Source organism: Nocardiopsis sp. NPDC050513 (assembly GCF_044457925.1).
Taxonomy (GTDB): Bacteria; Actinomycetota; Actinomycetes; order Streptosporangiales; family Streptosporangiaceae; genus Nocardiopsis.
Genome location: NZ_JBITHK010000011.1, coordinates 115,344 through 173,014 on the forward strand (window position 1 = coordinate 115,344; position 57,671 = coordinate 173,014).

Genomic DNA, 57,671 nt, shown 5'->3' on the forward strand with positions numbered 1-57,671 from the left:
GAATGGGGCTGGCATCGGACAGTATCGTGGATGCAATCATCGACGGTGAGTTCGAGGTGTCGCCGCGCGACACGACCTACAGCAGCCCGGAGAACATCGAACGCAACTTCAGCCTGGAGGCGCTCGACTACCTAGCTCGGAACAACCCTGATGAGCTCAACAACGTTGTCCGACCCGACGAGTTCCAGACTTTGGTTGAAGGTGGAGGTATCGTTATCGAACGCAACGGAGAGATTCTCGGCGCAGACGATATCAATGAAGACTTCGTCATCGATTCCTCCGTCACGATCACGGTGGAGAAAAACCCTGGGGCGTGGGAATCATCGGCACAGAGAGATGGAGGCTTGGATGATATGGACGCGGCCCTCGGCAGAACCATGGACGACGTCGAAATCACGACCAGTGACGGCCGATCGAAGCCTGGCAACGATCGGGTGCAGGATTTCGTCCGCTCGTACAATGACTTGTACGGCGAAACAAACGACTTCTTCAACTTGCAGGGAGAGGAAGAAGGGGAAGAGGAATGACAGACAGCACGAACACTCCTGTTCCCGGCGTTCACCGCAGAGACCCTGCAAATCCGTTCATCCGTTGCAACCGCACCTTCATCGCCGCCGTACCTGTCTTGCTCTCCAGCCTGCTGTTGGCCTCGTGCTCAGTTGATGGCCCAGAAGGCGTTCCGTCTTCAGATCCCGACAGTGGGGAGAGCGCGGAGTACGTCAGTATCTCCTGGGTCAAACGCGAGGTGAGAGTGCAGACACTGAGTCGCATGATCACCGAGAACGATCCCGACGAGGTTGTGTCCAACATCGACGACGAGTCCAGGGAGAGCTTGTCACAGGTCAGGATCATCCGCCAGGACAGTGAGGGATACTACGTCGAACTGGACGAGGAGGAGTGGCGGACTGATGCTGTGCCCAACCTCTCCTTCCTGGACCAGGCGCTCGCCAACGCCATCTATCCCAACGAAGTCACCTGGTGTGAAGAGGCAGTAAACGGTGAAGAGTTCGTCGACACCTACACCGATGAGTTCCGAGACTCCTTCGACACCCATGACGAGTACGAGGAGAGCATCGCCGACTACGTCGACTGCGGCACCGGCGAGCTCAATTAACCCGGACCGCCGGTACTTGTGCCCTACTCCCGGAGCACTGCGCCCATGGCCGTCCATCGAGCCTCCGCCGCGCGCTCGCTCGGCTCGCTGGGGGCACCGCAGCCCGGGTTCCGCACAGGGCCGGTTCATTCTCCGAAGACTCCGTCACACCTGAAGTGGGAAACCGCCGTAGTTGACATTTCGCGCAAACGAGACCGCTGCGGCCCGCGGTGCGATGTGACGGCTCCGGTCCGCGACCAGAAGAACGAGATGGAGGTAAGGGATCGCCAGGATGGGCGCTTCTAATCCGATGGCCGCAGGTTCGAATCCTGCCGGGTGCGCCACAAAACCCCAGGTCAGACGGGGTGCGCCGCTTCATCTCAGGCGAGAATTCGTGCTGATGGGTCCAGGGTGGGTCCAAGCTGGGTCCAGGCCCCGGCGCCCACGCCGCGCCTGCGCACACCGACGGACCCTCCCGGAATCGCGCAGCACCAGCCACGCGGTCCGCTCCGCCGCTTCCCTGGCTACCTCCGGCAGCACACTGGCGTAGGTGTCCGCGGTCAGCACGATGCTCGCGTGCCCCAGCATCGCCTGCACGACCTTCAACTCCACTCCGGCCGCCAACGCCAGCGTCGCCGCCCCGTGGCGCAGGTCGTGCAACCGCACCGGCGGTAGCCCGCTCTCGTCGTTCAGCTTCCGGAACAGGCGCGAGAGGCGCTCCGGAGCCAACAGGCCTCCACGCGCCCCGGTGAACACGAACCCGCGCGGATCCCACTCCTGCCCGCGCGCCTGTGCCTCCTGCTGTTGCCGCCACTGGTGGCGGCGCAACACCCCGGTCGTGGTGTGGTCCAGGGCCACCATGCGGCGGCTCGCCGCGCTCTTGGGCGCCAACTCCACCAACCCACCCCGGTTGGACTGAAGCTGGCGGACCACACGCACCGTCCCCTTGACCAGATCAACGTCCTCCCACCGCAGACCCACCACCTCACCGCGACGCAGACCCGTCAACGCCACCACGTGGAACAACGCGTACAACCGATGGTCGGAGACGAAGCCCAGGAACTGGCGGGTCTGCTCCACCGTCCACACCGCCACCGCCGGACGCACTCCGCTATGGCGCCACGCGGCCACGGCCTGGTCGGTCCACACCACCGGTCGTGCTCCCGTCCCGGGCTCCAACCGCAACCCCTGGGCGGGGTTCGAAGGGAGCAGGCGTTCGCGTACCGCGGTGTTCAACGCCGCCCTCAGTGTGGCCCGCACCCGCTGCACCGTCGCCGGGGAGAGCCGATCCCCGGCCGCTGTGGTGTGGTGGGAGATCGCGTCGAAGGCCTGCCGTACCAGCTTCGGGGTCAGCTCGTCCAACAACACCCCGCCCAGATACGGGGTCAGGTAGCGGTCGATGTGCTCGGCGTACCCGTTCCGGGTGCGAGGTCTCAACCGGGTCCGGGTGTCCAGCCAGTACCGGAGCCACTCGGCCACCGTCCACGCCGCCGGATCCCTCTCGGCTGTTTCGATGCCCTGGGCTCTGCGCAACGCCGCGCGGGCGGCCTCCCGGGAGGCGAACCCGCCACGGCGCACCCGACACCGCTCTCCCTGGAGATGTTCCTGCTCGACCGTGAAGTACCAACTCCCGTGGCCCCTCCGCCTCAGCCGCGGACACGTCCTCTCACCCACACCAGGAGCGCGACACCCACACCGCTTGTACACCGAACCAGACCCGAACATGACCACCACCTCCGAGCCCAGTCTCATCCCCAGCAACGGTGCTCAGAGAAGGCGGACGGGAGGCGATCCCGGCGTACATCACAGGCTTCACCACACTCAGCGCGAAACACCCCTCGTTGTCGTATCTGAATGAGACCATGGCCCGATGGAAGCGCATAAGAACCCCGACTGCCTTCGGTCACTCACCCGTGCATTGGAGGACTTTCGGGACGCTCTCGTTGAGTTTCTCGAACTGCACATGACTCATGACGGTCCAGGCGCTGTCGGGCGTGGGCTGGCACCAGCAGTCTTCGCTCTAGATGACGCCGATCCGGAAGAGATCGAACGCCGGTCAGCCAAGGTGTCCAGGGCAGCAGGACGTGCGGCTGCCGTGACACCACTGGCCGGAATCTCAGTGAACGTGCAGGGCGTGGGCGTCATCGACCCAATCGTGAACTGGCAGTCGATGACTAGGCCCAAGCCTCTGGTGGAGCCCAAAGAGCTCTTGCACACGTGCGACTACGCGCTGGGGCGCTTGGAAGGGCTAATACTCCAAGCCGAGGCGGAAATGCCCTCCACTGTGGGAGCGGAGGCAATGCATCCTACGGTGTGGGGTGTATCCAAGCGTCTGTGGCGCGACAGGCACTATCGGCAGGCAGTGACCGCAGCTGCTGAAGCAGTCGTGCAGATGGTCAAGAACCGAACCGGACGCAACGACGTGGCCGATACGTCTCTGTGGCAAGAGACTTTCGCGGACAGGACCCCGCAGCCAGGCAAGCCTCGCTTGCGCTGGCCGGGAGATCCAACCGATAACCACGTGAAGAACATGAATGCGGGCCTACGGAACTTCGCCCCGGGCGTGCAGATGACGATCCGCAACTCCTCCACTCATCAACTTCAAGAACTAGATGAGCAAGCCGCCCTAGAGCGACTTTCCACTCTCAGTCTTTTGGCTCGCTGGGTGGACGAATGCGATTTGCTGGAGACCTCAGTTCAATCCACGAATTGAAAGCGATGGCTGCCTGATTCAGGGAGGCAATCCCGGCACACACCAGAGTCTCCATCACACCCGGCGCGAAACAACCTGCGCCGCTGGCTGCGTCGGCGGGGGATCGTCCACCGCTTGGCCCGCAAGGCTGTGGAGTCCTCCCAGCAGCTTGGCAGACACCGGTGGCAGGTCGAACGCACATGGCCTGGCTGGCCGGATGCCGCTGCCTGCACCGCCGCTTCGAGCGCAAGACCGATCCCTTCCTCGCCTTTGCTGGGATCGCCTGCACGCTGATTTGATTCCGCAGACTCACCAAATGAGATGAGCTTTGAGTATGCGATCACATCGTGAAGCCGAACCGTCAGGAAGTCACCAGAAAGAAGGATGCAATCAGGGCACATGAAGCCAAATAAAGAACAAGATAGGAGACAGGACCAAGCATCTTAAAACCAGCATCCACGCTCGCAAATCTTTCAAAAGCGAGCGACCTCAGGTGCTCAAAAGCCTCCACAACAGCAGTCGCAAGAAAAGGAAGCAGGGCGAGAAAGATCACCCATCGAAGAAAGAAATCCCCGCCCGGCAACCCTACGACGTCAAACGCAATATAATGAACCCCCAAGAGGAGAATCCCAAGAATCGTAGCGTAGATGCTTGAGAAAATTCCGTCATGGACGTATACAGTCCGAATATCAGCAGCTTCGAGTTCTCCCGTGCGCCCCATGATTCGAAGCCTCTCTACACCCCTGAAATGATCCTTCAACCTAGGGTGCAGGCGGGATATGACCGCTGGCACGACCCTCTTCACCCCGACCCACTGAAACGAGGAGCCTAACAGACCTCCGCCCTCTTTACTCCGCGTCAAACCTAGCTCCCCCCAAAACGATAGGCTCCGGCCTCATTGTACGCGACGCCACCGATAGCAATGTGCATTCCCGCATGCCCCAAGCCAGAGTCGGCGACGCTAGAGAAAGTAGCAATACCGCCCTCAGCCCTTGCCAATCTACTTTCCTCCAAACGGTGGACGCGCGGCCTAGCACGAATGACTCCATTGTTAGTGGTGATACCAGACCACCATGCATTACGAGCACTCGCCATGCGCGCAGCCGATGCCGCACGAACCCCGATCGTACCCAGCACAGGAATCCCTCCAGCGAACGCCCACAGAGCTGCCCCAGTGTTCCCTTCGCGCGCGTTCCAGATTCCACTTCCCACAGATAGACCTGCACCAATCACCCCCAATGCACCACACACAGGGCACGCAAGAATTCCAGCAATTCCCAGAACGAGTCCAGCGTCACCAAGAATGTTCCCCCAATTGGCACGACCATCATCAGTGGTGTACCTGTCTGAAAACCAACCGCCGACCGCGCTCCCGGCCTGGCTCAACCAACTGGCTTCGTTGTTGGCCTGGGTTTTCGGGTCGACTGTCTCACTGACAGGAGCTCTTGTCGGGGCCACCGGCCTGGGCGAGGGAACGTAGGTACGCGGCCCAGAACTGTAACTCCTGTACCTACCACCCGTGAATCGATGGAAGTTGTTGGTGGCCTTCCGCAACGCCGCCGGATTGTTCCGGTGCCTGTTCTGCGCACGCCACAACCACATGTCATCACGCAATTGAGCAGCGGGAGAAACAGAACTCGAAGAACTCCCGTGCCCACCCGTCAGCAACAGCCCACTGGCGTCACTGAAGCTCACCGGGTTGTTGTTGGAGTAGTACTCCAGTTGTAGATCCGGTTTGTCATGATTCTCGGGCTGCCTGTCTGCGGTAGTGGCAGGCCCTGGCCCGTGCCTGGTGGGAGCGTCTGAACACCGACCACGCCAGCGTGTGCTCCACATCCGGCAGGGAAGCGAACAGGGCGTGCAGCAGACGGGCGATCTCGTTGCAGGTCAACGCCACCAACCACTCCGGGACCGGATGCCGGCGAAGCTCGGCGAGGCGGCAGACGGCCACGAACGCGTAGGCGACCATCGCCAGCAGGCTCCACCGCTGCCAGGAGGTCCACGTCCTGACCTGGTGCTCGTCCAGCCCAGACAGACCTTTGCCCTGTTGGAAGGACTCCTCCACCCGCCAGCGGCGTCCGGCCACCGCCACCAGACGGGCCAGCGGCACCGGTTGGCAGGCATAGCACCGGTAGAACGCCAGCTCGCCGGTGGTGCGGTTGCGGCGCATCAGCACCCACCGCACCCCGACCTCGTCGGCGTGGTCGTCGATGAGCGCCCAGTCGTAGAACCGATCGCCTTTGGCCCCCGCCCCGGCCGACAGCTTCTGCCAGGCCGTGTCGGGGAGGAGTACGGCCAGCTCCTTCAGCGCCACCGGGCCGCGCGGGGTGGTGAGGCGATCGGTCGCGGCGACGGCCATCACATACCCGACGCGACGCTCCTGGAGGAAGGTGCGCAGGTCGGGGTTGCGGCCGTAGACCTCGTCGCCGGCCACCCATGCGGTGGGGGTGTGGTCCAGGGCAGCGGCGATCATCTCCTTCGCCAGTTCGGGTTTGGTGGCGAAGGAGATCTCGTCGGGCACCCCGACCGCGGCGAGCCGGGCGGCATCGTCGGTCCAGGTCCGGGGCAGGTAGAGGCGGTGGTCGATCAGGGCGTGCCCAGCGGAGGTGGTGTAGGCGAGGTAGACCGCTACCTGGCAGTTCTCGATCCTTCCGGCGGTGCCCGAGTACTGGCGGGCCACCCCGACAGTGTGGGTGCCCTTCTTCACATCGCCGGTCTCGTCCACGACCAGGACCACGTCATCGCGCCCCAGGCGGGTGGTGACGTAGCCGCGCAGAGCGGCAGCCAGCGCCTGCTCGTCCAGGCGGGCGCGGTTGAGCAGGTGCTGCATCCGGTAGGGGGCGCGGTGTCCGGCGTGCTCGGCCAGGCTCCAGCAGTTCTTGCGGGTGAGCGGTGCGAGCAGGGCGCTGACCAGGTCGTGGGCAGTGGTGCGGGTCTCGGGGCGGGCCAGGTACGGATCGACGACGGTGTGGACGAGTTCGTTCAGCAGGTGCGGCCAGCGTCGGGCCGCTACGCTGGTGGCTGCGGCCACCGCCTGCGTCTTCTTTGTCTTCACAACCATCGATGATCGGGCGGTGGCCGTTCGCGTGTCCGGGAAACGGCCAGGTCAGCTCGGTGAGACCTCCCCGATCCCGACTTATGGCCACCGGCCAGGACAAACCGGATCTACAACTGGAGTAGTAGGCGTACCCGTGCATCTGCTGGCCGTCCGTCAGATCCATCACCGGGTCCACCGAGATGAACCGGCCGAGTGCAGAGTCGTAGGCGCGCGCTCCCAGCTGGGTCAGGCCCGTCGAGGCATCAAAGGTGCCGTCCACGAATCCACGCTCACCCGGCCAGGAGCCTTCAGCCCCTCGGTCCTGGCCGAAGGCGGTCATCCGCCGCTGGGCCACCTCGCCCCACACCGCGTCGACCGTGATCTCACCGGTGCCGTGGTGATCGGACAGCACCCAGTGCAGGCTCCCGTCGTCCTGGCGCACCGCGACGGTCTCGCCGCCGTGCTCGTAGTAGCGCGTGGCCTCCTCGGTCCCCGCAGCCGGATCCCAGGTCACCTCCATCCCTGGAAGGTACAGGGTGGTGGCACCGTTCGCCCGCCGGAGCAGCCGCTCACCGTCGGCGTCGTAGACGTACTCGGTCGAGTTCAGCCCATCGGTGACCGTGGCGAGTTCGCCTTCGGCGTCCCACTCCAGGGTCTGATCGCGCTCTCCGGTAACTCGGCTGATCATGTTGCCGGCCGCGTCGTAATCATAGGTGTGGGTCGAAGGATTGCCAGCGCTGTCCTGGTCGACCCGGGCCACGGCGTGCGCCGGACCCTGCTCGGGAGTCGAGTACGAGCGTGTGGTGTTCCCTGCTCTGCTGTACTGGGTCTCCTCGGTTCGGTTGCCGACCTCGTCGTAGGTGTAGGAGTGCCAGTACGGCGAGGCCCCGCCCAGGTTCTGCACGTCCGGGGCTGCGGCGCAGGCCTGGTCACCGGTGGCGTCGGGAGTCCACACCTGGCTCAGACGGCGCAGGTGGTCGTAGTCGAAGCACTGGACGTCGTTCGGCTGTTCGGCGCTGGTGGGTTCGTCGTTGATTCGCAGCAGGTTGCCGATGTCGTCGTAGCCGTAGGTCTTGGTCGACAGCGACCCCTCGCCGGCTTGGGGGACGACGCTGGCCATGGACAGCCGGTTGGTCTTCTCGTCGAAGTCGAAGGTCTGCCAGGTGCGGTCCGAGCCCAGCACACCGCGGTAGAACTCGCGCTGGACGAGGTTGCCGACCTTGGAGTAGAGCGTGTCGGTGACGATGTCCTGGCTCGCCGAGAGGGTGGTCGGATTGCCCAGTTCGTCGTAGTCGTACACCACGGCCTCGCCCGGCAGGCTCCCGGTCGGCGGCAACGCCACCGACCGCACGCTGCCATCGGGGTTGTACATCGTGCGGAACAGGTACGAACCCGCCAACTCCTCTTCGGAGCTGGGGATGTCGACGAACCGGGCGCGTTCGCGGCCCAGTGCGTCGTAGCCCGCGATCCGGGTGGTGTAGGCCTGGCCGTCATGGTGTCGGGTGGCCGTGGCCAGCTTGCCCTTCATCAGGGTGTCGTAGGTCCACGAGGCGCGCAGGGGGCCGGTGGCGGAGTCTTCGCGCAGGTGGGTGGTGCGGCCGAGTGCGTCGTAGGCGTTGTGGAGCACCTGGCCTCGGGCGTCGGTCGTGAGCACCGGCCGGTCGAGGGCATTGTAGGTGGTCGTGGTCGTACCGGTGTCGGGGTCGTCCTCGGAGACCTTGCGACCCAACAGGTCGTAGGTGTAGGTCCAGGTGTTGCCGCCCGGGTCGGTGACGGTCTCCAGTTCGCCGCGCGCGGTGTAGGTGTAGGCGGTGGAGTCGTACGCGCCGGTGGGCTGTTCGCTGTGGTGTTTGCGGATCTCGACGGTGTTGCCGCGTGCGTCGGTGATGGCGGTGGTTCCGGTGCCGCCTTCGGGGACCGTGGTCAGGATCCGGTCGCCGTGGTGCTCGACGCTCGTGCGCCACTGCTCCACACCCCGGGACATGTGCAGGGTGTCGGTGGCCCGGTCGGCGCCGTCGTAGACGGTGCGGGTCCAGCGGGGGATCTCGTCGGCGTTGGCCACGACGAACAGGTCACCGATGGGTTCGTCGGCGTTGAAGTAGGGGTCGCGTTCGGTGACGGTGTTGCCGCGCGAGTCATAGAAGGTGTCGGTGACCACGCGTCCACCACCGGGGGCCGGGGCCTGGGTCTGGCGTTGGCGCAGGAACCCGTCGAGAATCTTGTAACTGGTGGTGTAGTCACCGTCAGCGTTGAGACTGTGGGTGGTCACCGTGGTCGGCGCGTCCCTGGCGACGTGGTACTCGTACTTCTGTGAGGGGGAGAAGCCGCGGTCCCGGTCGCGGTCGGCCAGCCACACCTGGGTGAGCCTGCCGAGGGGGTCGTAGGCGAGTTCGGTGGTGTTGCCGCTGGCGTCAGTCTTGGTCACCGGTTGTGATCGGGAGTCGTACTCCTCGACCGTGACGTGGCCCAGGGGGTTGGTGGTCTCGACCTTGGTGTCGTGGCCACCGGCCAGGGCGGCGGTGTAGTCGGTCGTGGTGGTGTTGTTCTCGGCGTCGGTGACCGAGACGGCACGCCCGTATTCGTCGAACTCGGTGGTGGTCACCGTCTGGAAGACCGGGTCGATGCCGTCGTGGTCCACCACCCGTTGCGTCTTGGTCGGGCGGCCCTGGGTGGGGGTGTCGCCGAACGCGCCGTCGTCGTAGAGGGTGCGGGTGTGGGTGATGACGTCGTCGACCGAGGCGGTCGCCTCACAGCCGGCGGCCACCGTGCGGGTCTGGGCCACCAGCGACAACAGATGGATATCGGTGTTGCGAGCGTAGGTGGTGTTGGTGCACCGGTCGTCGTCGGGGTCGTCGACGTCACCGGCGTCGTGCACCTGGGTGATCATCCCGTGGGAGTCGAAAGTGTTGGTGGTGCGCGTCTGGCGGAACGAGCCGTCGGCCAGGGCGGTGTAGGCGTCCGTCCGCTCGGTGTCGACCATGTGGGCACCGCGGTCGTCCCAGGAGTGGGAGCTGGTCGCGGTCTGGTCCTTCCACGGTGTGGTGATGGTCTTGGAGACCACCTCACCGCCCGCACCGTCGCGGACGATGACCTCGCGGGTGCGGCCGTTGAAGACGGGGCCGTCGGACACGGTGGTGCCGGTGGAGTCGGTGATCTCGGCCGAGCGGGTGCCGGTGGGCAGGTGGTCGCCGTCCATGCCCTGATAGAACAGGTGCTCAGTCTCGGTCTGGACCTCGTCGGGGTGGCCGGTGCGCACGATCACCCGGTCATAGCCGCGCCACTGGGACCAGGTGCGCTTGTCCTCGTCGACGAACCCGTCGTCGTCCATGTACCGCCAGGCCGGGGTGCCGACGTAGTCGTAGGTGGTGACCTGGTCCGGCTGCCCGCCCACCAGGTCGACCTCGACCAGTTGCTCCACGGTGTACTTGGCGAACCAGTCGGTGATCTCCTCGGCTCCGGCTTGGTGGGTGCGGATCACCGGGAAGCATGTCTGGGTGTTCTCGTGCGGTTCGGGGGTCTGACCCTCGACACAGTCGGGCGCGGCGTAGTTGACGTTCACCTGGGCACCGGTCTCGGTGTAGATGCTGGTGATCCGCCACTTGTTCATCGGCGCCAGGCCGTCGGCGGTGGAGTCGATGCGGTTGGGCATCGGGGTCCCGGCGAACGTGATCGCGGGGTAGGACTCGGTGCCGCCCACGTGGCCGGTGTGGGTGATCGAATCCAGCCACAGAGTGGGGTCGGTTCCGTCGCCGGGGTCAGGGAAGCGGTGTTCGAAGTCCCAGGTGTCAACGGTGGTGTAGTCGCTGCCGTCGTGGACCTGGGTGGTGATCTGGTCGAGCTTCTTGGTGGTCCAGAACGTCGGGGAGTGCTGGCCCGCGCAGTCGGTCTCGCAGTCCTGGTCGAGGGGGGTGTCAGGCCAGTGCTCGGCGTTGTCCTCGGTGCGCTTGGTCTCCGCGCAGTCGAAGTTCTCGTCCGGCAGGCACCGCTCGGACACGGTGTAGATGACTCGGGCCGGAGCGGTGGCGTGTGGGTCGGCGTCCCGCAGCCCGTAGTCGGTACGGGCCAGGTAGCCGCCGCGGTCATAGTCGACCGGGTCAGACGTGAAGTTCAGGCCGTAGTTGTTGGTCTCGGCCTCGTAGTAGTTCACCAGCGCGTTGCCTTGGACGTCGACGACGTAGTCCAGGTTCCACCGCCACGCCTGGTCACACCAGGCGTCGTCCAGGGTGGCGTCGTAGCAGGGTTCGCCGGAGTCGTTGCCGAACACCGGCACCGTCCATGCCGAGTTGGTCTCCTCGTCGCCGGTGGTGTGGCCGGGCAGGTGGTTGAGGCCGAAGAAGTACTGGGTGCCGTCGGTCGTGGTGACCTTCCAGTACTCGCCGTCGTCGTCACCGTTGGTCGTGCCGGTCAGGCGCTCGACCTTGGAGCCGTCGTCGTTGCGGGGGGTCCACTCGCCGTCGTCGTAGACCAGCTCGGTGGATCGGCCGCCCAGGTTGAGGGTGGCGTTGTGGTGCGACCAGCACTGGTCGGGGATCTCGGTGTCGTCGTCCTGGCAGGTGGCGTAGCGGCGTTCGATGTAGCCGGGGTGGTAGTCGAACCCTTCCCCGATCCAGGAGGTCTGGTTGTTGGTGTTGGACACCCGGCCGTCCACGGACTGCGAGGAGTAGGACAGGCCGACCTCGGGCTTGAGCCCGCCGGCCACGTTCGGCGCGGCCATCGGGTAGTTCCAGGAGAACCCGCCCGACTGTGTGCCCACGTTCCAGGTGGAGGATGGGCTGAGTGAGGTGGCGGTGTAGTCTCCGGTGGCCTCGCCACCGGCAGTGGTGGTGGCGGCCGCCGTCAGCAGCATGCCCGATGAGGTGGCCGGAGCCATGGCCGACAGGGTCTGGGCCTCGGTGTCGTTGAGCGAGTCCAGATCGTGCGAGGCCAAGCAGTCCGTCTCCTCATCGCCTTCCTCGCACGGGGTCAACGCGACCAGGGACAGGCGGGAGCCGTAGTCGGACCCGTAGGCGGTGGCGAAATCACCGTAGTCCACCTCCACCTCGACCGGCCCGGCGGCATCCACGCCGTCGGTACGGGTCAACCGCAGGGTCAGGCCCGACAGGCCGAGCTCGGCGGCCTCGTCCCGGTCCAGGATCTCCACCTCGACACCGGTGACGGGCTCGGGTTCGGCCTGCTCAACAGGATCGGCAGGGTCGCTCTCCTCGGTCGCCTCAGAGGAGGGGGCCTCATCCGACGGTTCGCCGTCCTCGGCGGATTCTTCGGATTCTGCGTCGTCCTCCGGCTGCTCCGGTGTCCCGTCGTCTCCGGGATGGGGTGTGGGGTCTGGGGACCGATCCGGGGTTTCCTGCTCCTCCTGCGCCGGGGAGTCCGTGTCGGTTCCGCCCCGCTCATCTCCCGGTTCCAGCGGCATCCGTCGCTCGTTGGCACCTACGTCGGAATCCGCGTCCTCCGATGCGCTCTCCGCTTCTGGGAAGGGGGAGTCCCACTCCTCGAAGTCCTGCCCATGGACCGCACCGAGACTGATGGCCGCCTCGTCGCCCTGCGCGGGAGCGGCGGATGCTTGGGCATCAGGCTGCTCCAACGCGACCGCCACCGTCCCCGGCTCCGGCCAGTCGGCCTCGTCCAGAGCTGTCATGGCGGCATCGGCCACCGCACTGTCCAGTGCGATCGCTTCCTGGACGGCCTCCTGCCCACGCACCGACTCGGTTTCGGCGACCCCTGGGCGAGAATTGACGGCCATCGCCGAGGCGGGCAATGACGCGGCCAGGCCCGTCACGGTGACCAGAGCGGTGAAGGAGACGAAGGTCTTACGGATGCGCCTGCTGGCGGGCACGCGGCGCGCGGATTTGACGGACTGAAGCGTGTCGGACACGTGGGGGAACCTCCCGCCCACCGGATCGGAGTCCGCTGGGCAGATCGTGTGTCAGGGGATGACGGGGTGGGGGACGTGTGGGTCAGGACGCGGGCAGGAAACTCCACATGATGCTGCTGAGGTCGCTTTCGGCTAGTACGCCCTGGTAGAGGTGGACGTCACTGATGTCGCCCGACCATGCATCGGCGAACGCCTGCTCGAACTGGGCACCACCGATCACCGTGGGGCCGCTGGCGTGCCAGGCGGCGGGCACGTCCACCGTGCCCTGCGCGATGCCGTCGACGTACAGGGTGGCCTCGCGGCGGGTGTGGTCGTAGGTGGCGGCCAGGTGGGTCCACCGGCCGAACTCCGGGGAGTGGTCCGACAGCGCACGGTGCCACCCGGAGGCACCGATCTCGTCGGACGGTGGCACCTTCATCACCCAGTTGTCCCAGTCGTAGGAGTACTGGTAACTGAGGTAGAAGCCGCTGTGGGCCGCGCCGTTCTGGGCCACCGCCGTGGCGTTGTGACCGACCTCGTCCAGGCGCACCCACGCGGCCACGCTGTAGCTGCGGTCGGTGCGCACCGCCGGGCCTTCGGTGGTGACGTGCTCCTGCCGGATCTCGTCCAAACGAACGCCCGGGGTGAAGGTGACGTCGTTGAACGCGTGGTTCCACGCGGTTTGAGGGTCCCCGTGCAGGGTGCCGTCCAGGCCGTGGTCGGAGGAGTCGGCGACCGCGGTGCCACCGGTCTCGTCAAGGAGCCAACGCCCCTCCAACGCGACCGGACGGTTGGCCAGGCTCCACGCCTCCGCCCGCGACTCCTCGTCCAAAGTCTGGTCGGTGACGACCCGGTCCCAGACCCGGACGTCGTCGATCGCACCAGGCCAGTGATAATCCGGCGCGCCCTGGTAGGTTCCCCGGCCGATCGTCAGCCCGGATCCGGCGTTCCAGGCATCGTCCTCGACCGCGGTGGACTGCTCGACTCCGTCGACGTACAGAGTCAGCTCACCTGTGGCGGAGTCGAAGACCCCCAGCAGGTGGGTCCATACGCCGAGTTCGACCGGATCCGTGGAGAAGGCGTACGTCCAGCCTTCGCTACCGCCCTGGGTGACCTCGTCCGAGGGCGCCATCTTGAACGTCCACCGCTCAGTGCTGTGGCCCTGGTAGCCCAGGTGGAAGGAGGACTGGTGCACACCGTCCTGAGCCACCGCGGTCGCGTTGCCCGAGGGGCGTTGGTCCAAGCGCACCCACGCCGAAACCGAGAATGTCCCGCTGGTGTCCACTACGGGTGCATCGGTCGCCAGCGCTTCGGAAGCACCGTCCAATCCGGCTGCCGTGCCTTCCAGCCGGTAGGAACCCCCGGATACCTCGCCCACGCGGCCCCTCGCCCAGTCGACGGTACTGGTCGCGTCAGCGGTGCGACGCTGGTCCATGGCATCGGTCGCGCTCGTGCCCTGGCCCTCGTTCAAAGGGAAGTAGGACACTGGATCCGCGGGCGGAGCGACCGTGAAGGTGTACACCAGACCGCACTCCGAGGAATTGCCGTGCGCGTCGGTGATCCGGGCGTGGATCAGGTTCGGGCCGGACCGGTGCGGCGTGATGGGAACGGTGACCTCCGCGCCCGGGGTGTCCAGGTCGACGGTGGTGGAGCAGGAGGCGTCGTTGACGCTGTAGTGGTAGGCGGCGGCGTCGGCCACCCCGTTGTTGGCGAAGGTGAAGTCACCGGTGCGCCCCACACTGCCGTGCTCCTCGTCGCCCGCCGGGTAGTCCGTGGAGGTCACCACGGGTCCGGTGTCGGGCTTGGAGGTGTCGACCGACAGGTAGCACCACTGCGACCACGGGCCCCAGTTGGCCGAGTCCTGGCCCCGGGTGCGGTAGGCGATCAGTTCCTGCTCGGGCAGGTCGGAGGCGGTCACCGATCGGTAGCTTCCCTCAGGCCACGTGGCCACCGTGACGCTCGTCGAGTCGGCTGACCCCAGGGTGTCGGCGGCGCCGTCGATCTTCCACTCGAAGCGGGCCTTGACCTGTTGGCCCACCCAGTAGGAGTCGCGGTCGCGGATCTGGGCGCGCAGTGTGACCGTGGTGTCGTTGATCAGCCTGGGGTTGGCGGGGTCGGTGGAGCACACCCCGCCCAGGGAGTCGGAGAGGGTGGAGGTGGTGGGCTGCTCGGGCGGGTGGTTGTAGTTGACCACCAGGACCGGCGGGTCGGTGTCGATGTTGAATCGGCGCCAGGCGGTGGTGCCGGCTTCGTCGCGTTCCTTCAGTCGCAGGTAGATGTGCGACGTGTTGTTGTCCAGGCCCCATTGGTAGGCGTCGGTGGCGTCGAACTCCACGCCGCTGGAGGCGGGGCAGGTGGCCCAGCCGCCGGTGACGTTCTGGGTGTCCAGGTGGTCACGGGCACTCGGCTGGTTGTTCCACGTGGTGTCGGAGTCGAAGGCGTCGACCCGGTGGAGCTGGACGTGGGAGTCGCTGTTGCAGTCGTAAGCCCATTCGACTTCCGTGCGCAGTGTCGCCGAGTTGATGATGGTGTTCTCGTGCTCGGTACGCCCCATAGTGGTGAACTGGAAGAACGCCCGACGCGTATAGACGCGGTCCCATTCGATGCGGCCGACACCGACGGACTCGACGCTGGGGTTGAAGTACTCCTGGTTCGGGAAGGCCTTGTCGACGTAGGCCCAGTTCGGGCGCGAGGCGCTCACCGAGGGATCGATGTAGACGGGGTACTCGGTGGCCTCGTCGGTGAGCATCTGCTGGTCCGGGACGAGCCGGATGGCGTCCACGTCGAGCGTGGTCTCCACCGGCTCCATGAGAGATCCGGACAGCGGAGCGACGGCCGGATCCTCGGAGGGGGCGGCCTCGTCAGCTCCGGTGGAGTCCCACATGGAGGGGGCTTGGATCGCGAAGACGCTGCGGCCGCCCTCGTCGCCGGTGGCCTCCAGGTTGCCGTGGTCGTCGGCGGCGACCGTGACGCCGTCCGTGCCCAGGGCCAGTTCGAGTTCGGCCAGTTCGGGAGCGGCGGCGGCCTCGGGGGTGTGGACCACCAGGACCTGGGTGAAGCCCTCCACACCGGCGGTCAGCACCAGGTCCACATCGGGGAGCACGTCCGCGTAGGTGGCCTGGTTTCCGTCCAGGACGGGTGTGGGCAGGTCACCGATCCAGTCGAGCTCGACGCTGTTGGAACCGATACCAATGCGGGCCATGGGGGCGTCGCCGCCGCCAGAGAAGGCGATGTCGATCCCCGCGGCGCGCGGACGGACCATGCCGTCCTCAGCAGCGACGAGGGTGGTGTCGGCGTCCACCCACCCGTCATCGGAGCGGACACGGACCGGGAGTGCGTGGGTCTCCATGGTCAGCGTGCCGTCGGGGTTGGCGAAGTGCTGGGTCTTCTCGTCCGTCAGCCCCTCGATCTCCACCCGCTCCCCAGTCTGCGCGGCCAAGGCCAGAGCGTCCTGCTCCGCCGCAGCGGTGGGATCGGCTGCGATCTCTTCCGGTGTGGGCTGATCGGGGTCAGCATGGGCTGGCACTGCCGCGAACAGTGTCAACGCCAGTGTGACGGCAGTGGTGACGGCCGTCGCTCGGGTCAAGGGGCGACGCATGGGGGATGCCTCTCACGGGGTCTACAGCAGCATCAATTCGGACATACAGGACGCTGGGATTGTCGGGAGACGCTAACAGAGACACGGTGACGCCGATCCCGTGTCTACCAGCGGCTTCGCACCTGCATGTTTACGGTGAAACACCGTCCCACCTGGTTCTTCGAGTCCAATGGGGCGAGATATCCGAAGTCCATCGCGGGCAAGTCCAGTGACCTACTTCACGACGACAGCGTCTGGGCAGGTCACAGCTTTGGAACAGAACGGCAAAGCATCAAATCATCCCTGCCACTCGGAGCCGAGTCGACGTGACACCACGCGATCAGCCATGTGCGCCAAGTCAGGCAACAAGCCCTGCTCCTCGGCGGCCTGGCCCCTCGCTTGGGCTCCGAACCGCGACGGGGGCCAGTGCGCGCCAGCCTGAAGCGCTTGAGCTTGGCGCGATCACCGCCCTGCTGCGGCACGAGCACTCTTGGCGACCCAGGCAGCCAAGGGATCGCGGTACGAGCTCACAGCAGATGCCAGCAGGCGCACTGGAAATCCCGGATGCGATCGAGGGCGAGCATCCCGAGTGAGTCTCAATCTCATATCGACGCGAACGTCAGGAGTACCCCATTCGTCCCTTCCATGAACACCTGGCGCTTATGCTCCTTTGGCGTGGCACAGAGTCCCACCTGGAAGCCGCTCCCCGACCTCGACAGAAGGATCCTCCTCCATGGCCCTGGCAGCACGTGTGAAGCGAGCCGGCGAACGACTCCTGCCTCCCGCCACCAGGGCACGCCTGGAAGAGGAACGCCGCCAAGCAGCCGAACAAGCCGCCGAAGAGCGCCGCCAGGCCGCCGAACACAAACGGCTGGCCAAGATCGCCCAGCGACGCCAGAACCTCCTCGACACCGACCCGACCGTGCGCCCCGTCACGGTCGAAGACGCGGACCTCCTGGGACGCGTCGTGGACGACTTCACCGCCGCCGACGCCTCCACGCACAACCTGCGCCTGGTCACCACCGCCCTGGAGACCGCCGGAATCGACTACTTCCTCGTCCGGGGCCGCTCCCCCCTGCGGTACGTGGTCGGACTTCACCGCTCCGAGCGCAAACGCGTCCTGGAAGCCATGCGCGAGCTGTACGCCTCCACCGCCCTGTACGCCGTCAAACCCGGACCCCAGGGCACCACGGCCGCCGCCTGCGCCTACGTCGACGGAGCACTGGACGAGGAGATCAAGTCCGGCCTGACCATCCGCTTCGCCGAACCACTCCTGTCCCCCACCGGGACGATCCTGGCCGGGTTCGAGTACGGGTGCGACGTGGAGTTCTGGCGCGACGGCGCCACCCTGCTCGAGCGCGACAACGCCCAGGAGATCCTGTCCAAGCTGCGCACGCAGACGCCGCCTGATGTCCTGGCCGACTCACTGGTGGCGCCGCGCCGCAACAAGGTCGCCGACGTCCTGCCCCGCGCAGAGCGCAAGCCCGCCACCCTGACCGTGGCCGGACGCGACTACCCCACCTTCGAGCCGTTCACCTGGACACTGGTCGACCAGGTCGACTTCCCCGTGGACGTGGTCTACACCTGGGTCGACGGCGACGACCCCGAACACGCCGCCAAGCGCGCCCGCCACCGCGGTGACGACGCCGCGACCGGGCTGGCGGCCAACGCCTCCCGGTTCACCGACCGCGACGAGTTGCGCTACTCCCTGCGCTCACTGCGGATGTACGCGCCGTTCGTGCGCCACGTCTACCTGGTCACCGACAACCAGGTCCCCTCCTGGCTGGACGCCGACGCCGAGGGCATCACCGTGGTCGACCACCGCGACATCTTCACCGACCACGACGCGTTGCCCACCTTCAACTCCCACGCCATCGGCACCCGCCTGCACCACATCGCGGGCCTGTCGGAGCACTACCTGTACTTCAACGACGACGTGTTCCTGGCCCGACCCGTCGGGGCGGAGGACTTCTTCCACGCCAACGGCATCGCCCAGCTGCCCTTCTCCCCCTTCCAGTTCGGGGTGGGCCAACCGGTGCAGGGCGAGGTCGCACCGAACTCGGCGGGCAAGAACGTGCGCGCCCTGTTCACCGAGGAGTTCGGGCGCCAGATCACGCACAAGTTCAAGCACACCCCGCACCCGCAGATCCGCCAGGTGATGCTGGAACTGGAGGACAGGTACGCCCAGGAGGTGGAGCGCACCACGCGGTCGCGTTTCCGCGCGCTGTCGGACGTGGGGTTCGCGGCCACCATGCACCACCACTACGCGCTGCTCACCGGCCGCGCGGTACCGGGCGAGTTCCGGATGCGCTACGTCGACATCGGTGCCCCCGACGCCCGGCAACGGCTGGACCAGCTGGACGCCACCGACGAGGTCGACTTCTTCTGCCTCAACGACCTCGACACACCACCCGAGGCCCAGGAGACCGTGAACCGCATGGTGCGGGAGTTCCTCCAGGCACGCTTCCCGTTCCCCTCCCCCTACGAGAAGCCCGCCGAATAGCAGCGATTCGTGCGGGTGGCACGGGACGAATCCACCCGCACAACCACGGGGTGGTGGGAGGCGATCCCGGCACACCAGAGCTCGAACAATGGCTACTCATCTAGTGGGGATCTGTAGGAGACAAGTGGATCCTCACCCACCGAGCTTCCTCCGGATGCCGGGGATCCAGGTCGACCTGCACCAGCCAACGCCCGGGGCGAAGGGAGATCTCCTCGAAGCGGTCAGCGTCGCCGATCGAGAGAACCCCGGAAGGCAGGACGATCACGGACGCGTGGTCGGACGAGGGCACGGGAACAGCATGGACGTATGCTTCGTGCCGGGTTTATTGGAGGCTGGGAACCAACGCTTCAGCCTGTGTTGACCCGGCCTCGTTCCGGTAGAAGTCGTCTTCGAACTCCGCTGGTGGGACCAGCCCGATCTCTCCGTGCAGACGGCGGTGGTTGAACCAGTCCACGTACTCGGCCACCGCGATCTCCACCTCGTCCAGGCTCCTCCACGGCCCGCGGTTGCGCACCAGCTCGGCCTTGAACAAGGAGTGGAACGCCTCGGCCAGCGCGTTGTCATAGGAATCACCGGTGGTGCCGACCGAGGCCACCGCACCCGCTTCGGCCAATCGTTGGGTGTAGCGCACCGCGAGGTATTGCACGCCCCTGTCGGAATGGTGGACCAGACCGTCGATACGCCGACCGACGTGTTCGCGGTTCCACACCGCCATCTCCAACGCGTCCAGGGCCAAATCGGTGCGCAACGACTTCGACACCTGCCAGCCCACCACCCGGCGGGAGAACACATCGATCACGAACGCCGCGGAGACCCACCCGGCGAGGGTGCGGATATAGGTGATGTCAGCGACCCACAATCCGTTGGGCGCATCGGCTGCGAAGGAGCGTTCCACCAAGTCCGGACGCAGGTCCGGAACCGAACCAGGCACGGTGGTGCGAGGGCTCTTGCCGCGGGTGATCCCGTGCAGCCCCGCGCGTTTCATCAAACGGTGGACGGTACAGCGGGCCACCCGGTGGCCCTGACGGTTGAGTTCGGCGTGGACCTTGCGCACCCCGTAGTACTCCAGTTGTAGATCCGGTTTGTCATGATTCTCGGGCTGCCTGTCTGCGGTAGTGGCAGGCCCTGGCCCGTGCCTGGTGGGAGCGTCTGAACACCGACCACGCCAGCGTGTGCTCCACATCCGGCAGGGAAGCGAACAGGGCGTGCAGCAGACGGGCGATCTCGTTGCAGGTCAACGCCACCAACCACTCCGGGACCGGATGCCGGCGAAGCTCGGCGAGGCGGCAGACGGCCACGAACGCGTAGGCGACCATCGCCAGCAGGCTCCACCGCTGCCAGGAGGTCCACGTCCTGACCTGGTGCTCGTCCAGCCCAGACAGACCTTTGCCCTGTTGGAAGGACTCCTCCACCCGCCAGCGGCGTCCGGCCACCGCCACCAGACGGGCCAGCGGCACCGGTTGGCAGGCATAGCACCGGTAGAACGCCAGCTCGCCGGTGGTGCGGTTGCGGCGCATCAGCACCCACCGCACCCCGACCTCGTCGGCGTGGTCGTCGATGAGCGCCCAGTCGTAGAACCGATCGCCTTTGGCCCCCGCCCCGGCCGACAGCTTCTGCCAGGCCGTGTCGGGGAGGAGTACGGCCAGCTCCTTCAGCGCCACCGGGCCGCGCGGGGTGGTGAGGCGATCGGTCGCGGCGACGGCCATCACATACCCGACGCGACGCTCCTGGAGGAAGGTGCGCAGGTCGGGGTTGCGGCCGTAGACCTCGTCGCCGGCCACCCATGCGGTGGGGGTGTGGTCCAGGGCAGCGGCGATCATCTCCTTCGCCAGTTCGGGTTTGGTGGCGAAGGAGATCTCGTCGGGCACCCCGACCGCGGCGAGCCGGGCGGCATCGTCGGTCCAGGTCCGGGGCAGGTAGAGGCGGTGGTCGATCAGGGCGTGCCCAGCGGAGGTGGTGTAGGCGAGGTAGACCGCTACCTGGCAGTTCTCGATCCTTCCGGCGGTGCCCGAGTACTGGCGGGCCACCCCGACAGTGTGGGTGCCCTTCTTCACATCGCCGGTCTCGTCCACGACCAGGACCACGTCATCGCGCCCCAGGCGGGTGGTGACGTAGCCGCGCAGAGCGGCAGCCAGCGCCTGCTCGTCCAGGCGGGCGCGGTTGAGCAGGTGCTGCATCCGGTAGGGGGCGCGGTGTCCGGCGTGCTCGGCCAGGCTCCAGCAGTTCTTGCGGGTGAGCGGTGCGAGCAGGGCGCTGACCAGGTCGTGGGCAGTGGTGCGGGTCTCGGGGCGGGCCAGGTACGGATCGACGACGGTGTGGACGAGTTCGTTCAGCAGGTGCGGCCAGCGTCGGGCCGCTACGCTGGTGGCTGCGGCCACCGCCTGCGTCTTCTTTGTCTTCACAACCATCGATGATCGGGCGGTGGCCGTTCGCGTGTCCGGGAAACGGCCAGGTCAGCTCGGTGAGACCTCCCCGATCCCGACTTATGGCCACCGGCCAGGACAAACCGGATCTACAACTGGAGTAGTAGACGCCGTAGTTGTCGGCGTGCACCTTCGTGATCTTCTCACTCGTGACAGCGTCGGTGCGCGACCGTAGTGAGGGCGGCCGGGACTTGGCCGCGTAGTAGGTGGACGGGGCGAACTGCAAGGTGTCGCAGATCGGCTCGACCCCGAACTCCGAACGGTAGGCGTCGATGTAGGCGACTACCTGTGATGTGGGCGGTCGAGCTCCGCCGCGAAGAAAGCCGACGCGGATTTGAGGATCGCGTTGGCGCGCTTGAGTTCGCGGTTCTCGCGCTCCAGCTCGGCGATCCGCTGGACCTGGTCGGTGGTGGTGCCGGGCCGGTCCCCGGCGTCGACCTCGGCCTGGGTCACCCAGTTGCGCAGGGTCTCGCGGTTGACACCCAACTGGTCGGCGGTGCGGGCGATGGCCCCATCGCGGGTGGCCGCGTCCCTGCGGGCCTCCACCACCATCCGGGTAGCGCGTTCGCGCAGCTCATCGGGGTACTTCCTCGGTGCGGGCATGTCTCTCATCCTTCCCAGGGTTGAGAGCCTCCATCACACCCGGCACGAAACAGGGACTCGTGGAGAGCCCGGTGCCGGGAAACCGGCACGCCGGGTTCGGGCGAGCGGCCAGGGGAAACGACCGTGCGGAAACGCCGGAACCGCGCCCCTGGCCGACTCGCACAACTCCAACCACCACATCCGTGATGTCACGTTCGGTGAGGACGCCTCCACGGTCCACACAGGCAGTGCTCCCCGCGCGATGGCCACGTTGCGCAACCTGGCCATCGGGGCGCTGAAGGTGACCGGAGCGGTCAACATCGCCAAGGCCACCCGCGCGATCCGGGACCTACCCGAACGAGCCCTGCCGTTCTTCGGGATCGGTCACGAACCCGACCTCTCGGGAACTTGAACGAGCCCTGTGAGCTCGGTGAATTGTTCTGGTGACAGTCCGGTTATATGCTCCAAGTCCAACGGCTTCTCTCCGGGGTTTTGGTCTCTCAACTCGAGATCCCAGCAGAGGAGCCGTTGCTGTGTCCTGGGAACACTGAAATCCGTCAGGGCGGACTTGAAGAGCCCATCATAGGGTCATCATCCTTCTACTCACGTAAGGACTTATGAATAAGCCTCCAGGACAGAGCCGCCTCATAGGGCTTTTTGAGATGAGCCCTTACCGCGAGCCACAGGTCATTCAGTCATAACTTCAGAGGGCCGAATCGTTAGAGTGGGCTGCCGATCCGGGTCCGCAGCAAGCAAGCGAGCGCGCCGAACTTCGCCGATATGTCTTGAAGTTTCTTCAACCGTAAACCTCCCATCTGTCACGTGAGGTGGATTGACGTGCCCATAGGCCTTAGACTCCGTTAACTCTACGCCAACCCCAAACGCGTGGACGCACAGGATCCTCACCTCGAAGACACCACCCACCATCTCAGAACTGAGTTTTCCCCATCGAGAGGGAGAGAGTTCGTGTATATCCCTTCCTTCTAAAATGGCGGCCACAGCCTATTCCTTTCCAAAGTCAACTCATTGAATAGGTCAATTTTGGCATGCGGGATCTCCCACTCCAACCCAGGGCCACCTTGGTAATTAAGCCCAGTGCCAAAATTCCCCTCAAAATCCGAGCGCCTGAATACAAATTCAATGTAGAAATCTTCGTGACTGCCAACAGAATAGTCAGCATAGTTCGGGGCGACGACGTCCTCGGTGCCCACGTGTGCTCTCCCGCCCGGCTCCGAGTGTCGTGCCGGATTGAGCCCATTGGCAAGCTCGTCTTCTCCGTTACCCCGCTGCGACGCCCTGTACACCGAGGTCAGATCATCATCTGATCCACAGTTGTGGTTGAGGAGGTCCACCGATCCGGCGGTCACGTGGAACGTGTGGACGCCCTGGACGGTCAGGTTATGGACCGTCGACGCCTGCGTCCAGACCCCAACCGCGGACACCTGCACCCACGTGCCCGCCGAGGTCTGCAGCCACATCCCCGGAGCCAGATCGATCGCGTCGACCCATTCCTCCAGTTCGGGGACCCAGAACGGGTGCTCGTCGGTCGCGATCACCCCGTCACCAACCAGCGTCGGGCCCGGGATCCCGCCACGGCCCTCGTCAGACTCCGTGTCCTCGCCCTCAGGCGCCTGACGCTCGGTGGTCGGATCCACCGTGATCTCCACCAGCGTCTTGACACCCGACCCCACGATCGTGGCCAACACCGTCCGAGCCGACAGTTCACCCGTCTCCGGATCGGTCGCCACCACCCGGTCCCCGACGTCGATCTCCTCGATCGGCTTGGTCGACCCATCAGCCATCAACACACCCGTGCCCGGGGCGAAACTATTTCGGGTGCAGCTTGCTGGTCGTCGGGGTTCGGGAACGGAGATGTTGTCGAGCCTGCGACCGGCATCGATCAGACCGTCGATGCCCTCGATCAACTCACCGCCCAACTCGGCGATCTTGCGCCCCAGCTCCGCGGCCTTACCCCACCGCAACCCGTACTTCGCGGCGATCTTCGCCGGCAGACCGCCCACGAACATCAACGCGACGTTCAGCGCGGTCTCGCCGCACGCCCCCAGATCGCCCGTGGTGAAGCACTCCAGCCCGGCGGTGATCCCCAACTCGTCGGCGACCAGCTGGGCCAAGCCCATGGCGGCCTCGATCAGTTTCTGGCGGGCCTCGTACTTCTCCTGCGCGGCCTGGTACTGGGCACGGTAGGCCGCCTCCCGGGCCACAGCCGAGGACGACCGCTCCCTGGGCCTGTACCACTGCTGGGTCTCCACGTGCCCGCCGACGTTGCGGTAGGCCCTGCCGGTGTGGTGCTCGTACCAGTACGTCTTCCCGTTGCGCTTGGCACCGGTGTAGACCCGCTGACCGCCGGACTCGGTCAAGCCGTCGACGATCAGGTACCACAGCCCGCTGGCGTCGCTGTAGGTCGCCGGACTGTTGTTGGCGTAGGCGTAGCCGTGCATCTGCTGGTGGTCGGTCACGTCCATGACCGGGTCCACCGAGATGAACCGCCCCAGGTTCGAGTCGTAGGCCCGCGCACCCAACTGCGTCAGCCCGGTCGACTCATCGATCGTGCCGCCCACGAACCCGCGGTCGGAGGGCCACTGCCCCTGGCCTCCCCGATCGGTGCCGAACACCGTGGTGTACCGGTGCGTCTCCTCGCCGGTGCGGGCGTTGACCGCGACCTGACCGGTGCCGTGGTGGTCGGAGTGGATCCATGACAGGGTGCCGTCGTTCTGGCGCACCGCCACGGTCTCGCCCGCGAAGGCGTAGAACCGGGTGGCCTCCTCCACCATGGTCTGCTTGTCGAAGCGCACCTCCATGCCCGGCAGGTACAGGGTGGCCGCGTCCGGGGTGTGGCGGATCAGGCGGGAGCCGTCGGCGTCGTGGACATAAGAGGTCTGGCTGCCGTCCTCCTCGGTGACGCGGACCAGGTTGCCCTCGGAATCCCACTCCAGGTCCTGGTCCCGGGAGGCGGTGGTGCGGCCGGTCATGTTCCCGGACGCGTCGTAGGAGTACTGCTCCAGCCGGTCGCCGCCGGGCCCGGTCTCCTCGACCTGGGTCAGCATCTGCGGCCGCAGCCCCGAGGCGTCACCGTGGGTGTAGGTGCGGGTGATGTTCGCGGTGGGACCGTGCTGGACCTCGGTGGTGCGGTTTCCCAGGGTGTCGTAGGTGTAGGAGTGCCAGTAGGGGGCCGGACCACCCAGGGCGTCAGCCGAGGGGGCTGCCTCGCAGGCCTGTGCGCCGGTGGTGTCGGGGGTCCACACGTCGGTCATGCGGCGCAGGTGGTCGTAGGTGAAGCACTGAACGTCCGACTGCAGGTGGGAGGCGGTCGGTTCGTTGCGCAGGTTGAGGACGTTGCCCGCGTCGTCGTAGGTGTAGTGCTGGTTCACCAGCGAACCGGTGACCCCGAGTTCGGGGGTCAGGTTGGTCTCGGACAGGCGCCCGGTGGTGGTGTCGTAGTGGCGTGTGAGCCAGGTCGATGAGGTGCCCGCCTGGTCGATGTCCATCGTGCGCTGGGTCAGCTCGCCCAGGTTGCTGTAGTGGGCACCCGTGACGTATCCGGTGATTCCGGACATCTGGGTGGGCAGGCCGAGGTCGTTGTAGGTGTAGGCCACCGTCTCCTGGCCGAAGGCGCCCGCGGCGGGCATGGTCTGGGCTCTGACCGAACCGTCGGGGTTGTACTGGGTGCTGAACCGGTAGCGGCCCGAGATCCCGGTCTCGCTGGAGGGGATGAGGATCTCGCTGGTGATGGGCCGGTAGAACTCGTCGTAGTTCACCACGCGCATGGTGTAGGCGGCGCCGTCCGCGTACCGGGTGGAGGAGGTCAGGTGCCCCTTCTCCTTCGTGTCGTAGACCCATCGGGCCCGCAGCGGACCTTCGGTGGAGTCGTCGTGCAGCCCGGTCTGGCGGCCCAGTGCGTCGTAGGTGTGGGCGAGGGTCTCGCCTCGGGCGTCGGTGGTGGTCACCAGTTGGTCGAGCTGGTTGTAGGTCATCGTGCTGGTGCCCGAGACGGGGTCGTCGGTCTGGACCAGGCGGCCGCGCAGGTCGTAGGTGTTGGTCCAGGTGTTGCCCTCGGGGTCGGTGACCGTGGCGAGTCCGTCGTTCTTGGCGTAGGTGTAGGTGATGGCGTCGTAGTCGCCCTCGGGGGTCGGCCCGTGGTGGGTGCGCACCTCGACCAGGCGGCCCTGGGCGTCGGTGATGGAGGTGGTGGCCACACCTCCTTCGGGCGGGGTGACCAGGGTGCGGTCGCCGTGCTCCTCGGTGGTGGTGCGCCAGCGCTCCTCACCGAACGCCACGTGCAGGACGTCGGTGGCACGGCCGGCCCCGTCGTAGACGGTCTCGGTCTGGCGGGGGATGTCGGCGTCGTTCGCGGCGACGAACAGGGTGTCGCTGGGGTCCTCGGCGTTGTGGTAAGCCTCGCGGGTCTTGACGATCTGGCCGAGGGAGTCGTGGAAGGTGTCGGTGATCAACCTCCCTCCGTCCACCCCTGGACTCGGGGACTGCGTCTGCCGGGGACGCAGGAAGCCGTCGAAGATCTCGTAGCTGGTGTTGTACTCGGTGGCGTTGCGGAGCGTGTGGGTGACGATGGAGGTCGGCGCGTCCTGACGGATGTGGTACTCGAACCTCGCCGTCGGGATGTCGGTGTCCGGGTCCCGTCCGGGCAGCCACACGCCCGTGAGACGGCCGAGCGGGTCGTAGTCCAGGCTCATGGTTCGGCCGTTGGCGTCGGTCTCGGACACCGGCAGGCCCCGGGCGGGGTCGACGTATGTGGTGGTGGTGTGGCCGAGCGGGTTGGTCTCGGTGACCGATTCGGGTAGGCCCGCCGCGGTGTAGGTGTAGTCGGTGGTGGTCACACCGTCGGCGGCGTCGGTCTCCGAGGCGGTGTTTCCGTACTCGTCGAAGGACGCCTGCTGCACCGTCTGGTAGACGGGTGCGCCGCCGGAGTAGGAGTCCAGCTTCTCGGTGCGGGTGGGCAGGCCGTGGGTGGGTGCGGCACCGTGGGCCAGGCCGTCGTAGGAGATGCGTTCGTCGGTGACGACGTCCGCGGGACGGTCAGGGGTGGTCTCGCAGTCCACCGCGAGGGTCTCGTTGCGGGAGACGAGGTTGAGGATCCAGGCGTCGGTGTCGCTGACGTAGGTGGTGTTGACGCACTTCTCGTCACCGTCGACGGCCACGTCTCCGTGGTCGCGGATGCGGGTGATGGCCCCGGTGTCGTCGATGGTGTTGTCGACGCGGGTCTCGAACCAGGTCCCATCGGCCTTGCGGCTGAAGGTGACCTTCTGTTCGGTCTGGACCATGTGGGCGGTCTGGGTGCCCCAGCCGTGGGTGACCTCGGCCGTGGTCCTCAACCAGGGGGTGCTGATCTCGCGGGAGATCTCCTGGCCGTCCACGCCGTCGCGGACGATGACCTCCAGGAGGGTGCCGTTGAGCTCCTTGCGGTCGGTGTGCTCGACGCCGCGGGAGTCGGTGACGGTGGCGCTGCTGGTTCCGCCGCCGGATGTCCGGTTTCCGTCCATGCCCTGGAAGTAGAGGTACTCGGCCTCGGTGCGGACGTCGCCCTCCTGGCCGGTGCGGACGATGACGCGGTCGTACCCGCGCCAGTCCGCCCAGGTGCGGTACTTGTCCTTGACCATGCCGTCGGCCTCGGTGTACCGCCAGGCCGGGGTGCCGACGTAGTCGTAGCTGGTGGTCTGGGTGGGCTGGTCGGTGACCAGGTCGAGTTCGTTGACCTCGGTGACGACGTACTTGTGGAACCAGTCGGTCAGCTCCACCCCGCCTTCGGGGGTCCATCTGACCGGGTAGCAGCGCTGGGTGTTGTCGTGCGGCTCGGGTGTCTGGCCGTGAACGCACTCGGGCTCGGAGTAGGTGATGTCGAGTTGGGAGCCGGATTCGGTGCGGACCTCGGTGAGACGCCAGCGCAGCATCGGTGCGAGGTTGTCCTCCGCCGAGTCCACGCGGTTGGGCAGCTGGGTGCCGCCGAAGGAGACCTTGGGCATGGTCTCGGTGCCGCCGACGTGGCCGGAGTGCTCGATGGAGTCCAGCCACAGGGTCGCGCCCGTGCCGTCACCCGCTTCGGGGAAGGAGTGCTCCAGGGTCCAGGAGTCGACGGGCGCGTACTCTCCGCCCTGGCGGATCTGGGTGGTGACGGTGTCCAGCTTCTTGGTGGACCAGAAGGACGGCGAGTGGCGTCCCGCGCAGGAGGTGCCGGAGTCGCAGTCCAGGTCCAGGGGGACGTCGGGCCAGTGCTCGGCGTTGCCCGACGTGCGCTCGCCCGCGGCGCAGTCGAAGGTGTCGGTGGCCAGGCAGCGTTCGGAGGTGGAGAAGATCACCCGCGCCGGGGCTGTCGCGTACACGTCGTCGCTGCGCAGCCCGTACTCGATGCGGCTGATGTTGGCCGCCCGGACGTAGGGGGTGGCGGTGTTGGTGAGGTTGCGGCCGTAGTGGTTGGTCTCGGCGTCGTAGTAGTACGTCATGACGTTGCCGTGCACGTCGACGACGTAGTCGAGGTTCCACTTGTAGGCCTGTTGGCACCAGGAGTCGGCGAAGGTGGGGTCGTAGCAGGGCTGGCCGGACTCGGCGGCGTAGACGGGCATCGTCTGCGTCGACGCGGTCTCGGGGTCACCGCTGGACCAGCCGGGCAGGCGGTTGCGACCGAAGAAGTACTGGGTCCCGTCCGGAGTGGTGACCTTCCAGTACTCGCCGTCGTCGGCGCCGTTGCTGGCGCCGGTGAGCCGCTCGACCTTGGTGCCGTCGTCGTTGGTCAGCCGGTAGGTACCGTCCTCGTGTTCGACGAGGGCGCCGGAGTGGCCGCTCATGGACAGGGTGACGTTGTCGGTGTTCCAGCACAGGTCACCGGTCTGGTGTCCGGAGTCGGAGCACGCGGCGTAGCGGCGTTCGATCGCCCCGGGGGCGTAGGAGAAGCCGTCGCCGATCCAGGAGGTCTGGTTGTTGGAGGTGGCGATGCGTCCGTCGACCCCGCCGGAGGAGTAGCTCAGCCCGAGGGACGGGGCCAGCTGGCTGGGCGCGGGCGGGGTGGTCAGGCCGTAGGACCAGGAGAAGTCACCGGAGTGGGTGTTGACGTTCCAGGTGGAGGACGCCGACAGCTGGGTGGCGGCGTAGTCGCCGTTGCCTCCCGCGGCGGAGGCGGCCACGGCGAACAGGGCCCCCTGCTCGGGTGCGGCGGGCACGACCGCGCTCAGGGTCTGCTGCTGGACGTCGTTGTCCAGGTCCTCGGTGGAGTCTAGGACGACGGCGTCGCCGTCGGCACAGGAGTCGTCGAGCACGCACTCGTCGATCTCGGTGACCTGAAGGCGGGAGGCGTAGTCACCGCCGTAGGCCGCGGCGAAGTCGGCGTAGTCGATGTCCAGCGCGACCGGGGCGACGGTGGGTGAGGCGTCGGTGCGTGTGACCCGGAGCAGCAGGCCGTTGATCCCGGCTGCTTCGGTGGTCCGCTGGTCCAGGACCTCCAGCCGGACCGACTCCACGGGTTCGGGGGACGTGTCGGCCTCGGGGCCGCCCCCGTCGACGGTGGGTTCGGAGGTGTTCTCGTCGACGGGTTCCCGACGCAGTTCCTCCCGTGCGGGCGACGGGCTGGGCTCGGGTGAAGGCTCCGCCTGATCCGAGGTGCTGTCGCTGTCCTCCTCCGAAGCCGCGGGGCTCTCGGACGAGTCCTCCCGGGTCCGTTCACCACCGCTGTCGGCGGCCGAGGGCTGCTCTGGGTCGCCGGGTTCCTCCGCCGGTGCGTCAGGTTCCTCGTCCGCCTCCTGCCCGGTGTTTGTGTCCGCCCAGTGTTCGGGAATCTCCCAGTCGGAGAGGTCCTCGCCGGTGACGGCGGTGACAGAGAACGGTGAGTCCGCCTGCGCGCTGAACGACCGTGCCTGTGGGCCACTGAGGTCCACATCGGTGGTCGCCCCCTCGGGCCACGCCGCATTCTCCGGTGCCGTCATGGCGGCCTCAGCCACCGCGTCGTCGCGCTCCGCCGTGTCGGCGACCAGGTTCTGGCCCTCCACGGAGGGGGCGTCGGTCGTTTCCGGGCGCGGGTTGTAGCCCATGGCCGATGCCGGGATGGCGTTCAGCAGGCTGACCATCAGCACGAGGGAGAGCGTGTAGGTGATGCCTCTGCGGAGCGGTCCGGGACGGGCGGTCGTGTCGCGGCGGGGGGTCACGGCAGTCCTCCTGCCTCTCGCCCGGTGGGGCGGAGGCGGTCACGGGGTGGGGTGGGGGTGGGGGAAGGTCAGCTCTGGGTGTCGGGGAACTCCCCCGCGTACACGCGGGACAGGTCGCGGTCGTTGAGGACGCCGCGGTAGGCGTGGACGTCGTCGACGTCGCCGGTCCAGTGGTAGGTGGTGGAGCCGGCGTGCTGGGCGCCGCCGATCCGGAGCGGGCCGTCGGCGTGCCAGGCGTGGTCGACCGCCACCCGTGACTCCTCGAATCCGTTGACGTAGAGCACGAGTTCTCCGCTGGTGTGGTCGTAGACCCCGGTCAGGTGGGTCCACTCCCCCAGCCGTGCGGCCGTCGCGGAGTAGGCGTAGGTCCATCCGTCCGAGCCGGAGGTGGGGGCGTCGTCGTGGGGCGCCATCTTGAACACCCACGCGTCCTGTGATCCCTGGTAACCCAGGTGGAATCCGCTCTGGAACTCGCCCGCCTGGCTCACGGCCGTGGTGTTCTGGCCGCTTCCGGTCTCGTCCAGGCGAACCCAGGTGGAGACGCTGAAGCTGCGGTCGGTGCGCACGGCGGGGCCGCCCGCCTCGATGTACTCGTCCACACCGTTGAGCCGGACGCCGGGGGACGCGGTGATGTCGTTCTCGGCGGTGTTCCAGGCGGTGCCGGGGTCGGCGTTGAGGACGGCGTCGAGCCCGTGGTCGGTGGAGTCGTCCACCGTCGTGCCGTCGAACTCGTCGAGCATCCAGCGACCCTCGGCGGCCACCGGCCGGTTGGCCAGGCGCCACGCCTCGGAGGTGGTCTCGGTGTCGGAGACGGTGTCGTTCAGCACGAGGCGGTCCCACACCTTGACGTCGTCGATCGCGCCGGGCCAGTAGTAGTTGCCGTCGCCCTGGAAGAGGCCGCGTCCCATGGTGAGCGGGCCCTCGGCGTTCCAGGGGCCGGTGTGCGTGGCGGTGTCCTGCGCGACGCCGTCCACATAGAGGGTGATCTGGCCTGTCTGTGCGTCGTGGGTGCCCAGCAGGTGGGTCCACACACCGACCTCGACCGGTGCGGTGGACATGACATAGGTCCAGTCGCGCGAGCCGTCCCAGTACTCGTCCTCCGGGGACATCTTGAACACCCACTGGCCGGTGTTGCCCTGGTAGCCGAGGTGGAAGGCGCTCTGTTGGGTGCCTTCCTGGGCGACGGCGGTGTGGTGGGCGTCGGCGCGGTCCAGTTTCACCCAGGCCGAGACGGAGAAGGTTCCGCTGGTGTTGACGGCGGGGCCGTCCGCGGTGATCTCGTCGTAGGGGCCGGGGTCCCCGTCGGTGTAGCCGCTGGTGTGGACCGCGGTGCCCGCAAGGCGCGGGGTCGGGTTGGTGTCGGGGGCGCTGACCGAGCCGACCCTGCCCCTGACCCAGTCCACGCCCTGCGAGAGGGTGGCGCCGCGTTCGGGGTCGGCTGTGTCGGTGGCTCTGTTCCCTTGTCCCTCGTCGAAGGGGAAGTGGGCGACCGGGTCGCTGGGAGGGGCCACGAGGAAGGAGTAGGCGAGCACGCAGTCGGAGGAGTTGCCGAAGGCGTCGACCGTGCGGGCGTAGATCCAGTTGGGTCCCTCCAGGCGGGGGGTGAGGGTCACGGTCACCGGTTCGCCCGGGGTGGCGGGTGTGAGTTCGGTGGAGCAGGTGTCGTCGTTGAGGGCGTAGAAGTAGCTGGCGGCCTCCTCCACGCCATTGTTGGAGAAGATGAACTCTCCCGGCTGGCCCGGAGAGCCGTGGAACTCGTCGCCGATCGGGTAGTTGGTGGAGGTGACCTCGGGTCCCTGTTCCGGACGTGAGGTGCTGACCATCAGGTAGCAGTAGTCGGACCAGCCCGACCAGGAGGTGCCGTCGTGGGCGTTGGCGCGGTAGGCGATCAGCACGTCTTCGGGGAGGGTGTCGGATCGCACTGACTGGTAGGAGCCGGAGGACCAGACGGCCACGTTGGTGGAGGCGGTGTCCACGTCGCCGAGCCGTTGGCCGTCCACCCACCAGGCGAACCGGGTCTTGACCTTCTGCCGGTTGGCCGAGGTGGAGTCGCGGTCGCGGACGTAGGCGGTGAAGGTCGGCCGGGTCTCGTTGATCAGCCGGGGGTTGTCGGGGTCAGTGGCGCAGGTGCCGCCGTGGGAGTCGGAGAGCTCGGTGGGAATCTCGGGCGGGTTGTTGTAGTCGATCTGGAGGGTCGGGTTGGAGTCGAAGCGCCGCCAGTCCCAGTTGTTGGAGGATCGGGTCTCGTTGCCGCGCAGGCCGAGGGTGGTGGTGTTGTGGCCCGCGTCGCGGCTCCACACGTAGCCGTCGGTGGCGTCGAACTCCACGGTCGGGGAGGCTCCGCCGGGGCAGTTGGAGCGGCCGGCGTTGATGGTCTGCGTGTCCAGCCTGGTGATCCAGGAGGGTTGGGAGCTCCAGGTGGTGGAGGAGGTGATGGCGTTGGTGCGCCAGAGTTCGATGCTGGCGTTGGTGCACCCGTAGGCGTGGGTCACCCGGGGGCGGAAGGTGGCCCGGATAATGTCGGCGTTGCGGGTGCGCGAGTCGATGCTGAACCGCCAGAACGACCGCTTGGTGCTGCCTTCCGCGGGCTCGTATCCGACACCGGGGTCGTGGGAGGTGGGGTAGTTCCAGTAGGACTGGCTGGGGTAGTTGCGGTCCACGTAGGTGCGCCCCACCCTGCTGACGGCGAGCGAGGGGTCGATGTAGACCGGGTACTCGGTCGCGGTGTCCCCCAGCATGGCCGCGTCGGGTACCAGCCGGATGGCGTCGGGGCTCACGTCGACGTCGAGGAGTTCGGTGCGCGCACCGGAGGGGGCCATCAGTGTGGGGTCCTCACCGGTCTCGTCCACCCCCGCGGAGTCCCACATGGCGGGTGCCACCGCGCTGAAGACGCTCTCCTGCCCCTGGTCACCGATGGCTTCGAGCGTGCCGTTGTCGGCGGCACGCATGGTCACACCCGTGGTGCCCAACGCCAACTCCAGTGCGGTCAAATCCTCGTGTTGGGCGGCTTCCGAGGTGTGTACGACCAGGACCTGGCCGAATCCGTCCGCTCCGGCGGTGAGCACCAGGTCGACGTCGGGGAGGACGTCGGCGTACGTGGCCTGGGGGCCGTCCAACGAGGGCGTGGGCAGGTCCTCGTGCCAGCCGAGGTCGACGGAGTTGGAGCCGAGGCCGATGCTCGCCAGGTCCTGGTCCCCACCGCCGGAGAAGACGATGTCCGCGCTGACCGCCTTCGGCCGAACGCTGCCGTCGGATGCCACGACCAGGTCGGTGTCGACCGGGGTCCAGCCGTCCTCGCTCCGTACCCGAACCGGATAGGCGCTCTGCTCCATGGTGAAGCTGCCGTCGGGGTTGGCCAGGTGGCGGGTGGTCTCGGTCGTGGCCGCGGTGACCTCGACCGATTCTCCGGACTCCTGGGCCAGGATCAGCGCCTCCTGGTCACCGACCAGGTCAGCGGTTGAGGTGGAGGGGCCTCGGTCGGGCTCCGCCGCGGCGGCGGGGATGGGGGACAGAGCGGACATGAGGAGCACCGACGCCGTCACAGCAGCGCAGGATGCTCGCACATGGCGGGGCATGGCAGAGCTCCAACCCAGGTTCGGGGGATCACCTCGTGGGGCGCCGCGTCGTCGGGACACGGCAGGTGGTTGTCCTGGGACCGGGCAGGAAGTTAGCAGCCGGGAATGTACCGCGCTACAGTGACGCACAGCACACCATTCCGTGCACACATGTCACGACATGCAGCTTCCTCCACAGAATCGGTACTGAGATCCATGCTGTCCAAACGTGGCCGACTTCTGCACGTTTAAGTCGCACGTGCCCCGTGACCGACGGAAATGACGCAACCGCCATCACGAGAGCCGTGATCACAGCGCAGCGGTCGACCGCCACCCGACGAGAACCGCGCGAGGTGCCGTCGGACGCCGCGCACCACCCGTTCGTGCTCCGTTTGTGCTCTTCAGTTCCGTACTGACACGACACCGGGCGGCATCACCCGGTCTCAGACGGCACGGCGGATCGGTCGGGGTAGCTTGAAACGGTACGTAGCGACACGTGACGGTAAGTAAAAATCTTTTAATCCGATGGCCGCAGGTTCGAATCCTGCCGGGTGCGCCACAAAACCCCAGGTCACAGGGGTTATGCGAGGACCTCGCAAGAGGTCCTCGCCGCGTTCCGGGGCCATGTGTGCTCCTGGTGTGCTCCCCAGTACAAGGTCCCGTAGAAGTCGGCCCCTACCTCCTGAGCACTTTGCCCTCCCGTGACCGCGGCGGCACCACCGCGGGGCGGTGCCGCGTCCGCCCACCAGGGCACGCGAACGGCACCCACACGGCCGCTCAGGCCCCGCGAACGCGCCCCACCCAGAAAAACCACCAGGGCCCCGGAGTTCTCGTGTTTTGCCGGGAAGCGCACGAACGCCGGACCTGGATGGGTCTCGGGGGCATGACTAGGTTCTGACATGCGAAAACGGGCACGGGCCCGAAGGATCATGGAGTTGTCGAGAAACCACGATCCGTAAGGCCACATGCCCGCCGTGTCATCCTCCCGCACTCCACGCCTGTCTTCAACCGCACCCGCGCAACCACCCACCCCCGACCTGATGGACCACCTGGCCACCATCGACGACCCGCGTGATCCACGCGGCCGCCGCTACGGCCTGCCCACCCTGCTCGCCCTGTGCGTGTGTGCCCTGACCAGCGCGGGCCACGACACCACCTGCGCCATCATCGAGTGGGCCCACAACGCACCCCGCCACATCCTGCTCGCCCTGGGTCTGCCCGTGTGCCCCTTCACCAGGCGGATCCGCATCCCCGACGAACACACCCTGCGCAACCTCCTCACCCGACTGGACCCCGCCCAGCTCACACGCGCGGTCCTGGCCTACCTGGACATGCGCACCCCACCCGAGAAGAGCCCGCCGCGCACCCCCACCGGGGCACCCGAACGCGAACACCGCCGCTCCCACCACCAGCGCCACCGATCCCCGCCCGAGGAGCCCCGCCACACCGCCTACGCCACCGACGGCAAGACCCAGCGCGGAGCCCGCGCACGCAAGGGCCAGCGCTCGGCCTCGGTGGTCTTCCACGCGGCCCGCCACCACGACGCCGCCATAGTGGCCAGCACCCGGATCCGGAGCAAGGGAGCCGAGACCAGCGCCTTCACCACCCTGCTCGACCAGCTCGACGACGACCGGCTCCGCGGAGCCCTGGTCACCGCCGATGCCCTGCACACCGTGGCCGACCACGCCACCTACCTGCGCGGACGCGGCGCCCACTACCTGATCTACGTCAAGGGCAACCGCCCCACGCTGCACGGACAACTGGCCGCCCTGCCCTGGAAGGAGGTGCCGCTGGCCCATGCGGAGAGGCCCGTACACGCGCATGGGAGGGAAGAGCGCCGGTCTGTGAAGGTCACCGCGGTGAACGGTTTGGCCTTTCCCGGGGCGTGCCAGGTGGTGCGCATCGAGCGCCACCGCCGCCCGCACGGAAAGGCAGAAGGCAGCCGCGAGGTGGTCTTCGCCGTCACCGACCTGGACGCCCACCAGGTCTCACCTGCGGAGCTGGCCGCGCATGCCCGCGGGCACTGGACGGTGGAGAACCGGGTGCACTACGTGCGGGACGTGACCTTCAAAGAGGACGCGCGCCGCACCCGCACCGGGGCCGCGCCGGTCGTGCTGGGGTGCCTGACCGATATCGTCCGCCAGGCGCTGGCCGCCACGGGGTGGAAGAACATCGCGTCAGGGCGCAGAGCCCACACCGATCCGGGCAAAGCCCTCGAACTGCACGGAATCAGCCGAGGCAATCCTGTACGGATCAAAAACGCGAGAACTCCGGGGCCCTGCCTCCAACCCAGGGGACCTTTGATCCGATGGGGGGCTCCCCCCAGTTCCCGGTCGCTCAGGTCAAGTTGACGGTCATGGACGGGGCCGGAGTGCCCACCCCGGCCGACACAGCCGGGGAGATCTGGGTGCGCGAACCCTCGGTGGCGGCGGTGTACCGGACCGCCGCCGGGACGGTGCCCGTGACCGACAGCGTCGGCGTTCAGGGACCCCGCCTTCAAAGAACGACTCGTTGACGAGGTGAACAGGGCCGGCTTACTGAGTTGGGTCGACTACGCGCTTGCCTCGGGCGTGGCCGGTCTCGACCGCGCGGTGGGCGTCCTGGACTGCGCTCAGCGGGTAGACCTGCTCGACCACCGGGCGCAGTTCGCCGCGGTCCACATATCCGACCAGGGCCTCCATGTCGTCGCGCCGCATCTTTTCCGACATGAAACGCATCCGAGGGCCGGGGAGCAGCACGGAGAGCAGGGCGAACGGCAGGCCCTTCATGGTCATGGTGACGGCGCGGCCTCCCCTGCGCACCATCCGGTGGTACTGGCGCGCGGAGCCTCCGTGGCAGTCCACGAGCGCGTCGAACTCCCCGGTCAAGGCGCCGGGCTTGATCGAGTCGTAGTCGAGGACCTGGTCGGCTCCGAGCTCACGGCAGAAGTCGGCATTGCGGGCACTCGCGACGGCCGTGACGCTCGCGCCCATGGCCTTGCCGAGTTGGACGGCGGTGCTGCCGACTCCACCGCTGGCGCCGACCACCAGGAGCCGCTGGCCGCTCTGCAACCGCAGCCCGTCCCGCAGGACCTGCAGAGCGGTGAGGCCGACGGCCGGCAGCGCTGCCGCCGAGACGAAGTCGATGGTGCTGGGCGCGGCCGCCAGCTGCTCCGGCTTCGCGACGAGGTACTCAGCGACGGCACCGGTCCTGCGCATGCGGATGCCCAGGAAGCCCCATACCCGCTGCCCGGGCTCCAGACCGTCGACGCCCGGGCCGAGCGCGGCCACCTCTCCCGCGTAGTCCACACCGGTCCCGCGGGGGAAGGACCCCAGCCGGAGCCGACGCAGCTGAGTGTCGATGGGATTGACGCCGGCCGCGTACACCTTGACGAGTACCTGCCCGCGCGCCGGAGTCGGCATGGGGACATCGCGGATCTGCAGCACTTCCGGCCCACCGGAGCGGTCGATCTGAGCCGCTCTCATCGTACCGTTCGGCATGGTCATGCTCCTGTCTGACGTGTTCGAACGCGGGGTCGGCCACCGGCCAGGTGCGCGTCGCGGACGCCTCCTGCGGCTGCGGCCTTCTAGGGGGTGGGTGCCTGCGGTCAACAGGGAGGCGAACCGGGCTTCGCCGCTTCACCACTGGCGAAGTCGGGGAGCGGACGGCGGAGTTGTCGTCGGGGAAACGGGTTGGACAGAACCTGCTCTGTGGCACAGCTATCCACCCGGCCTGAGGTGGATCGCGGCGGCGTCAGACCGGGTTCTCGGTCTGGATGTTGCGGACCACGTCGAGCGCATCGTTGACGTGCTGGTCCGTGTTGGTCAGCGAGTTGAGGACATGCCGGACCGTCCCCTGACGGTCGATGACGTAGGTGACCCGGCCCGGGATGATGCCCAACACGCTGGGCACGCCGTAGTCCTTGCGCACCTGCCCCTCCTCGTCGCTCAGCAGCGTGAAGGGCAGGTTGTGCCGGGCGGCGAAGGCCGCATGCTTGTGCACCGAATCCGAACTCACGCCGATGACCTCGGCTCCGGCGTCGGTGAAGACCTCGTGGCTGTCCCGGAAAGCACACGCCTCGGCCGTGCAGCCGCGGGTTTCGTCCTTGGGATAGAAGTACAGGACGACTACCCCGTCGTCGAGCCGGTCGTACAGCCGGACCGGTGCACCGGATTGTGACGGCAGGGTGAAGTCGGGCGCTTTGCCGCCCACTTGTATGCCTCTTGCCATGTCCGTCTGCCTCTTTTCTTCCGCCGCAGGCAGGAGATCGCTCCGGCTGCGGGTGGGGTGGGAGATCGGGTGTACCGGCGGCGTAGGTGATGCCGGCCGCCGTCCCCGCGCAGGGGACCTGAGTGGTGCCGGCTCTCCCAGGAAGGCCGGCACCACTCACGCGGCACGAACATGAAGCCGTAGCCGGGCCTGCGGTCATCCGCCGCGCGAACTGCCGCTGCCGCGGATCAGTCAGAGGGGCTCAGGGCGTGTCTCCGGGAAGGGCGTGGACGATCTCGGGCTTGTCTCGCTTGGTGTGGGCGGTCCAGTAGTGCTCGGCGATGGTGTCGGCCTCGGTGCCGGGGCCGCTGCCGATGAAGACGCTGATGGCCACGTGCGCGGCATGAATGCCGCGCTCGGCTAGCTCGACGTTCAGCGTCATCGCGTAGTTGCGCAGCGAGGCGGCGGCGATGCCGATGGTGGCGAAGCTGCCTCCCCTCGGCTGTACCGAGGAGCCACCGGTGGAGAACAGAAGGGTGCCGCTGCCGCGCTCCAGCATCCCTGGGAGTACCTGGCTCACGGCGGCGACGGCCCCGTAGAGGTAGTGGTCGATCTGAGGTTGGAGGTCCTCGGCAGTCGCCTCGGCGGCGGAGACACCGGCGAGGCCCCGGTCGGCGGGCGAGTATTCCAGCACGTCGAAGGGACCGAAGCGGTCGGCTGCGGCCGCCAGTGCCGAGCGCACGGTGTCCGGGCGCATCACGTCGGCGGCGAAGGCGGCGGCCTCGACTCCGTCCGCCACGAGCTGCGCGGCAAGGGCTTCGACCTTCTCCTTGGTCCGGGAGATGAGGGCGACGTGGAAGCCTTCGGTTCCGAAGCGGCGGGCGATGGACAGCCCCATGCCGGGGCCTGCTCCGATGATGGCGATGACGGGCATGCGACGAGCTCCTGTTCGAAGTGATGAGGAAGTGGCTGAGCGGAGGAGTACGACCGCCAGGGGCTGCGGCCGTGGACAGGACGTGTGAGACGCCGACGGGCGATTGACGTCCGGCCGGAGCGGGCCGCCTCTAGTAGGAGAAACGGCCGCCTACCGGGCCCCGGACTGCGCCGACGGTCAGTTCCTTCACCTTGTGCGCGGGCACCGGGGCTCCGGAAGTCTCGCGGACCCAGCGCATGACCTCTTCCTGACCCGTTCCGAACGGCGGCAGGCCCGGGAAGTACGGGTACACGTAGACCGGGGTGTTGGGTTCGCTGCGCCAGCTCTCGGTCAGAGTGCCGACGTCCACCGCGTCGAAGCCGAGGGTGTCCAGCAGTTCGGTCACCTCGGCCTTGGCGCTCGGCTCGTCACCGGCGATGGGCAGCGCACTGCGATCGGGCGCCCCAGAGGGACGGGCGAGGGTGAGCAGGCAGCGGAAGGAGATGTTGTTGAACGCCTTGACCACATGGGAGTCGGCCAGGTGGCGCTGCACCAGGGCGCTGGAGGTCAGCTCGCCGGAGTCCAGCTCCGCGATGTGGCCGTCGCGGTCGGGGTAGTAGTTCATCGTGTCGATCACGGTCTTGCCCGCCAGTGCGGCGACAGGCAGCTTGTCGTAGGCGACCAGCGGAATGGTGGCCACGACCAGGTCGCCGGACCGGGCGGCCTCGGCCGGGGTGGCCGCGCTGGCGCGGGAGCCGAGTTCGCCGACGAGGTCGCTGAGGGTCTCCGGGTTCCGGGAGTTACTGAGGACGACGTTCAGGCCGGCGTTGACGGCGTGGCGGGCCAGAATGCCGCCGATCGCGCCGGCGCCGATGATTCCGAGAGTCTTCGTCATGGGTCATGTCTCCTGGTAAGTCAACAGAGCTGGGTAGGAGGTCGCTGGGGCAGAGCTTCGAAGGGTGGGAGTGGGCCAGGCTCGATCACGCAGGGGCAGATTCGAGGAGGCCGCCATCCGCTGGGCCCACAGGAACGCCGACGGTTCTTCGACCCTTTCCCGGCCACGGCCGGGCCGGTCGCGAGACGTGGTCACCGGCGGAACATGCGCGGGAGACGCTGGTCCGGACTGCGTAGGCGACTGGCGCCACGCACTCCCGACCATACAAGTCGAGGGGTCCCTCATGTTGCCCATCGTAGCAGCAAACATGAGGACTGCCTCATGTTGGATATCCTCTTGGGTATGTCGACTCAGCGAGCACGCGGCGAAGCCGCGACGGGCCGTCCTCTGCGGCGTGACGCGCAGCGCAACCGGGACGCCCTGCTCTCGGCGGCTCGCGCATGTCTGGCCGAGCAGGGCATGGAAGCCTCGCTGGAGCAGGTGGCCAAGCGAGCGGGCCTGGCCATCGGCACGCTGTACCGCCATTTCCCCACACGCCTCCACCTCGTGCAGGCGGTGTTCGCCGACAAGATCGAGGCCTGGCGGGAGGCCGCAGAGAAGGCCGTCACCATGGACGACGCGTGGGAGGGGCTGCGCCTCTTCCTCGAGACGATGTGTGAACTCCAGGTCGGGGACAGGGGATTCCAGGACCTGGCTGCCATTCGGCTGCCGGAGACGGCATGTCTGGCGGGGGCGCAGTCACGCATCTATGAACTCGCCGTCCGCATCGTGGAGCGCGCACAGGAGCAGGGAACGCTCCGCTCCGACATCACGCCCGAAGATCTCACCTTCGTGATCTGGGCCAACGGAAGCGTCACCGAAGCCACTGAGGACGTCGCACCGGGGACTTGGCGCCGCTTCCTGCACCTGCTGCTCGACGGATTCCGCGCCGAGCGTGCGCATCCGCTTCCCCAACCGCCGTTGAGCAAGGACGAGTTGTACCGCGCCATGCTCCGACTCGACGGTGATCGCGACCGCACTGGGTGAAAGACGGTTCTCCGCGACCGCGCACCGCGTGACGCCGCGCACAGGTGCCTGCCCTGGGCCGTGATGTTCACCAACACCACCCGCAAGCGCTCGAAGACCTGCGGAACCGACCCGTCGGCATCCCCTCGCGGCACGACACCGATGGGCGTACCAGCACAGGAGCGGCGTGACGGGCGGCGTGGACCACCGAGCGCCGCCCGGGAGACATGTCGGTGTCGCGACGCCGACACGTCACCCCGTGAAGCGATCCACGAGTGCCTCATTCGGCGTGCGGTAGGCGATCGCAGCGACCAGCGCGGGCCGTGTCGCACAGGTCGCCTTCGAGGAGTTCCGGCTGCCGCACACCATGGGGGCAATCCCCAAGGCCGCGAAGTCAGCTGATCGCCGGAGGCGGCGAGTCGGGTGTCTGCGCTGGTGGGGGCGGCGAACGAGCGACAGGACCCCTGGTGGACGATGGCGATCCGCCAAGATCAAGCCAGTCCACCGACGGGATCCCGTTGCGCCTCCAGTCTGCCATCACCACGATCACGCGTCCCCTCACGGTCGCCTCCGGACTGTTCGCCCCGGGGCACCTCGGTGAACTGACGCCGTACGCCCCTTCGAACTGGTCGACGCGGTCCTGGAGGAGACCGGCCGGGTCCAGCAGCGGCTGCGGGCGCTGCCCTCCCGGGTCGGCGTCTACCACGTCCTCGCGCTCGTGTTGTTCCCCGAGCTCTCCTACGCCGCCGTCTGGCGTCAACTCACCGCCTCCCTGGGCCTCGTGAGGCCGCCGGGAGTCTCGGAGACGGCCCTGCGGCACCTGCGCCGTCGCCTGTCCCCGGCCCCCTTCAAGGCCCTGTTCCATACCCTGGCCGTCCCGCTCGCCCCGCCGACCATGCCCGGCGTGTCCCACCGGCGCTGGCGCACGGTCGCCTTCGACGGCTACTCCTCGATCAGGACACCCGACAGCGACCGCGCCCGCACCTAGCTGGGGAAGATCCGCCACCGGCTCGCCTGGGCCGGCTACCCCACCATCATGCTGATGACACTCGTCGAGACCGGCACCCTCGGCCTGCTCGGGGCCTGCTTCGGCCCCGCCACCGCAGGCGAGACCGCCTACGCCACCCGCCTGCTGCCCCTGCTGGACCAGCGGCACCTGGTACTCATCGACCGCGGCTTCGACGCCAACGCCTTCCTCGCGGACCTGGCCGCAACCGGCGCTCAGTTCCTGATACGGCTCAAGTCCACCCGCCGCCCCGCCCTCCTGCGCGTCCTGGCGGACGGCACCCACCTCGCCCGTCTGGGCCGGCTCACCGCCCGCATCATCGAGGCCGACCTGACCGTGCGCCTGGCCGACGGCACCACCGTGAGCGGCCGCTACCGCCTGGCCACCACCCTCCTCGACCCCGCGTCCGACCCCGCCGAGCGCCTGACCAGGCTCTACGCGGAAAGGTGGGAAGTCGAATCCGCCTATTTCGCGCTCCGCTCGACGCTCATGGCAGGCCGCGTCCTGCGCTCAGGCGACCGCTTCGGCATCGAGCAGGAGCTGTGGGCCACCCTCACCGTCTACCAACTGCTGCGCATGGCCATGACCGACGCCGCCCGCGCTGCCGGAGCCGATCCCGACCACGTCTCCTTCACCCACGCCCTCACAGCGGCCCGCACCCAGGTCACCCTCGCCGAGGGCGTCACCGCTACCGCACCGGGCGCCATCGACGCCGCGGTACGCGCCAACCTGCTACCCGCTCGCCGCCCCCGCATCAGTGCCCGCAAGGTCAAATCCCCGATCTCGCGCTACCACTCCTGGCACGGCCAGGCCCGCCCCACCATGCCCACGGCCGTCGAGCGCATCGAGATCACCCTCCACGAGCGCGCCAACATCACCCCCGGGCCCACTGCCGGAACTGTCAACCAGCCATCCGCCCAGGAAAGCCGCGGTGACGACGCCGCTTCTCCCGGAACCGAAGAGGACGCCTGCGACCCCGGCGGCCGCTACCAACTCGCCCTCGCCATCATGAGCAGCGCCCCCGACACCCCCTGGCACGCCCGCGAGATCGCCCGCATGGTCGACGTCACGAACATCAATGGCTTCCGAGTCCAGATGTCCCAGTGGTCACACCTCGGACTGATCAAGAAGACCGGCCCGGCGATCTACACGCTCGCCAGCTGACCGCTAACTTCGCGGCCTTGGGGCAATCCCCATCGTTCCCTTGAACACCAGCGTCCTTCCACGCCCGGCCCGGACATCCGTCACAACACACGGTTTCTGGGGACGCGAAGGCGATTGAGCCGAGGTGAGCTCACCCGTGGCGCCGAGGCAAGTCCGCACCGCGACACTCGGCGGAGGCCGAACGCCTGCTGTGCCCACACGGAAATCGGGCTCCCTGTCACTGCTCGCAGACAGCAGACCCAGGGGTCTGCCGAGATGATGGGGGCAGGGTGGTCGGCGAGACGCGCAACCCTTCGACGACCAGGGCGAGATTGCGTCTGCGGTCCGCGCCATCGGGATCGCTTGGACGCACCGTGGCCAGAACCATGATGATGACCGCCGCCAGATCACGAACCTCCAGTTCCGGTCGCACCGCTCCCGCTTCGACGGCGCGGCGCAGCAACCGTTCGGGAGGACAGGTAGTGGCGCACGCCCTCGGCATCGAACGCGTCGGACTCCCGGGCGATGGAGAGGATGACCCGCCGTCGAGCCAGCACATCGATGCCGGCCTCCAGCACGTTGACGAGATCTCGCCAAGGATCGTCGGTGTGTGCCGCTGTCATGGGCTGGATCTCTGTGGTGAGGACGTAGTCCAGGACAGCCCGGACCAACTGGTCGCGCGCGAAAACGTCGGCAGACCGTGTCCCCGCCCCGCGGTCCGCCTCACCCCAGCCGGTACCGGTGAAGGCCTCCGCCGCCGCGGCCATCAGTGCGGGAATCCCGGTCGGCGGACGCGTCCGAGGTGTGGAGAAGGCACCCGTGGCCGGAGCGGCGGTGACGCTGATCTCTCTGGAAGGACGTGCGCTGGGCCGCTCCGTCGCCCAAGCCGACGGCTCATACGGCATGGAGGCTCCCAGCGCCGGATCGTACGTGCTCATCGCCTCCGCGGACGGCTAACAGCCGCAGGCCATGACGGTGGTCGTGGCCGATGAGCCGGTGGCCTACGACATCCTGCTCAGCGGCACCAGCGGGCTGAGCGGCGTGGTGCGCTCCGCGGACACCGGGGACCCGATCGCCGCTGCCGCGGTCATCGTGACGGACGTCCGCGGTCACGTCCTGGCCAACGAACAGACCAACGCCTTCGGCGAGTTCGGCCTCGTGGGCCTGGTGCCGGGAACGGTCACCCTCGCGGTCACCTCCCCCAAGCACCGGCCGCTCGTCCAGCCCGTCGACATCGGCGCCGACGGCACACACATAGAGGTCGAACCGCAGCCCCAGGCCCACCTGCGCGGTACCGTGCGCGGCGGTGGCGTCCCGCTCAGCGACGCGCGCGTCACACTGGTCGACTCCGTCGGCAACGTGGTCGCCACCACGACGACCGGCATCGACGGGGCGTACGCCTTCTCCGACCTGGACAGCGGCTCGTACACCGTCACCGCCACGGGTTACCCGCCTCGGGCGACCGAGGTCGCTGTCTCCGTCGGCGTCGACGGCCTCGACATCGAACTCGCCCATACCAGCGAGTAGTCCAAAAGCCCGGCCCGCGGATGGTTTCCCAGCACGGGAGGCTCGTCGTCCGTTGAACCCCAGCGCGTCGCCTCGAAGTCGGCGAAGAGCCTTCCATCTGGTGGCCTGCGCCGCTTCCACAACCCGGACCCAGTCTTACCCACGAACAGGAACGACTCGCTGGACACTGACTGTCACCCGACTACACGCGCCCGGCTCACGCTCACGATGCGCGGTCGGGCGGACGTGGCCCTTCAGTCCTTCCTCCCTGGTTCCGCCGAGGCGGAGCACGCCTGACCGGCACGGAGCCTGGCCTTGTAGAGGGCGCGGGGCTCGGGCGGGTCGGGCAGGGGGCCGCGGGCGGGGGCCTCGAAGGACTGGAGTATCAGGGCGACGACGCGTTTCCAGGCGTCGGGAGCGGCGTCGCCGGTGGCGTTGACCACGCCCGCATTGGCCATGTGCACCAGCACCAGGTCCTCGGGGGAGAAGTCCTCACGCAGACGTCCGGCGGCCTTGGCGCGGCCGATGAGCTGCACGACGCCGTCGTAGGCCTGGTCCCGGCGCTTCTCCAGAGCCTTGGCTGTGGGGAAGGTCATGGTCAGCACGTCGGCGAAGCCGTAGTCCGCGGCCTGCATCGCGCAGACGGTTTCGATGAACCCCGCGAGACCGTGCCAGGGATCGGGATCGTCGAGGGCGACGCCGACCGCGTCGACGTAGGCGTCCATACGGTCGGCGAAGACCGCGTCGACCAGTTCCTCCTTGGTCGGGAACCGGCGGAACAGCGTGGCGATGCCCACCCCCGCCTCGCGGGCCACGGACGCCATGGAGGCATGCAGGCCGTCACGTCTGAACACCGTGCGCGCGGCGGCGATGATCCTCGCGCGGTTGCGCTCGGCATCGCTGCGCAGAGGCTGTGCGGCGGGGTCATCGCTGGATTGGGCGCCAAGGTTCATGACACTCAGCCTACCGAATCGGAATGCCCCATCCAGTTTCGGTGTTACCCTGGACATCGCGGAACCGGACAGCCCTTTCCGGATCAGGAATCGGATAGCCCGTTCCGAATCGATTGAACCGATGTCGAGGAGTTGATGATCATGCGCGCTGTGACATTGGCGCAGGTACCCGGCAGCCCCGAGGTGACCGAGGCGGAGGTGCCCCGCCCGCAGGCCGGTGAGGTGCTGGTGAAGGTGGCCGCCTCCTCGGTGAACGGGTTCGACCTGGGCACGGCGGCCGGATACCTGCAGGGCATGGTGGAGCACCGCTTCCCGCTGATCCCCGGCAAGGACTTCGCCGGCACCGTCGAGGCGGTCGGTGAGGGTGTCGAGGGTTTCACGGTCGGCGACGCCGTGTTCGGCGTGGTCACCAAGGCGTACCTGGGCACCGGTTCGATGGCGCAGTACGTCGCCGTTCCCGCCGCTATCGGCATCGCCCACCGGCCCGAGGGGGTCTTGGTGCGTGACGCGGGCGCGCTCGGGCTGGCGGGCACCGCCGCCTTCGACGGTCTCGCCCTGCTCGGCCCGCTGGAGGGCAGGACGGTGCTGATCTCCGGTGCCACCGGCGGCGTGGGTGCCATCGCCGTGCAGCTGGCCGCGGCCCGGGGCGCGAGGGTGATCGCCACGGCCAAGTCGGGTTCCGAGAGCGGCTTCGTCTCGGCGCTGACCGACGCCGAGGTGACCGTCATCGACTACCTCCAGGACGTGACCGCGCAGGTCCGGGCGATCGCCCCTGACGGTGTGGACGCGGTGCTGCACCTCGCCGGCGACCTGGCCGAGCTCACCGCGCTGACCCGCGACGGGGGCGCCGTCGCCTCCGCCCTCACCGTCCCCGAGGCCTCGGAGGACCGCGAGCTGCACACCGCCATGATCCAGTCCAACCCGACCGCCGACACCCTGTCCACCCTCGCCGGGCACGTCGCCTCCGGCGCCCTCACGGTACCGGTGAACTCCGAATTCGACCTCGAACGTGCCCCCGAGGCGTTCGCCGCGTTCGGCGCCGGCACCGTCGGCAAGATCGCCATCACCGTCGCCTGAGCAGTCCGTATCCCAGACGCTTCCACCACAACACGAAAGGGCTGCACCATGCCCAGCATCGCCATCGTCGGAGCCGGCCCCGGAATGGGCCTCGCCATCGCCCGCACCTTCGGCTCGCGCGGCTACGACGTCGCTCTCATCGCCCGCAACCGCGCCAAGCTCGACGACCTCGTCGCCCGGCTCACCGCCGAGGGCATCACCGCCGCCGCGTTCCCGGCCGACGTACTCCACCACGACGCGCTGACCCAGGCCCTCAAGGACGCCGCCACCCGCTTCGGCGGCATCGACGTCCTGGAGCACTCCCCCTCTCCGGGCAACGGCTCCATAAACTCCATGACCCTCACCTCCCCGTCCCAGACCGGCCCCTCCGATGTGCAGGGATGGATCGACTTCCTGCTCCACAGCGCCATCACCGCCACCCAGGCCGTCCTGCCCGCGATGCGTGAGGCCGGCGCGGGCACCCTGCTCTTCACCAACGGCGCCGGATCGATCGACCCCATCCCAATGCTCGGCAACGTCAACCCCGCCCAGGCGGCGCTGCGCAACTGGGCCCTCAACCTGCACAAGGAGCTGGCCGGCACCGGTATCCAGGCCGCGCACGTCGCCATCGGCGCGTGGATCGGCGCGGGTGGCCCTCCCGAAGTCCCGACCGCCGAGGCCGAGGACATCGCCCCGCTCTACTGGGACCTGCACACTCAACGCGACGAAGCCGAGCGCGTCTTCACCGGCTGACGCCGCCCAGCTCTCCCCCGTTGAATCTTTGTTGAACCTTGATCCGCTCCATCCACATCCCCCGCGGTGCCCGCCGCGGCGCGACCGAAGAAGAAGGTCTCCGCTCCGATGAACGTGTTCCTGTGGATCCTGCAGGGCGTCCTCGCCGCGCTGTTCGTGGCCGCGGGTGTCACCAAGTCCACCCAGCCCCGCGAAAAGCTCATGTCCCGGCTGCCGTGGGTCAGTGACGTCTCGACCCCCGTGGTACGTCTGATCGGCGTCGCCGAACTCGCCGGCGGCCTCGGGCTGATCCTGCCGGGTGCCTTCGACATCGCCACCGTGCTCACCCCGCTTGCGGCCACCGGCCTGGCTGTGATCATGGTCCTGGCCATGGGACTCCACGCCCGCCGCAAAGAACCGCAGGCCATCGGGTTCAACGCGATCCTGCTCATCGTCGCCGCGGTCATCATGTGGGGCCGGTTCGGGCCCTACTCCTTCTGACCCGGCTCCTTCCCCTCACAGCGGCCCGGCCCGCGACCACGCCAGCCGGGCCGCTGCTCAATCCTGTCGCCCGGAACCGACCCCGACCCACTCGTCCTGTCCCACACGCACCACGTTGCAGACCCGCGAGCAGACCAAGCAGGCCGAGAGGGGTCTGTCAAGTTGAGGGCTCTGCCCCCATTCCGGTGGTGACGGTCGGTGAGCTCACTGCAGGAGGATGCGGTGGCGGAGCAGGAGAAACCCGGCCCGCCCGTACATCTGCCGCTTGATCAGCTTCGACTTCGTGTTCACCCCCTCGGTGCCGCCGTTGTGGAAGGGCAGGTCAAAGCCGCGTCGACCGCGGCCCGGTCCTGGTCGAGCCCACGGGTGAAGGCGTGCAGGTGGGCAAGGTCGTCTCCACGAACTCCGAAGATCCACGTGGTCAGGGCCTCGGCGTTGCCCGGGGCGGGTTCCAGGAGCCGGGCGAAGCCGCGAATGTGGTCGGCCAACCGGGCCATCTCCGAGCATGCCCCGGTCAGATCGACAACGGCCTGGCGCTCTTCGGGGGTGAGCCGGTCGGGGTGGGCCAGGAGCAGTTCGCTGAAGGCCTTGGGCGAGACCGCCTCCCGGTCGCTGTCGAGCCGACCCTGGTTGACGTACTTGTAGAGCAGGTTGAGGCTGCCCTCATATCCGAGTCAGCGGATCTCGCCGAAGAGCCGCCGGATGGGCACGACCGGGTCCTGCTGTCTTCGTTGGCGCGGGTGGTCGCGGTAGGGGTCGACCAGGCTGGCGCGGTACTGCGGGGCCCGGCGCAGCCGGTCGGGCTCGCTGGCGCGGGCGTAGCGCTTGACGGTGTTCAAGGACAGACCGAGTCGGCGGGCACACTCCAGCAGGCCCACGCCTTGGCTGAGCAGGCCGTGGACGTGGTGCCAACGCTCGATGGAGGACTCCTGGCGCGCCAGCTCTTGGCGGGGTGGTCCGGCTTTGGCCCAGCAAATGCTGTGGGAGGCGACCTCCTTGCGCACCGCCTCGGACAGGTTGTGCCACAGGTGCCACCGGTCGGCGACCTGGAGGGCCTCGGGCAGTGCCCGGCGGACTGCCTCGGCGTAGGCGGCGAACCCGTCGCGCACCACGACCTCGACCCCCGGGTGGTCGCGCAGCCAGGCTTCCAGGGTGTCGGCGGTGCGGTCGGGCAGGACGTCGATGCGGGTGTCGGTGACCGCGTCGGTGAGCACGGCGGCGTACCGGCGGCCCCTGCGCAGCGCGAAGTCGTCCACACCCAGCACGCGCGGTACCGGGCGCGGCGGCAGGGGCAGGCGCATCAGGGAGCGCAGCGCGGTGTTCTTGGAGATTCGGGTGGCCAGGGCGGACAGCACCCGGGTGCCCGCCCGTCCGGCGAGTTCGCGCACCACCGCGCCGACCTGGGCGGCCAGGCGGGGTGTGCGCCTCTGGTAGCGGGCCAGGACACCGGGTAGCTGTTCCCGGAAGGTCTGACGGGGACAGCCGAGGGTCGGGCACACCAGGCGGCGCACTCGGACGACGACGGACACTTTCCTGGCGTCCACGGGGGTGTCGGCCAGGGTGCGCTGGTGGTAGGCGTGGACCTTCGCTGAGGGGGTTTCGCACAGCGCGCAGGGTGCGGGCCGGTCGGGGGTGCGGGCTCGCAGCCGGATCTCGGTGCCTTCGTCGTCGATGTCCTCGATGATCAGGGGGAGCAGGCCGGAGAAGACGATCTTCAGGAGTTCCTTGACGTCACACTCAACTGAGCGTGACATGCCGATGCCCTACGTCACCACCGGAATGGGGACAGAGCCCTTGACTTGACAGACTTAGGTGACGCGAAACGGTACGTAGTGGCGGTACGCAACCAAGGCACTTCTGATCCGGTTGGCGAACGACGTGTGTGAACTCCGCTTCACGGCACCGGGAAACGAGGTCACCGGCGCGGAAGCACGGGACGTCGCCGCGTGCGTACACCGTGACTCGGGTGCCGGTGTCCTCGTGTGTGGTGCTCTCCCCACGAACACTCGGGCGGTCATCGTGAGCGGGCGATCTGTTCGACTCGGGCATGGATGTCCTCCACCCAGTGCTCCGATTCCGGTTTCATCAGCACGCTGCGGAGGATACGGGCGCCCTCGGCGTCCGCGGTGGTCTTCGGGTGGCGCGTGGTGAATGCCTCGCGGTCAGCCCTGAGGGTGCTCAGGAACACCGGATCAGGGCCCGTCATGCCATCGGCGAGGATGCGTGCGGATTCGCTGTCGACGGCGGCGAGAGAGGCGGGGTCGACCGCCGGGAAGAAGGTGACGATGTCCAGTTCGGGCCGCTGGTAGAGCTCCAGGAGGTCCGATGCGGTGATCAGGTCCGCCCACTTCAAAGCCGCCCGCCTGCCCGCCGCGAGGACCGCCCCCAGTCCGTCGGGGGTGGGTGGGAGAAGCTGGAAGGTGAGCCACAGGGCGGCGGCCGAGGCGCCGGCGCGCGAGCACTCCAGGCTGATCTCTCCGAGGTGGAGCTCAGGGGAGGTGAAGTAGGTGTAGGGCGAGTCGTGGAGGTAGAAGCGCCCCATCTCGGGGTCTCGGAAGAGGACGGCGCCGCAGCCGTAGGGCTGAAGTCCGTGTTTGTGCGGGTCGACCACGATGGAATCGGACTGGACGATGGCCCGCCAGGGCTCGGGCGGCAGCCCTTCGGGCGCGTCGGTGCCGGCCAGCAGGGCGAAGAAGCCACCGTAGGCGGCGTCGACGTGGACGCGGACGCCGTGGCGCCGGGCGAGGGGCAGGGCCTCGTGGACCGGGTCGACGGCCCCGAGCCCGGTGGTACCGGTGGTGAGGACGACCGTGCCCACCTGCCCGCCCCGCAGCAGGTCTTCGAGTGCGTCGAGGTGGATGCGGCCTTGGCCGTCCGTGGGCACGGGGTGGCCCTCGATGCCGAGGACGTGGCACATGCGGCCGTGGGTGTAGTGGGCGTCGGCGCTGTAGGCGATGCCCCGACCGGGGTGGAGCTCGCGGGCGACGAACAGGGCCTCCAGGTTGGCGATCGTGCCGCTGGTGGTGAGGTGGCCGAGGTGGGTGTCGTAGCCGAACATCGCGGCGAGCTGGGCGACGACCTCGCGTTCCATGCGGGCGGTGGCGGGACCGCCGTCCAGGGCGTGGTTATTGGGATTGATCAACATGGCGGTGAGATAGCCGACCACCGCTGCGGGATGCGGAGGCTTGAGCATCTGGCCCGCGTAGCGCGGGTGGAAGAAGGGGTAGTTGTCTTTCAGCCGCCCGGTGAACTCCTCGAAAGCGGCAGCGAAGCGATTCTCATCAACGAGGAGCGACGGGTGCGTGTCGTAGGGGCCGAAGGTGTCGGCCCAGTCCTGCACGGCGTTGGTGGCCCGACCGAGCCAGTACTTCAGGTCCATTGCTCTCTTCCCTTCTGTGCGTCCGGCGGGTGCCACAGCCACCGTAGGACTTAGGTGATCAATGAGGTCGGGCGGACGCGCGATGGTCCGCCAACGGCGACCCGTGCGGCGGGGCCGCGGCCCCGCCGCACCCGACGGTCAGGCCTGGGTGACCTCCACGGGCAGTTTCTTGATGCCGTTGACGAAGTTCGAGCGCACCCGCGGGACGTTGCCGGTCAGCCGGATGTCGCCGAGACGGGGGATGAGCTCCTCGAACATGATGCGGATCTCGGTGCGGGCCAACAGGTTGCCCAGGCACAGGTGCGGGCCGCCCTTGCCGAAGGTGACGTGGTCGTTGTTCTGACGGGTGACGTCGAAGGCGTAGGGGTTGGCGAACACCTCCTCGTCCCGGTTCCCGGAGGCGAACCACATGACGACCTTGTCCCCCTCGCGGATGCGCTTGCCGCCGAGCTCGGTGTCGCGCGTGGCGGTGCGGCGGAAGTGGTACACGGGCGAGGCCCAGCGCAGGAACTCCTCCACCGCGTTCGGGATCAGGGACGGGTCGCGGCGCAGCAGGTCGAGCTGGTCGGGGTGCTGGATCAGGGCGTGCATGGCGTGGGTGATGGTGTGCCGGGTGGTCTCGTTCCCGGCCACCACCAGCAGCAGGAAGTAGTTGTCGAAGTCCTGCGCCGAGAGCGGCACTCCGTCGCGCGGGGTCACGTTGACCAGCCTGGAGACCAGGTCGGTGCCGTCTCCTCCGCGCCGTTGGCGGGCCAGCTTCCGCCCGTACTCGAACAACTCCAGCGATGCGGGCGAGCGGAAGGGCAGGTCGCGGTACTTCTCGCTCTCCTCACTGCCGAGCAGGACGTCGGCGTAGTCGGGGTCGGTGTTGCCGATGATGCGGTTGCCCCAGTCGATGAGCTGGAGGTTGTCCTCTTCGGGTACGTCCAACAGGCGGGCGAGCACGTTGATGGGGAAGTCCGCGGAGACCTCCTCGACGAAGTCGAAGCGGCCCTTGGCCAGGGCGGTGTCGAGCGTGCGGGCGGTCAGACCGCGCAGGAAGTCGGTGTAGCTGTTGATGACGCTCGCGCCGAACTGCCGCTGGATGACGCTGCGCAGGGCGCGGTGGCGTACCCCGTCCATCTCCAGGACGGAGGCGCGCTTCTTGATCTGGTCGTCGTCGACTTCCTCCAGATTGACGAAGCCCGTCGAGGTGAAGGTCTCGGGGTCGCGGTCCACACGCGCGATGTCGGCGTGGCGGGTGACCGCCCAGAAGCCCGCGTTGGGCTCGGGTTCGGGCTGCCAGTGGACGGGGTCCTGGTGGCGCAGGGTGTGGAACATGCGCCAGGGGGTGGTTCCGTCGACGAACCTGTCGGGGTCGGCCAGGTCGACCTCGTCGATCGGCAGCGGTTCGGGGGGAGCGATGGTGCGGGTGGCCAAGACCGTCTCCTTGGTCGTCACAGGTGGTGGGCGTACTCGGTGAACTCCCAGTCGGTCACGTGCCGGTGGAAGCGTTCTACTTCGTTGCGCTTGTAGGAGAGGAAGGAGGCGGTGAACTCCCGGCCGAGGACCTCGGCGAGGTCGGTGTCCGCCTCCAGTGCGTCGAGCGCGGCGGGCAGGCTCGTGGGCAGGAGCGCGGCGCGGGCTGTGTCGTAGCCGTAGCCCTCCAGTGGTGCGGGCGGCTCCTCCCCTGCGAGGACGCCGAGGAGCGCGGCGGCCGCGGTGGCGGCGACCAGCAGGTACGGGTTGGCGCTGGCGTCGCCGAGGCGCAGCTCGAACCGGGCGCCGGCGCCGCGTTCGGGCGGGACGCGCACCATGGCGCTGCGGTTGTCCAGTCCCCAGTCGATCAGCCACGGCGCCAGCGTGTCGGGGCCGAACCGCTTGTAGGAGTTGACCGTGGGATTGGCCAGGGCGGCGAGCGCGGGGGCGTGGGCCAGGAGGCCCGCGATGGCGTGGCGCGCGGAGGCGGAGAGCCCGAAGGCGCCCCCGGGATCGTCGAAGGCGTTGCGCTCCTGGTCGTCGTCGCAGGACATGTGCAGATGGAACCCGGACCCGCCGGCGTCGTTGAAGGGCTTGGCCATGAAAGTGGCGAGCCGGTGCTCGGTGCGGGCGAGCTCCTTGACGGCCGCCTTGAACCGGAACGCCCGGTCGGCGGCGTCGAAGGCGTCGGAGTGGTCGAGGTTGATCTCGAACTGGGCTCCGTCGAACTCGTGGTTGCCGTTGGTGACTCCGATGCCCAGGCCGTGCAGCGCGCGCAGAGTGCGCAACAGATGATTGTCGGGGTCGGCACGCCGTCCGGCGGTGTAGATGTGGCCGGTCTCCTCGGTGTAGCGGCGCCAGGAGCCGTCGGGGCCGGGGGAGCACAGGAAGTACTCCAGCTCCGGGCCCACGATCGGGTGCAGCCCGTGCTCGGCGCACTGGCCCAGGACCGAGCGCAGCAGGTCGCGGGGGGACTCGGGGGCGGGCCGACCGGTGGCCGGGTCGGTGACCTCGCCCAGGCACCAGGCGATGCCGGGCTCCCACGGCAGGTGGATCAGTGTGTCCAGGTCGGGGCGGACGGTGATGTCGGGCAGGCCGGCGTCCAGGCCGCCCTGGACGGGGACGACGTTCCCCTGCGGGCTGGTGTGGTACACGGCTCGGCAGAAGGCGAGTCCGTGCTCGACGGCGGTGGGCAGTTGTGTGACGAGGACGTCGCGGGCCCGTTCGGTGCCGATGAGGTCGGGGTAGGCCACGCGGACGATGTCGACGCCGGACGCGGTGAGGCGGTCGATGTGCTGACGGAGGGTCGCGGGATCATGAGCGCTCACCAGAGTCTCCTCGTGGTGGGTGAGGTGGGTTGGGGTGGGGCCGGGCGCGGTGTCGAAGCGGAGTGTCCCGGCCCACGAAGTTCATTTGACCTCAAACGTTAAGCAATGCCCGGACGGCATGCAAGAGGTCACACGAATAAAATTATCCAGATGGATAGCTATTGACCAGCCCTTCGGCTCGCGCGTATGTTGTTTGGAACCAAACGAACACCAGGAGTGCGGATCACCTCGTTCCCACGAGCCGGGGGCCGTCCCGAGCGGCGGACTCCGGCCGATCCGCCTTCGGACGTCCCGCCCCGACACCCTCACGATCCAGGAGGACCGGCCATGAAGGTCGTCGTCGACATGAACACGTGCAAGGACCACGGCCAGTGCGTCTTCGCCGCACCCGACATCTTCCAGCTCGACGCCGACGCGCACCTGACCTACATCGGCGACCCCGACGAGTCCCTGCGCGCCGACGCCGAGGACGCCGCCGACGTCTGCCCGCTCCAGGCCATCCGGATCGAGGACTGACATCGTGTCCGGTACGCGCAGGCACGGTGCCGTCGTTGCCGGGGCCTCCATGGGCGGTCTGCGCGCCGCCGAACAGCTGAGGGCCGCTGGGTGGACCGGGACGATCACGGTGGTCGGCGCCGAGCCCCACATGCCCTACAACCGTCCTCCGCTGTCCAAGGGGGTCCTGGCCGGGAAGGAGTCGTTCGACTCCCTGGCCTTCACGCCCAAGGCGAGTACCGCCGACGTCGAGTGGCGGCTGGGAACCACCGTGGCCTCCGCCGACCTGGACCGGCGCATCCTGGTCCTGCAGGGCGGGGAGGAACTCGCCTTCGACGGCCTGGTCGCCGCCACCGGCGTGCGCGCGCGACGCCTGGACTGCCCCGGCCCCGTCACCGGCCGCCACACCGTCCGCACCATCGACGACGCCCGGGCGCTCGCCGACGCACTCGGCCCGGACGCACGTGTCGCGGTCGTCGGAGCCGGGTTCATCGGCTGCGAGGTGGCCGCCACCGCGATCGGCCTGGGTGCCGCCGAGGTGACGGTCGTCGACCCCGAGCCCTTGCCGATGCTGCGCTCGCTCGGCGAACCGCTCGCCCGCGAGCTCCAGCGGCGGCACGCCGAGCGCGGTGTCCGCTTCGCCCTCGGCCACGGCGTCACAGGGTTCGCGGGCACCGATCGCGTCACCGGTGTCGTCCTCGGCGACGGCACGACCCTGTCCGCCGACGTGGTGGTGGAAGCCGTCGGCTCGATCCCCAACACCGAGTGGCTCGAGGGCAACGGCCTGGACCTGGCCGACGGCGTGGTGACCGACCAGCACCTGCGCGTGGGCGGACTGGCGCACGTCGTCGCCGTCGGGGACGTCGCCCGCTTCCCCAACGTCCGCTACGACGGTGTACCCCGCCGGGTCGAACACTGGTCGATCCCCACCGACACGGCCCGGCACGCCGCCCGGGCCCTGGCCGCCCACCTGGCGGGCGGCGCACCCGACCCCGAGCCCTTCGCGCCGCTGCCCACCTTCTGGAGCGACCAGCACGACTTCCGGATCCAGTCCTTCGGCTCCCCGGTCCTGGGCATGGCGGACATCCGTGTCCTGGAGGGGGACCTCTCCGGCGACGCGGTGGTCGGCTACCACGACGGCGGGACGCTCGTCGGCGTCGTCGCGCTCGGCGGTGCGGGTGCCATCGGCGCCGCCGCCCGCCACCGCACCCATCTCGTCCGGCAGCCCCTGCCCACCAGCTGACAACCAACGGAGACCGACATGCCCCTCCGCGGATTCTTCCCGCCCAAGACGGCGACCGGGAACTCCTCCCTCATCCCCTCGCCGCCCTGGCGGTACTCCGGCGACCTGCTCACCGTCGAGTACCGCACCGACCCCGACCGCGTGCACGAGCTGCTGCCCGAGCCGCTGGAGCCCGCCGAGGAGGACCCCGGCGCCGTCGCCCTCATCTGGGCCGACTGGCAGTCCTGCTCCACCAGCGGCGACGAACTGCTCGATCCGGTGCGCGCCCAGTACAAGGAGGCGTTCGCGGTCGTGCGCTGCTCCTACCGGGGCCGCACCTACTCGCGCTGCGTCTACATCTGGGTCGACAAGGACTTCGCCATCGCCCGGGGGCTGCACCAGGGCTACCCGAAGAAGCTCGGCTCCATCCACCAGACCCGTCCCCACCCCTTCGGCCCCGCGCCCCGCATCGAGCCGGGCGCCCGCTTCGGCGCCACCCTGGCCGCCGCCGACCGCCGGCTCGCCCAGGCCGTGGTGACCCTGCGCGAGCCCTGCGCGACCAACGGGTTCGTCAACGGCCACCCCATGGCCCACCACCGCTGGCTGCCCGCCATCGAGCCGGGCCGACGGCCGGCCGTGGACGAGCTGATCGAGTCCGGCGCGGCCTCCGTCGAGGCCGGACAGGCCTGGAGGGGCGAGGCCGACCTGGAACTGTTCGACGCGCCCACCGAGGAGTTGGCCCGCCTGGAGGTCCGCGAACCCATCGCCGCCTACTACCGGCAGGTGGGCGTCGTGTGGGACGGCGGACGCCTTCTGCAGACGGACACCTCCGGCACCGAGTGACCGCACCCCCACCACCAGGAGATCCGGACATGTCCGAACACACCATCACCGTCGCCGGGATCGCCGTCGACACCCGGCACTGGATCGGCGGCCGACGCGTGGCCTCCGCCGAGACCTTCACGAACACCTCGCCGATCGACGGCACGGACCTGGGCGAGATCGCCCGTGGCGGCGTGGCCGAGGCCGAGGCGGCCGTGGCCGCCGCCGCCGAGGCCTTCCCCGCCTGGGCCGCCACTCCCCCGGCCGAGCGGGCCCGCCTACTCCACGCCATCGCCGACGGCGTCGACCGGCGCCGGGAAGAGCTGGCGATCGTCGAGACCACCGACAACGGCGCGCTGCTGCGGTCGCACCGCCGAGGCGTCATGCCGCGCGTGGCCCACAACTTCCGCTTCTTCGCCGACTGGCTCCTGGAGTTGGAGCACGCCCCCTTCGACACACGGGGCCACACCAACCACGTGTCCTGGGACCCGGCCGGGCCGAGCGTGCTCATCACCCCCTGGAACGCCCCGCTGATGCTGGCCACCTGGAAGGTCGCCCCAGCGCTGGCGGCCGGGAACACGGTGGTGCTCAAGCCCGCCGAGTGGTCTCCGCTCACCGCCTCCCTACTGGCCGACATCTCAGCCGAGGCCGGGCTTCCGCCGGGCGTGCTCAACGTCGTCCAGGGCTACGGGGCAGAGGTCGGCGCCCCGCTGGTCGCCCATCCCGACGTGCGCCGCGTCAGCTTCACCGGTTCGGTCGGCACGGCCAGGGCCATCGCCACGGCGGCCTCGGCCAACCTCACCCCGCTCAGCCTGGAGCTGGGCGGCAAGTCGCCGCTGCTGGTCTTCGCCGACGCCGACCTGGACCTGGCCGCCGAGCTGGCGGTCGAGCAGTTCGACAACGCCGGGCAGGTGTGCCTGGCCGCCACCCGCCTGCTCGTGGAGGAGTCCGTCGCCGAGGAGTTCACCCGCCGCTTCGTCGAGAAGGCCGAGCGCCTGACGCAGGGTGACCCGCGTGAGGAGGCCATCTCCATCGGCCCCAACATCCACCCCCGCCAGGTGGAGCGGATCGACGGCTTCGTCACACGCGCGCTGGAGGCCGGGGCCCGCGCCGTGGTCGGCGGCGGCCCCAACACCGACCTGGGCGGCCTCCACTACCGCCCGACCCTGCTCACCGACGTCGCCCAGGACTCCGAGATCGTCCAGGAGGAGGTCTTCGGCCCGGTTCTGACCCTGCAGACCTTCGCCACCGAGGACGAGGCCGTGGCGCTGGCCAACGACACCCGCTTCGGTCTGGCCGCCACTCTGGCCACCGGTGACGCCGCGCGCGCCGACCGGGTCAGCGCCCGTCTGGTCGCGGGCACCGTGTGGGTCAACTGCTTCTTCGTCAGGGACCTGCGTGCTCCCTTCGGCGGCTCCCGGAGGTCGGGCGTGGGCCGCGAGGGCGGCAACTGGAGCTTCGACTTCTACTGCGACCTGAAGAACACCGTCACCGCACCGAAGGGTTGGAAGAGCCATGGGTGAGATCGTCGGGGCCGGGCTGCTCGCCCACGTCCCCACCATCGTGCTGCCCCGCGAGGAGCGGCTGGAGCT

Annotated in this window: 36 protein-coding genes, 4 pseudogenes and 1 other annotated feature (2 of these 41 cut by a window edge); of the genes and pseudogenes, 19 read left to right on the top strand and 21 right to left on the bottom strand. The window is 68.2% G+C overall.

Annotated elements, in window-relative coordinates; all coding sequences use genetic code 11:
* Positions 1 to 527 carry the final stretch of a hypothetical protein gene (locus tag ACIBFB_RS20045; protein WP_397232228.1) on the top strand. It extends 2,068 nt beyond the left edge of the window, so 527 of the gene's 2,595 nt are visible here — the last part of the coding sequence; its start codon lies beyond the left edge, outside the window; it ends in the stop codon at positions 525 to 527.
* Entirely contained in the window at positions 524 to 1,114 is a 591-nt protein-coding gene (locus ACIBFB_RS20050; RefSeq protein ID WP_397232230.1) for a hypothetical protein, read from the top strand. The genes ACIBFB_RS20045 and ACIBFB_RS20050 overlap by 4 nt, the downstream gene beginning before the upstream one ends.
* Positions 1,115 to 1,468: 354 nt before the next feature.
* On the opposite strand, the gene ACIBFB_RS20055 is transcribed toward ACIBFB_RS20050, so the two are convergent.
* Positions 1,469 to 2,671, bottom strand: a complete 1,203-nt coding sequence (locus ACIBFB_RS20055) for a tyrosine-type recombinase/integrase (protein ID WP_397232232.1) — start codon at positions 2,669 to 2,671, stop codon at positions 1,469 to 1,471.
* A 292-nt stretch (positions 2,672 to 2,963) separates the two neighbouring features.
* Here ACIBFB_RS20055 and ACIBFB_RS20060 point away from each other — a divergent pair, with 292 nt between their 5' ends.
* Positions 2,964 to 3,806 (top strand): TIGR02391 family protein, encoded by an 843-nt coding sequence (locus ACIBFB_RS20060; RefSeq protein ID WP_397232234.1) that lies wholly within the window; start codon positions 2,964 to 2,966, stop codon positions 3,804 to 3,806.
* A 72-nt stretch (positions 3,807 to 3,878) separates the two neighbouring features.
* Positions 3,879 to 4,084, top strand: a pseudogene (locus ACIBFB_RS20065) (transposase); the annotation flags it as partial.
* A 62-nt stretch (positions 4,085 to 4,146) separates the two neighbouring features.
* On the opposite strand, the gene ACIBFB_RS20070 reads toward ACIBFB_RS20065, so the two are convergent.
* From ACIBFB_RS20070 to ACIBFB_RS20085, 4 genes and pseudogenes are all read right to left on the bottom strand, one after another.
* The gene (locus ACIBFB_RS20070; protein WP_397232236.1) at positions 4,147 to 4,590 is read right to left on the bottom strand and encodes a hypothetical protein; all 444 of its coding nucleotides are present in this window, start codon (positions 4,588 to 4,590) and stop codon (positions 4,147 to 4,149) included.
* A 933-nt stretch (positions 4,591 to 5,523) separates the two neighbouring features.
* The gene (locus ACIBFB_RS20075) at positions 5,524 to 6,816 is read right to left on the bottom strand and encodes an IS701 family transposase (protein WP_397232238.1); all 1,293 of its coding nucleotides are present in this window, start codon (positions 6,814 to 6,816) and stop codon (positions 5,524 to 5,526) included.
* A gap of 157 nt (positions 6,817 to 6,973) precedes the next feature.
* Positions 6,974 to 12,562 (bottom strand): annotated as a pseudogene (locus ACIBFB_RS20080) (type IV secretion protein Rhs); the annotation flags it as partial.
* 214 nt (positions 12,563 to 12,776) lie between these two features.
* Entirely contained in the window at positions 12,777 to 16,271 is a 3,495-nt protein-coding gene (locus ACIBFB_RS20085) for a LamG-like jellyroll fold domain-containing protein (protein WP_397232240.1), read from the bottom strand.
* Between the two features lie 712 nt (positions 16,272 to 16,983).
* Here ACIBFB_RS20085 and ACIBFB_RS20090 point away from each other — a divergent pair.
* Entirely contained in the window at positions 16,984 to 18,753 is a 1,770-nt protein-coding gene (locus tag ACIBFB_RS20090; RefSeq protein WP_397232242.1) for a stealth conserved region 3 domain-containing protein, read from the top strand.
* 322 nt (positions 18,754 to 19,075) lie between these two features.
* Here ACIBFB_RS20090 and ACIBFB_RS20095 read toward each other — a convergent pair whose 3' ends face one another.
* The 3 genes from ACIBFB_RS20095 to ACIBFB_RS20105 all read right to left on the bottom strand — a co-directional run bounded on the left by ACIBFB_RS20095 (position 19,076) and on the right by ACIBFB_RS20105 (position 21,779).
* Entirely contained in the window at positions 19,076 to 19,807 is a 732-nt protein-coding gene (locus ACIBFB_RS20095) for an IS3 family transposase (RefSeq protein WP_397232244.1), read from the bottom strand.
* 31 nt (positions 19,808 to 19,838) lie between these two features.
* Positions 19,839 to 21,050, bottom strand: coding sequence for an IS701 family transposase (locus ACIBFB_RS20100; protein ID WP_397232370.1), 1,212 nt, complete (start codon positions 21,048 to 21,050; stop codon positions 19,839 to 19,841).
* Positions 21,051 to 21,387: 337 nt separating this feature from the next.
* Positions 21,388 to 21,501, bottom strand: a sequence feature (AL1L pseudoknot).
* Positions 21,459 to 21,779 carry a transposase gene (locus ACIBFB_RS20105; protein ID WP_397232246.1) on the bottom strand — a complete coding sequence of 107 codons (321 nt, stop codon included), beginning with the start codon at positions 21,777 to 21,779 and terminating at the stop codon, positions 21,459 to 21,461. (Overlaps the previous feature by 43 nt.)
* A gap of 241 nt (positions 21,780 to 22,020) precedes the next feature.
* On the opposite strand from ACIBFB_RS20105, the gene ACIBFB_RS20110 reads away from it, so the two are divergent.
* Entirely contained in the window at positions 22,021 to 22,170 is a 150-nt protein-coding gene (locus ACIBFB_RS20110) for a hypothetical protein (RefSeq protein ID WP_397232248.1), read from the top strand.
* A 571-nt stretch (positions 22,171 to 22,741) separates the two neighbouring features.
* Here ACIBFB_RS20110 and ACIBFB_RS20115 read toward each other — a convergent pair.
* Positions 22,742 to 29,923, bottom strand: coding sequence for an RHS repeat-associated core domain-containing protein (locus tag ACIBFB_RS20115; RefSeq protein WP_397232250.1), 7,182 nt, complete (start codon positions 29,921 to 29,923; stop codon positions 22,742 to 22,744).
* A 68-nt stretch (positions 29,924 to 29,991) separates the two neighbouring features.
* Positions 29,992 to 33,444 (bottom strand): LamG-like jellyroll fold domain-containing protein, encoded by a 3,453-nt coding sequence (locus ACIBFB_RS20120; protein ID WP_397232252.1) that lies wholly within the window; start codon positions 33,442 to 33,444, stop codon positions 29,992 to 29,994.
* Positions 33,445 to 34,517: 1,073 nt separating this feature from the next.
* On the opposite strand from ACIBFB_RS20120, the gene ACIBFB_RS20125 reads away from it, so the two are divergent.
* A complete protein-coding gene (locus ACIBFB_RS20125) occupies positions 34,518 to 35,828 on the top strand; it encodes an ISAs1 family transposase (RefSeq protein WP_397232254.1) in 1,311 nt (436 codons plus the stop codon).
* Positions 35,829 to 36,011: 183 nt separating this feature from the next.
* Here the strand turns inward: ACIBFB_RS20125 and ACIBFB_RS20130 are convergent, their stop codons facing one another.
* From ACIBFB_RS20130 to ACIBFB_RS20145, 4 genes are all read right to left on the bottom strand, one after another.
* Complete coding sequence (locus ACIBFB_RS20130) at positions 36,012 to 36,956, bottom strand: NADP-dependent oxidoreductase (RefSeq protein ID WP_397232256.1); 945 nt, start codon at positions 36,954 to 36,956, stop codon at positions 36,012 to 36,014.
* Between the two features lie 253 nt (positions 36,957 to 37,209).
* The gene (locus ACIBFB_RS20135) at positions 37,210 to 37,686 is read right to left on the bottom strand and encodes a peroxiredoxin (protein WP_397232258.1); all 477 of its coding nucleotides are present in this window, start codon (positions 37,684 to 37,686) and stop codon (positions 37,210 to 37,212) included.
* A 241-nt stretch (positions 37,687 to 37,927) separates the two neighbouring features.
* Entirely contained in the window at positions 37,928 to 38,599 is a 672-nt protein-coding gene (locus ACIBFB_RS20140; RefSeq protein WP_397232260.1) for an SDR family NAD(P)-dependent oxidoreductase, read from the bottom strand.
* Between the two features lie 130 nt (positions 38,600 to 38,729).
* Positions 38,730 to 39,473 (bottom strand): NADPH-dependent F420 reductase, encoded by a 744-nt coding sequence (locus tag ACIBFB_RS20145; protein WP_397232262.1) that lies wholly within the window; start codon positions 39,471 to 39,473, stop codon positions 38,730 to 38,732.
* Between the two features lie 321 nt (positions 39,474 to 39,794).
* Between ACIBFB_RS20145 and ACIBFB_RS20150 the strand changes: the two genes are divergently transcribed.
* From ACIBFB_RS20150 to ACIBFB_RS20160, 3 genes and pseudogenes are all read left to right on the top strand, one after another.
* Positions 39,795 to 40,499 (top strand): TetR/AcrR family transcriptional regulator, encoded by a 705-nt coding sequence (locus ACIBFB_RS20150; protein WP_397232264.1) that lies wholly within the window; start codon positions 39,795 to 39,797, stop codon positions 40,497 to 40,499.
* A gap of 601 nt (positions 40,500 to 41,100) precedes the next feature.
* Positions 41,101 to 41,466, top strand: a pseudogene (locus ACIBFB_RS20155) (transposase domain-containing protein); the annotation flags it as partial.
* Positions 41,467 to 41,511: 45 nt separating this feature from the next.
* The gene (locus ACIBFB_RS20160; RefSeq protein ID WP_397232372.1) at positions 41,512 to 42,648 is read left to right on the top strand and encodes a transposase; all 1,137 of its coding nucleotides are present in this window, start codon (positions 41,512 to 41,514) and stop codon (positions 42,646 to 42,648) included.
* 217 nt (positions 42,649 to 42,865) lie between these two features.
* Here the strand turns inward: ACIBFB_RS20160 and ACIBFB_RS20165 are convergent, their stop codons facing one another.
* A complete protein-coding gene (locus tag ACIBFB_RS20165) occupies positions 42,866 to 43,129 on the bottom strand; it encodes a hypothetical protein (protein ID WP_397232266.1) in 264 nt (87 codons plus the stop codon).
* Complete coding sequence (locus tag ACIBFB_RS20170; protein ID WP_397232374.1) at positions 43,035 to 43,565, bottom strand: hypothetical protein; 531 nt, start codon at positions 43,563 to 43,565, stop codon at positions 43,035 to 43,037. The genes ACIBFB_RS20165 and ACIBFB_RS20170 overlap by 95 nt, the downstream gene beginning before the upstream one ends.
* 31 nt (positions 43,566 to 43,596) lie before the next feature.
* Between ACIBFB_RS20170 and ACIBFB_RS20175 the strand changes: the two genes are divergently transcribed.
* The gene (locus tag ACIBFB_RS20175; protein ID WP_397232268.1) at positions 43,597 to 44,154 is read left to right on the top strand and encodes a collagen binding domain-containing protein; all 558 of its coding nucleotides are present in this window, start codon (positions 43,597 to 43,599) and stop codon (positions 44,152 to 44,154) included.
* 233 nt (positions 44,155 to 44,387) lie between these two features.
* Here ACIBFB_RS20175 and ACIBFB_RS20180 read toward each other — a convergent pair whose 3' ends face one another.
* A complete protein-coding gene (locus tag ACIBFB_RS20180) occupies positions 44,388 to 45,086 on the bottom strand; it encodes a TetR/AcrR family transcriptional regulator (protein WP_397232270.1) in 699 nt (232 codons plus the stop codon).
* A 141-nt stretch (positions 45,087 to 45,227) separates the two neighbouring features.
* Here ACIBFB_RS20180 and ACIBFB_RS20185 point away from each other — a divergent pair, with 141 nt between their 5' ends.
* The 3 genes from ACIBFB_RS20185 to ACIBFB_RS20195 all read left to right on the top strand — a co-directional run bounded on the left by ACIBFB_RS20185 (position 45,228) and on the right by ACIBFB_RS20195 (position 47,375).
* Positions 45,228 to 46,163, top strand: a complete 936-nt coding sequence (locus tag ACIBFB_RS20185; RefSeq protein ID WP_397232272.1) for an NADP-dependent oxidoreductase — start codon at positions 45,228 to 45,230, stop codon at positions 46,161 to 46,163.
* Positions 46,164 to 46,211: 48 nt separating this feature from the next.
* Positions 46,212 to 46,895, top strand: coding sequence for an SDR family NAD(P)-dependent oxidoreductase (locus ACIBFB_RS20190; protein ID WP_397232274.1), 684 nt, complete (start codon positions 46,212 to 46,214; stop codon positions 46,893 to 46,895).
* Between the two features lie 108 nt (positions 46,896 to 47,003).
* Positions 47,004 to 47,375: a DoxX family protein gene (locus ACIBFB_RS20195; protein WP_397232276.1), complete on the top strand. Its 372-nt coding sequence runs from the start codon at positions 47,004 to 47,006 to the stop codon at positions 47,373 to 47,375.
* Between the two features lie 204 nt (positions 47,376 to 47,579).
* On the opposite strand, the pseudogene ACIBFB_RS20200 reads toward ACIBFB_RS20195, so the two are convergent.
* The 4 genes and pseudogenes from ACIBFB_RS20200 to ACIBFB_RS20215 form a co-directional block, all read right to left on the bottom strand.
* Positions 47,580 to 49,129 (bottom strand): annotated as a pseudogene (locus ACIBFB_RS20200) (ISL3 family transposase).
* 260 nt (positions 49,130 to 49,389) lie between these two features.
* Entirely contained in the window at positions 49,390 to 50,754 is a 1,365-nt protein-coding gene (locus ACIBFB_RS20205) for a pyridoxal phosphate-dependent decarboxylase family protein (RefSeq protein ID WP_397232278.1), read from the bottom strand.
* A gap of 138 nt (positions 50,755 to 50,892) precedes the next feature.
* Positions 50,893 to 52,173 carry a cytochrome P450 gene (locus ACIBFB_RS20210; protein WP_397232280.1) on the bottom strand — a complete coding sequence of 427 codons (1,281 nt, stop codon included), beginning with the start codon at positions 52,171 to 52,173 and terminating at the stop codon, positions 50,893 to 50,895.
* A 17-nt stretch (positions 52,174 to 52,190) separates the two neighbouring features.
* Positions 52,191 to 53,540, bottom strand: a complete 1,350-nt coding sequence (locus ACIBFB_RS20215) for a glutamine synthetase family protein (protein WP_397232282.1) — start codon at positions 53,538 to 53,540, stop codon at positions 52,191 to 52,193.
* 327 nt (positions 53,541 to 53,867) lie between these two features.
* On the opposite strand from ACIBFB_RS20215, the gene ACIBFB_RS20220 reads away from it, so the two are divergent.
* The 5 genes in view from ACIBFB_RS20220 to ACIBFB_RS20240 are tightly spaced (at most 29 nt apart) and all read left to right on the top strand, a layout consistent with a single transcriptional unit that may run on beyond the window.
* A complete protein-coding gene (locus tag ACIBFB_RS20220) occupies positions 53,868 to 54,056 on the top strand; it encodes a ferredoxin (RefSeq protein WP_397232284.1) in 189 nt (62 codons plus the stop codon).
* A gap of 4 nt (positions 54,057 to 54,060) precedes the next feature.
* Positions 54,061 to 55,278 carry an NAD(P)/FAD-dependent oxidoreductase gene (locus tag ACIBFB_RS20225; RefSeq protein ID WP_397232286.1) on the top strand — a complete coding sequence of 406 codons (1,218 nt, stop codon included), beginning with the start codon at positions 54,061 to 54,063 and terminating at the stop codon, positions 55,276 to 55,278.
* Between the two features lie 18 nt (positions 55,279 to 55,296).
* Positions 55,297 to 56,100: an acetoacetate decarboxylase family protein gene (locus ACIBFB_RS20230; protein ID WP_397232288.1), complete on the top strand. Its 804-nt coding sequence runs from the start codon at positions 55,297 to 55,299 to the stop codon at positions 56,098 to 56,100.
* 29 nt (positions 56,101 to 56,129) lie between these two features.
* On the top strand, positions 56,130 to 57,602 hold the full coding sequence (locus ACIBFB_RS20235) for an aldehyde dehydrogenase (protein WP_397232290.1): 1,473 nt from the start codon (positions 56,130 to 56,132) through the stop codon (positions 57,600 to 57,602).
* A protein-coding gene (locus ACIBFB_RS20240; protein WP_397232292.1) for a 3,4-dihydroxyphenylacetate 2,3-dioxygenase crosses the window boundary here: on the top strand, positions 57,595 to 57,671 show its 5' portion. Its footprint extends 841 nt past the window's final position; 77 of the gene's 918 nt are visible here — the first part of the coding sequence; its start codon is at positions 57,595 to 57,597; the stop codon falls past the right edge of the window. The genes ACIBFB_RS20235 and ACIBFB_RS20240 overlap by 8 nt, the downstream gene beginning before the upstream one ends.

Bases quoted from the DNA above. Each gene is read 5' to 3' on its own strand.
- ACIBFB_RS20235 (WP_397232290.1), top strand. From the start codon at position 56,130: ATGTCCGAACACACCATCACCGTCGCCGGGATCGCCGTCGACACCCGG.
- ACIBFB_RS20050 (WP_397232230.1), top strand. From the start codon at position 524: ATGACAGACAGCACGAACACTCCTGTTCCCGGCGTTCACCGCAGAGAC.
- ACIBFB_RS20130 (WP_397232256.1), bottom strand. From the start codon at position 36,956: ATGCCGAACGGTACGATGAGAGCGGCTCAGATCGACCGCTCCGGTGGG.
- ACIBFB_RS20145 (WP_397232262.1), bottom strand. From the start codon at position 39,473: ATGACGAAGACTCTCGGAATCATCGGCGCCGGCGCGATCGGCGGCATT.
- ACIBFB_RS20140 (WP_397232260.1), bottom strand. From the start codon at position 38,599: ATGCCCGTCATCGCCATCATCGGAGCAGGCCCCGGCATGGGGCTGTCC.
- ACIBFB_RS20090 (WP_397232242.1), top strand. From the start codon at position 16,984: ATGGCCCTGGCAGCACGTGTGAAGCGAGCCGGCGAACGACTCCTGCCT.
- ACIBFB_RS20180 (WP_397232270.1), bottom strand. From the start codon at position 45,086: ATGAACCTTGGCGCCCAATCCAGCGATGACCCCGCCGCACAGCCTCTG.
- ACIBFB_RS20185 (WP_397232272.1), top strand. From the start codon at position 45,228: ATGCGCGCTGTGACATTGGCGCAGGTACCCGGCAGCCCCGAGGTGACC.
- ACIBFB_RS20135 (WP_397232258.1), bottom strand. From the start codon at position 37,686: ATGGCAAGAGGCATACAAGTGGGCGGCAAAGCGCCCGACTTCACCCTG.
- ACIBFB_RS20170 (WP_397232374.1), bottom strand. From the start codon at position 43,565: ATGAGCACGTACGATCCGGCGCTGGGAGCCTCCATGCCGTATGAGCCG.
- ACIBFB_RS20195 (WP_397232276.1), top strand. From the start codon at position 47,004: ATGAACGTGTTCCTGTGGATCCTGCAGGGCGTCCTCGCCGCGCTGTTC.
- ACIBFB_RS20060 (WP_397232234.1), top strand. From the start codon at position 2,964: ATGGAAGCGCATAAGAACCCCGACTGCCTTCGGTCACTCACCCGTGCA.
- ACIBFB_RS20220 (WP_397232284.1), top strand. From the start codon at position 53,868: ATGAAGGTCGTCGTCGACATGAACACGTGCAAGGACCACGGCCAGTGC.
- ACIBFB_RS20205 (WP_397232278.1), bottom strand. From the start codon at position 50,754: ATGGACCTGAAGTACTGGCTCGGTCGGGCCACCAACGCCGTGCAGGAC.
- ACIBFB_RS20190 (WP_397232274.1), top strand. From the start codon at position 46,212: ATGCCCAGCATCGCCATCGTCGGAGCCGGCCCCGGAATGGGCCTCGCC.
- ACIBFB_RS20105 (WP_397232246.1), bottom strand. From the start codon at position 21,779: ATGCCCGCACCGAGGAAGTACCCCGATGAGCTGCGCGAACGCGCTACC.
- ACIBFB_RS20165 (WP_397232266.1), bottom strand. From the start codon at position 43,129: ATGCCGAGGGCGTGCGCCACTACCTGTCCTCCCGAACGGTTGCTGCGC.
- ACIBFB_RS20085 (WP_397232240.1), bottom strand. From the start codon at position 16,271: ATGCGTCGCCCCTTGACCCGAGCGACGGCCGTCACCACTGCCGTCACA.
- ACIBFB_RS20125 (WP_397232254.1), top strand. From the start codon at position 34,518: ATGGACCACCTGGCCACCATCGACGACCCGCGTGATCCACGCGGCCGC.
- ACIBFB_RS20110 (WP_397232248.1), top strand. From the start codon at position 22,021: ATGGCCACGTTGCGCAACCTGGCCATCGGGGCGCTGAAGGTGACCGGA.
- ACIBFB_RS20175 (WP_397232268.1), top strand. From the start codon at position 43,597: ATGACGGTGGTCGTGGCCGATGAGCCGGTGGCCTACGACATCCTGCTC.
- ACIBFB_RS20150 (WP_397232264.1), top strand. From the start codon at position 39,795: ATGTTGGATATCCTCTTGGGTATGTCGACTCAGCGAGCACGCGGCGAA.
- ACIBFB_RS20230 (WP_397232288.1), top strand. From the start codon at position 55,297: ATGCCCCTCCGCGGATTCTTCCCGCCCAAGACGGCGACCGGGAACTCC.
- ACIBFB_RS20120 (WP_397232252.1), bottom strand. From the start codon at position 33,444: ATGTCCGCTCTGTCCCCCATCCCCGCCGCCGCGGCGGAGCCCGACCGA.